Annotated in this window: 47 protein-coding genes (2 of these 47 running past the window's edge); 42 read left to right on the top strand and 5 right to left on the bottom strand. The window is 44.7% G+C overall.

Going from position 1 to position 57,671, the window contains the following annotated elements; all coding sequences use genetic code 11:
• From bshA to ACDZ28_RS29135, 21 genes are all read left to right on the top strand, one after another.
• A protein-coding gene (gene bshA / locus ACDZ28_RS29235; protein ID WP_042129514.1) for an N-acetyl-alpha-D-glucosaminyl L-malate synthase BshA crosses the window boundary here: on the top strand, window positions 1-581 show its 3' portion. Its footprint begins 577 nt before the window's first position; 581 of the gene's 1,158 nt are visible here — the last part of the coding sequence; its start codon lies off the left edge, out of view; its stop codon occupies window positions 579-581.
• Window positions 517-1,950, top strand: coding sequence for a CCA tRNA nucleotidyltransferase (locus ACDZ28_RS29230; protein WP_375103442.1), 1,434 nt, complete (start codon window positions 517-519; stop codon window positions 1,948-1,950). The genes bshA and ACDZ28_RS29230 overlap by 65 nt, the downstream gene beginning before the upstream one ends.
• Complete coding sequence (locus tag ACDZ28_RS29225; RefSeq protein WP_339287405.1) at window positions 1,940-2,740, top strand: biotin--[acetyl-CoA-carboxylase] ligase; 801 nt, start codon at window positions 1,940-1,942, stop codon at window positions 2,738-2,740. Before ACDZ28_RS29230 ends, ACDZ28_RS29225 begins: the two co-directional genes overlap by 11 nt.
• A gap of 336 nt (window positions 2,741-3,076) precedes the next feature.
• Entirely contained in the window at window positions 3,077-3,943 is an 867-nt protein-coding gene (gene panB / locus ACDZ28_RS29220) for a 3-methyl-2-oxobutanoate hydroxymethyltransferase (RefSeq protein ID WP_375103441.1), read from the top strand.
• Window position 3,944: 1 nt separating this feature from the next.
• Window positions 3,945-4,835 carry a pantoate--beta-alanine ligase gene (gene panC / locus ACDZ28_RS29215; protein ID WP_076119761.1) on the top strand — a complete coding sequence of 297 codons (891 nt, stop codon included), beginning with the start codon at window positions 3,945-3,947 and terminating at the stop codon, window positions 4,833-4,835.
• On the top strand, window positions 4,828-5,211 hold the full coding sequence (gene panD / locus ACDZ28_RS29210; RefSeq protein WP_042129504.1) for an aspartate 1-decarboxylase: 384 nt from the start codon (window positions 4,828-4,830) through the stop codon (window positions 5,209-5,211). Before panC ends, panD begins: the two co-directional genes overlap by 8 nt.
• Window positions 5,212-5,322: 111 nt before the next feature.
• Window positions 5,323-5,964 (top strand): hypothetical protein, encoded by a 642-nt coding sequence (locus tag ACDZ28_RS29205; RefSeq protein ID WP_076119760.1) that lies wholly within the window; start codon window positions 5,323-5,325, stop codon window positions 5,962-5,964.
• A gap of 136 nt (window positions 5,965-6,100) precedes the next feature.
• Window positions 6,101-8,962: an ATP-dependent DNA helicase DinG gene (gene dinG / locus ACDZ28_RS29200; RefSeq protein ID WP_339287402.1), complete on the top strand. Its 2,862-nt coding sequence runs from the start codon at window positions 6,101-6,103 to the stop codon at window positions 8,960-8,962.
• Between the two features lie 133 nt (window positions 8,963-9,095).
• Window positions 9,096-9,746, top strand: a complete 651-nt coding sequence (locus ACDZ28_RS29195; RefSeq protein ID WP_042129497.1) for a redox-sensing transcriptional repressor Rex — start codon at window positions 9,096-9,098, stop codon at window positions 9,744-9,746.
• Window positions 9,736-11,037 carry an amidohydrolase gene (locus ACDZ28_RS29190; RefSeq protein WP_375103440.1) on the top strand — a complete coding sequence of 434 codons (1,302 nt, stop codon included), beginning with the start codon at window positions 9,736-9,738 and terminating at the stop codon, window positions 11,035-11,037. Before ACDZ28_RS29195 ends, ACDZ28_RS29190 begins: the two co-directional genes overlap by 11 nt.
• A 166-nt stretch (window positions 11,038-11,203) precedes the next feature.
• Entirely contained in the window at window positions 11,204-11,722 is a 519-nt protein-coding gene (locus ACDZ28_RS29185; protein WP_042129493.1) for a DUF5590 domain-containing protein, read from the top strand.
• A gap of 413 nt (window positions 11,723-12,135) precedes the next feature.
• A complete protein-coding gene (locus ACDZ28_RS29180; RefSeq protein WP_375103439.1) occupies window positions 12,136-12,678 on the top strand; it encodes a hypothetical protein in 543 nt (180 codons plus the stop codon).
• A complete protein-coding gene (locus ACDZ28_RS29175) occupies window positions 12,671-14,173 on the top strand; it encodes an AAA family ATPase (protein ID WP_375103438.1) in 1,503 nt (500 codons plus the stop codon). Before ACDZ28_RS29180 ends, ACDZ28_RS29175 begins: the two co-directional genes overlap by 8 nt.
• A gap of 133 nt (window positions 14,174-14,306) precedes the next feature.
• Window positions 14,307-15,179: a 3-hydroxyacyl-CoA dehydrogenase family protein gene (locus tag ACDZ28_RS29170; RefSeq protein ID WP_042129488.1), complete on the top strand. Its 873-nt coding sequence runs from the start codon at window positions 14,307-14,309 to the stop codon at window positions 15,177-15,179.
• Entirely contained in the window at window positions 15,176-16,384 is a 1,209-nt protein-coding gene (locus tag ACDZ28_RS29165) for an acetate/propionate family kinase (RefSeq protein WP_042129486.1), read from the top strand. The genes ACDZ28_RS29170 and ACDZ28_RS29165 overlap by 4 nt, the downstream gene beginning before the upstream one ends.
• Before the next feature lie 21 nt (window positions 16,385-16,405).
• A complete protein-coding gene (asnS, locus tag ACDZ28_RS29160) occupies window positions 16,406-17,704 on the top strand; it encodes an asparagine--tRNA ligase (RefSeq protein ID WP_036676308.1) in 1,299 nt (432 codons plus the stop codon).
• Window positions 17,705-17,730: 26 nt separating this feature from the next.
• On the top strand, window positions 17,731-18,483 hold the full coding sequence (locus ACDZ28_RS29155; protein WP_042129483.1) for a DnaD domain-containing protein: 753 nt from the start codon (window positions 17,731-17,733) through the stop codon (window positions 18,481-18,483).
• A 93-nt stretch (window positions 18,484-18,576) separates the two neighbouring features.
• Window positions 18,577-19,170: an RNA polymerase sigma factor gene (locus ACDZ28_RS29150; protein ID WP_375105434.1), complete on the top strand. Its 594-nt coding sequence runs from the start codon at window positions 18,577-18,579 to the stop codon at window positions 19,168-19,170.
• Window positions 19,161-19,652 (top strand): hypothetical protein, encoded by a 492-nt coding sequence (locus ACDZ28_RS29145; protein WP_375103437.1) that lies wholly within the window; start codon window positions 19,161-19,163, stop codon window positions 19,650-19,652. Before ACDZ28_RS29150 ends, ACDZ28_RS29145 begins: the two co-directional genes overlap by 10 nt.
• 18 nt (window positions 19,653-19,670) lie before the next feature.
• Window positions 19,671-20,774 carry a hypothetical protein gene (locus ACDZ28_RS29140; RefSeq protein ID WP_375103436.1) on the top strand — a complete coding sequence of 368 codons (1,104 nt, stop codon included), beginning with the start codon at window positions 19,671-19,673 and terminating at the stop codon, window positions 20,772-20,774.
• Window positions 20,771-21,496, top strand: coding sequence for a hypothetical protein (locus tag ACDZ28_RS29135; RefSeq protein WP_052414664.1), 726 nt, complete (start codon window positions 20,771-20,773; stop codon window positions 21,494-21,496). The genes ACDZ28_RS29140 and ACDZ28_RS29135 overlap by 4 nt, the downstream gene beginning before the upstream one ends.
• A 63-nt stretch (window positions 21,497-21,559) precedes the next feature.
• Here the strand turns inward: ACDZ28_RS29135 and proC are convergent, their stop codons facing one another.
• From proC to proB, 3 genes are read right to left on the bottom strand one after another with little or no spacing between them, the layout of a single operon-like run.
• The gene (proC, locus tag ACDZ28_RS29130; RefSeq protein ID WP_042129476.1) at window positions 21,560-22,429 is read right to left on the bottom strand and encodes a pyrroline-5-carboxylate reductase; all 870 of its coding nucleotides are present in this window, start codon (window positions 22,427-22,429) and stop codon (window positions 21,560-21,562) included.
• A 48-nt stretch (window positions 22,430-22,477) separates the two neighbouring features.
• Window positions 22,478-23,725 carry a glutamate-5-semialdehyde dehydrogenase gene (locus ACDZ28_RS29125; RefSeq protein ID WP_042129474.1) on the bottom strand — a complete coding sequence of 416 codons (1,248 nt, stop codon included), beginning with the start codon at window positions 23,723-23,725 and terminating at the stop codon, window positions 22,478-22,480.
• A 37-nt stretch (window positions 23,726-23,762) separates the two neighbouring features.
• Entirely contained in the window at window positions 23,763-24,866 is a 1,104-nt protein-coding gene (gene proB, locus ACDZ28_RS29120; RefSeq protein WP_042129472.1) for a glutamate 5-kinase, read from the bottom strand.
• A gap of 431 nt (window positions 24,867-25,297) precedes the next feature.
• Here proB and ACDZ28_RS29115 point away from each other — a divergent pair, with 431 nt between their 5' ends.
• Window positions 25,298-25,495 carry a hypothetical protein gene (locus ACDZ28_RS29115; protein ID WP_375103435.1) on the top strand — a complete coding sequence of 66 codons (198 nt, stop codon included), beginning with the start codon at window positions 25,298-25,300 and terminating at the stop codon, window positions 25,493-25,495.
• 107 nt (window positions 25,496-25,602) lie between these two features.
• Here the strand turns inward: ACDZ28_RS29115 and ACDZ28_RS29110 are convergent, their stop codons facing one another.
• Together ACDZ28_RS29110 and ACDZ28_RS29105 are read right to left on the bottom strand one after the other, a co-directional pair.
• Entirely contained in the window at window positions 25,603-26,514 is a 912-nt protein-coding gene (locus ACDZ28_RS29110; protein ID WP_339287393.1) for a LysR family transcriptional regulator, read from the bottom strand.
• A gap of 194 nt (window positions 26,515-26,708) precedes the next feature.
• Window positions 26,709-28,091 carry an FAD-binding oxidoreductase gene (locus ACDZ28_RS29105; protein ID WP_042129467.1) on the bottom strand — a complete coding sequence of 461 codons (1,383 nt, stop codon included), beginning with the start codon at window positions 28,089-28,091 and terminating at the stop codon, window positions 26,709-26,711.
• Between the two features lie 223 nt (window positions 28,092-28,314).
• On the opposite strand from ACDZ28_RS29105, the gene leuC reads away from it, so the two are divergent.
• From leuC to ACDZ28_RS29005, 20 genes are all read left to right on the top strand, one after another.
• Window positions 28,315-29,739, top strand: coding sequence for a 3-isopropylmalate dehydratase large subunit (leuC, locus tag ACDZ28_RS29100; protein WP_042129465.1), 1,425 nt, complete (start codon window positions 28,315-28,317; stop codon window positions 29,737-29,739).
• Between the two features lie 29 nt (window positions 29,740-29,768).
• Entirely contained in the window at window positions 29,769-30,371 is a 603-nt protein-coding gene (gene leuD, locus ACDZ28_RS29095; protein ID WP_076119749.1) for a 3-isopropylmalate dehydratase small subunit, read from the top strand.
• A 186-nt stretch (window positions 30,372-30,557) separates the two neighbouring features.
• Window positions 30,558-32,126 (top strand): N-acetylmuramoyl-L-alanine amidase, encoded by a 1,569-nt coding sequence (locus tag ACDZ28_RS29090; protein WP_375103434.1) that lies wholly within the window; start codon window positions 30,558-30,560, stop codon window positions 32,124-32,126.
• A 147-nt stretch (window positions 32,127-32,273) separates the two neighbouring features.
• The gene (locus tag ACDZ28_RS29085) at window positions 32,274-33,713 is read left to right on the top strand and encodes an N-acetylmuramoyl-L-alanine amidase (RefSeq protein WP_042129459.1); all 1,440 of its coding nucleotides are present in this window, start codon (window positions 32,274-32,276) and stop codon (window positions 33,711-33,713) included.
• 115 nt (window positions 33,714-33,828) lie between these two features.
• Window positions 33,829-34,488 carry a GerMN domain-containing protein gene (locus ACDZ28_RS29080; protein ID WP_042129458.1) on the top strand — a complete coding sequence of 220 codons (660 nt, stop codon included), beginning with the start codon at window positions 33,829-33,831 and terminating at the stop codon, window positions 34,486-34,488.
• An 87-nt stretch (window positions 34,489-34,575) separates the two neighbouring features.
• The gene (locus tag ACDZ28_RS29075) at window positions 34,576-37,305 is read left to right on the top strand and encodes an S-layer homology domain-containing protein (RefSeq protein WP_375103433.1); all 2,730 of its coding nucleotides are present in this window, start codon (window positions 34,576-34,578) and stop codon (window positions 37,303-37,305) included.
• A gap of 217 nt (window positions 37,306-37,522) precedes the next feature.
• The gene (gene nth / locus ACDZ28_RS29070) at window positions 37,523-38,203 is read left to right on the top strand and encodes an endonuclease III (RefSeq protein ID WP_076119747.1); all 681 of its coding nucleotides are present in this window, start codon (window positions 37,523-37,525) and stop codon (window positions 38,201-38,203) included.
• A 25-nt stretch (window positions 38,204-38,228) separates the two neighbouring features.
• Complete coding sequence (locus ACDZ28_RS29065) at window positions 38,229-38,495, top strand: hypothetical protein (RefSeq protein WP_042129455.1); 267 nt, start codon at window positions 38,229-38,231, stop codon at window positions 38,493-38,495.
• Between the two features lie 411 nt (window positions 38,496-38,906).
• Window positions 38,907-42,593, top strand: coding sequence for a dynamin family protein (locus ACDZ28_RS29060; RefSeq protein ID WP_375103432.1), 3,687 nt, complete (start codon window positions 38,907-38,909; stop codon window positions 42,591-42,593).
• Window positions 42,594-42,742: 149 nt separating this feature from the next.
• Window positions 42,743-43,933, top strand: coding sequence for a formate-dependent phosphoribosylglycinamide formyltransferase (gene purT / locus ACDZ28_RS29055; protein WP_375105433.1), 1,191 nt, complete (start codon window positions 42,743-42,745; stop codon window positions 43,931-43,933).
• A complete protein-coding gene (locus ACDZ28_RS29050) occupies window positions 43,923-44,387 on the top strand; it encodes a GNAT family N-acetyltransferase (RefSeq protein ID WP_339287386.1) in 465 nt (154 codons plus the stop codon). The genes purT and ACDZ28_RS29050 overlap by 11 nt, the downstream gene beginning before the upstream one ends.
• Before the next feature lie 401 nt (window positions 44,388-44,788).
• Window positions 44,789-46,441, top strand: a complete 1,653-nt coding sequence (locus ACDZ28_RS29045) for a response regulator (RefSeq protein ID WP_375103431.1) — start codon at window positions 44,789-44,791, stop codon at window positions 46,439-46,441.
• Between the two features lie 2 nt (window positions 46,442-46,443).
• Window positions 46,444-48,273 (top strand): sensor histidine kinase, encoded by a 1,830-nt coding sequence (locus tag ACDZ28_RS29040; RefSeq protein ID WP_042129447.1) that lies wholly within the window; start codon window positions 46,444-46,446, stop codon window positions 48,271-48,273.
• Complete coding sequence (locus ACDZ28_RS29035) at window positions 48,270-49,292, top strand: substrate-binding domain-containing protein (RefSeq protein WP_375103430.1); 1,023 nt, start codon at window positions 48,270-48,272, stop codon at window positions 49,290-49,292. Before ACDZ28_RS29040 ends, ACDZ28_RS29035 begins: the two co-directional genes overlap by 4 nt.
• 256 nt (window positions 49,293-49,548) lie before the next feature.
• Window positions 49,549-50,631 carry a galactose ABC transporter substrate-binding protein gene (locus ACDZ28_RS29030; protein ID WP_139328545.1) on the top strand — a complete coding sequence of 361 codons (1,083 nt, stop codon included), beginning with the start codon at window positions 49,549-49,551 and terminating at the stop codon, window positions 50,629-50,631.
• A 144-nt stretch (window positions 50,632-50,775) separates the two neighbouring features.
• Window positions 50,776-52,287: a sugar ABC transporter ATP-binding protein gene (locus tag ACDZ28_RS29025; protein WP_042129442.1), complete on the top strand. Its 1,512-nt coding sequence runs from the start codon at window positions 50,776-50,778 to the stop codon at window positions 52,285-52,287.
• A 93-nt stretch (window positions 52,288-52,380) separates the two neighbouring features.
• On the top strand, window positions 52,381-53,388 hold the full coding sequence (gene mglC / locus ACDZ28_RS29020) for a galactose/methyl galactoside ABC transporter permease MglC (protein ID WP_042129441.1): 1,008 nt from the start codon (window positions 52,381-52,383) through the stop codon (window positions 53,386-53,388).
• 370 nt (window positions 53,389-53,758) lie between these two features.
• A complete protein-coding gene (locus tag ACDZ28_RS29015) occupies window positions 53,759-55,723 on the top strand; it encodes a WG repeat-containing protein (RefSeq protein ID WP_375103429.1) in 1,965 nt (654 codons plus the stop codon).
• A gap of 257 nt (window positions 55,724-55,980) precedes the next feature.
• Window positions 55,981-56,736, top strand: a complete 756-nt coding sequence (locus ACDZ28_RS29010; protein WP_375103428.1) for a CAP domain-containing protein — start codon at window positions 55,981-55,983, stop codon at window positions 56,734-56,736.
• Window positions 56,737-56,986: 250 nt separating this feature from the next.
• A protein-coding gene (locus ACDZ28_RS29005; RefSeq protein WP_339287382.1) for a GDSL-type esterase/lipase family protein crosses the window boundary here: on the top strand, window positions 56,987-57,671 show its 5' portion. Its footprint extends 152 nt past the window's final position; only the first 685 of its 837 coding nucleotides appear in the window; the start codon lies at window positions 56,987-56,989; the stop codon falls past the right edge of the window.

Raw genomic sequence — 57,671 nt, 5'->3', positions numbered from 1 at the left:
TTGCTTCACCTGAAGAGAAGATCCTGATGCACATCAGTAACTTCCGTCCAGTTAAAAGGGTAAGCGATGTTGTAGATATCTTTGCTAAAGTGAATCGTGAAATCCCTTCACGACTGCTGCTTGTTGGTGAAGGGCCTGATCTTCCCAAGATTCAAGCTAAGATCAGTGAAATGGGTCTGGAAGATAAAGTCCGCTTCTTAGGAAGACAGGATGAGATCGCTCAAGTCATTTCGTTAGCTGATTTGCTGCTGTTACCATCAGAGAAGGAAAGCTTTGGTCTGGTTGCGCTAGAAGCGATGGCCTGTGGAGTACCGACTATAGGTTCTCAAACCGGAGGGATTCCAGAGCTAATTGAGCATGGCAAGACGGGATTTATTGCTCCGATTGGTGATACGGACACTATGGCGAAATATGCAATTAAACTCCTTTCGGATGATCGCATGGTGCAGCAATTCAGACAAGCCTGCCTGGAAACAGCCTGCAAAGATTTCTGTAAGGATTCGATTACAAGTCAGTATGAAGATATATATTACCGTGTGCTCGGGCGCAAGGTACCTAGACTGGATACAGTCAGGGGGTAAGGGGTTCGTAATGAAATGGAAAATGGCGCCATCCGCTATGGCTCTTGCGGCGGAAAATGTAATTTCTGAGCTAACTCAGAACGGCCATGAGGCTTTTTGGGTCGGAGGCTGCATTCGCGATGAGCTGTTGGGTAGGCCAGTACATGATATGGATATTACAACTTCAGCAGTGCCGGAGGAAGTGATAGCCATCTTCGCACGCAGTATTCCGACAGGGCTAGCACATGGGACGGTCACCGTGCTTCAGGATGGGCATGGGTTTGAAGTGACGACATACCGAACTGAAAGTGGGTATGTCGATCATCGTCGTCCGGAACATGTTGAATTTGTTAGTGATGTGAAGGAAGATTTGCGTCGTCGCGATTTTACGATTAACGCAATATGCTGCGGGCTGGACGGAGATTTGATTGATCCCTTCGGAGGCGAGAAGGATCTAGCTCTCCGTGTGATCCGCTGTGTGGGGGATGCGGAGGAACGGTTCGATGAGGATGCGCTACGCATGCTTCGCTGCGTTCGTTTCGCATCGGTGTTAGATTTCTCCATCGCCAAGAATACGTGGAGGGGACTGTTGCGCCAGCGAGATAAGCTGGCGCATATTGCTGTGGAGCGCGTCCGCGCGGAGCTGGACCGCATCGTAGAGGGGCCGCATCCTCGGCGCGGACTTGCAATGCTAGCGCGCTGTGAACTGCTCGCGCGCGGCAAAGCCCCGTTCCCCTGGACCGGAACCGATCTGGCAGCTGCTGCCGCCTTGACGGCCGGGATAGGGGAACTGGAGAGCGCCCACCTGCGGTGGGCGCTTCTCCTCCATGCCCTGAAGCAGTCGGCCCAGGAGGCCGATGAGCTGCTGCGGGCATGGACGTTCTCTGGGACGACGCGTACCAGCGTCGTCCAGGTGCTGCGGGTCCGCGAAGCTTGGACCGCTGCCCTGGTGGCAGTGCCGCCGGGGGAACCGGACGGCACGGATCTATTGCGGCGGCGCTTCCTCGCCGCCGTGCTGACCTTCGGCGTGGAAGCCGCCGAAGGGTGGCTCTCGCTGCTGGCGATCTTGCCAGCAGGTGGCCTTCCCGCTGCGAACCCGCCAGCGGGTTCAGAGATTTCACCCGCTGTCACCCCAGCGGCGCCAGAGCTTGTAAATGGCTTGATCTATTTGCAAGCTGCAAGAGACTGGATCTCACAGATGCCGCTTAAGAGCTTATCGGAGCTTGCTGTTACAGGTAATGAGCTGGCGGAAGCGCTTGGGAAACGTCCGGGTCCTTGGCTCGGCAATATGCTGAGTGCACTTCTGCAAGCGACTGCTTCGGGAGATCTACTAAACAATAAACAAGTATTGCTGCTTGAAGCAAAAAGGATGGATGGACATGAGCTATGATAAGGCGCTGTCGCTAACCGAATTGAAGCAGGAAGCTTCCGATTCGAATTGGATAGACAGAGTTCAGCTCCTAGAGTCTGTCGTATCTACTCAGGAGGAAGCCAAACGATTGGCAGAAAGCGGCGCACCAGAAGGAACAACCGTAATCGCTGAAGAACAAACCGGCGCTAGGGGGAGAATGGGCAGAAATTGGTTTTCTCCTCGTGGCAAAGGGATTTGGATGAGTATAGTATTGCGGCCGAATTTACCTTTGTTACAGACTCCGCAGTTAACACTGCTTGCTGGGGTTGCCGTTTGTAAAGCAATACGTCGTGTGACCGGAGTCGATGCCGGTATTAAATGGCCGAATGATTTGCTTGCGGGCGGTCGTAAGATATGCGGAATTTTGCTTGAGTCTTCGCTAAGAGAAGGGGAGCTTCATTATTGCATCGCCGGAATTGGAATTTCTGCGAACTTGACTGAAGACGATTATCCTGATCATCTGAAAGAAGTGGCAACTTCACTTCGGATACAGCGGAGCGGTGTTCCTATTGACCGTTCGGAGCTGGTTAGGGCTGTGCTCGATGAGTTGGAATTGCATTACAATCTGTATATGAATCAAGGTTTTAAACCCATCAAAGAGCTATGGGAGTCGATGTCAGTTACATTGGGTCGCCAAATCGCCCTGAATAGCCCTCAGGGGCGTTCTGAAGGCGTCGTAGTAGGTCTGGATAACTTAGGCGGACTACTCCTTAAAAATAGCTCAGGGGACATTTCAAATGTATGCTCAGGTGAAATTGAGCTTTTATAAGTCTTTTCAATATGGCAGGGGTGTCATCCCTTGTCATATTTTTTTCGTGTAATTCCGAGTCCTTTTTGATATACTATGGGTCGGAGGCGGTATCGTTTTACGAACTGTACTCTTGATCTGATGGATTTATAATGTTTTTATTATTGGAATTACCTTCATAACTGCGTTAGACGGTTACGTTGGATTCTGCTCTGAGCCGTAAGGACCGAGACAGAAGGGACGATCGCGAGTGACTCTTTTTTGCCCTTCGGACCTTTTTAGCAAATGATTGCTAAAGGGTTTTTTTGTTGCGATTTTTACGGGGATGTTATTTCAAAAAGGAGGACGAAGAGAGAAATGGCAAACAAACAAGCACTTAATATTGTGAAAATGAAAAAAATGAAAGCAGATGGTGAACGGTTGAGTATGTTGACCGCTTATGATTACCCATCGGCTCTACTTGCTGAAGAAGCCGGTATCGACCTTATCCTGGTGGGTGACTCCCTGGGAAACGTGGTACTTGGATATGATACAACTTTACCCGTTACGATTGACGATATGGTCTACCATACTCGTTCCGTAACTCGAGGCGCACAAAATACGTTCATTGTGGCAGATATGCCGTTTATGACCTATCACGGAAGTGTAGATGAGACCCTGCGGGGTGTGCGCAGACTGATGCAGGAAGGGCGGGCTCATGCCGTCAAAATGGAAGGCGGCCTCGAAATTTGTGAGACAGTCGCTGCAGTTGTAGCTGCGGGAGTCCCTGTGCTTGGGCATATTGGACTTACACCACAATCGGTAAATATGATTGGGGGCTACCGTATTCAAGGTAAGGACGCCAGAGACGCAAAACGCCTGATGGATGAGGCCAAGGCGCTTGAAGCAGCCGGTGCATTTGCAGTCGTACTGGAGCTGGTGACAGAAGAAGTCGCACAAGCGATTTCTGAGGCACTGAGCATTCCGACCATTGGGATTGGTGCAGGTCGTTATTGTGACGGTCAGGTATTGGTTTTCCATGATTTGCTGCGGTATGCCTCACCCTATCGTGAGAAACGTTTTGTCAAAACCTATGCGGATGTGGGTAATGTAATTCGTGAGGGGATTAGCCAATATGTGCAAGAAGTGAAGGATCGCTCGTTCCCAGATGAAGGCCATGTTTTTAAGGCAGATGAAACCGTTCTGGAATCTTTATACGGCGGTGCCGGAAAGGATGGGGAATAAGATGAGAGTTGTCAGAAGCATTGAGCAGCTGCGCGAAGCTTTGGAGTATATGAGACAAGGTGGGCATACCCCCATTGGTTTTGTTCCAACCATGGGATATCTTCACGAAGGACATGCCAGTCTGCTTCGGCGGGCAGGAGAAATGAGCAACACGGTGGTTATGAGCATATTTGTGAACCCGCTGCAGTTTGGACCGAATGAGGATTATGATTCCTATCCGCGCGATGAAGAGCGTGATTTGGAGCTGGCGGAACGCGAAGGCGTCGATATTGTATTTATCCCCAGTGTAGAAGAAATGTATCCGCAGCCTACCCGGACTACAGTCTCAGTATCTGAGCTTACTACTCGACTTTGCGGAGCTTCGCGCCCAGGGCATTTTAATGGCGTAACTACGGTTGTGAATAAACTATTTAATATCGTGCAGCCGGATTATGCTTTCTTTGGACTAAAGGATGCCCAGCAAGTAGCAGTGCTCCGCCGAATGGTATCCGATTTGAATATGAATGTTGAAATTGTACCTTGCCCTATCATTCGTGAAGGGGATGGACTTGCGCTTAGCTCACGAAACGTATTCTTATCTTCGGAGGAACGTAGTCAGGCATTAGTGCTATCTCGATCTTTACGTGAAGTACGTCAGTCCATTGAAGAAGGAAAAGTAAGAACCGTTGCTGAAGTGCGGGAATTGTTGACATCGGTTATTTCCAGCTCTCCTTTGGCGGTCATTGATTATGCGGAAATACTGACATTCCCTAATCTGGAAAGTTTAGACCACGAAGCTTTAATAACGGATGTAGAAGGGGAAATTATTATAGCGCTTGCTGTGAAGTTTGGCAGAACACGCTTAATTGACAATAATGTATTTATTCCAAAGGAGGTTGCCGCTCTTGTTTAGACATATGATGAAATCCAAAATTCACCGCGCTACGGTGACAGAAGCGAACTTGAATTATGTGGGTAGTATTACCATTGATGAGAACTTAATGGAAGCGGCAGATATTCTTGAAAATGAAAAAGTACAGATCGTGGATAACAATAATGGTTCACGGTTAGAAACGTATGTTATTCCTGGACCTCGCGGAAGTGGTGTGATCTGTCTGAATGGTGCAGCCGCCCGTCTTGTTCAACCAGGAGACACAGTAATTATTATTTCATATGCGATGTTGTCTTCGGAAGAACTGGAGTCGCATAAGCCAACAGTGGTATTCGTGGATGAGAACAACAGACCCGTCAAGCTGGCTGATCATGAATTGCATGCTACAATCGCTTAATTAATGGACTTACGCCATGTAATGAATGGCAGGGATGAAAGACCCCGTTCTCGCAGAAAATGAAGTCAGGCAAGCTGAACTGATTTCATCTTCAGTAAAGGGGGATAGCCCATGTTTCAACATTTGTTTGCTGAAATGAACAAGGTGCTTCAGGAGATCGTTACAGATTACCCTACAGCGGAGGGTGCCCGCCGGAATGAGCTTTTATGCAATTATAATATGCTGCACCGACTAAGCGATAAAGTAATGGATGAATGGCTGGCCTTTGCAGAGAAGCTAAGTCACTTTCGTGAAAGTGTAGATTTTACGACTGTGGCTGAAGAGGACATGCCAGAGCAGGAAGCACCCGAGCTCTGCATGGATACTTTTGTTAGAGGCCAGGGGTATTATAAGCTGCTGATGTATGGAAAATGTATTGAGCAGTTTAAGGAAGTTATTGCGCAATATCCGGATAGTTTGGCTGCTCGCTTATATTTAGCCATCTCTTACCTTCAGGAAGGGGATGGGGAAGCAGCGTGGAGTCATTTGAACCATATGCTCGGTTTGATACGGGAAACCAAGCTGAAAGCAATGGTTTATAATGCTTTAGGCTGCATCCGGGCTTCACAGGAACGCTTCAATGAAGCGCAGGAGCTGTTTGGCCTCTCGTTGCAGCTTGACCCTGCACTTCCTGAACCAACGGTTAATTTGGAGGTTTGCCGCCGCCGTGGAGGAAAGCTTCATTTCGGAAATCAGCTTGTTTCATTATTGTAAATTATTACGTTTACGGTTTATTATTCCGCATTTTCATTCAAGCGATGCATCCCCTGAACCAGTGGTGTGCATCGCCTTTTTTCGCAACTTCTGTTATGCTGATTAAGAGTCTCAATTGAAAGGGAATAGAATTATAATGAAATTTGCCGTGCTTGATTTTGAAACAACGGGAACCCAATCCGTGGGTGAAATTATCCAGGTTGGCCTTGCAATTATAGAAGAAGACCGGTCCATCTCCCGGGTATATGGTTCCTACGTCAAGCCCGGAACGCCGATACCTCCTTTTATAACTGGTCTGACGGGGATTACCGACGATGATGTAAAGGATGCGCCTGAGCTGGATGAGATGATGATGGAGCTTGTTCCACTCTTGGATGATGTTGTGCTTGTAGGGCATAATGTCGCATTTGACTTCCATTTTTTGCAAAATGCTTTAGACAGATGTGGGTATTTACCATTTCAAGGGCGGATTTTAGATACGATTGATTTTCTAAAAATCTGCTTTCCTTCCCTAACATCCTATCAACTAGGGTCAGTTAGTGCACATTTTGGAGTGACACATGATCGTCCGCATCAGGCAGATAGTGATGCACTAGCGACAGCTCTTGTGCTGTTGAAATGTCTGGAGGAGCTTTATAGTTTGCCGTTACTCACCATCCAGCGACTATGTGAGCTGTTTACCGAAGAGGATAGTGATTTAGGTTGGTATTTTGATGGTCTGCTGCGTGAGCGGGAAGCGGAGACGCTTCAACCCGAAGGTGATCTGACTTTCTATCGTCAATTAGCGCTTGCAGTAGGGGATTGGAATGAACTAGCTCCACCTCGTGACGAGCATGCTGAGAATCCGCTACAGAATTTATCATTTACAGATTATATGGATGAAGTAACGAAACGGCTTAAAGACACTTTGCCACAGTATGAAAGCCGAGAAGCTCAGGATATTATGATCAATGAGGTGATTACGGCACTTGCCGAAGACAAACATCTATTGATCGAAGCAGGGACAGGAACTGGCAAATCGCTTGGTTATTTGTTGCCTGCCATATACCAAAGTGTTCGTACTAATGAGAAAGTTATGGTCAGCACTCATACCATTAATCTGCAGGATCAATTGCGTGAGCGTGATATTCCTTTGTTAACGCAGGTAGTTCCGTTTCCATTTAAAGCTGCGATTTTTAAAGGCAGAGGGCATTATTTGTGTCTTCGTAAGTTTGAACATAAAATTAATAAAAAAGACTTTATAAGTCCAAGGGAAGATGCACTTACTGCGGCTCAGATGATCGTTTGGCTGACACAAAGTGAATCAGGGGATGACGAAGAGCTCAATTTAAGCGGTCGTGGCGGAGATTTCTGGGAGACGGTAGCAAGCGATACCGATTCTTGTCTCGGTCGCTCCTGTCCTTGGTTCCGCAAATGTTATTACCATCGGGCAAAACATGAAGCGGGTATTGCTGACGTGGTTATTACGAACCACTCTAAGCTTTTCGCAGATGTTAAGGCTGGGCACCAGCTACTCCCGGCTTATGAACATCTTGTTATTGATGAGGCCCATCATCTGGAGGACGTGGCTGGCAAGCATTTAGGTATGCATATGAAGCATTTCACGGTGGCTCACACGCTGTCCCGATTATACAAGGATAGTCGTAACGGCCAACTCCCAACGCTTCGTCAAATGCTTCAGTCATCAGGCAGTGAGGAAGCTTCTGAATGGAGCGGAGTTATCGATAGAATCTATCCAGATCTACTTACTGTAAAAGAAACCTGGGATCTACTTAGTGACAAGCTATTTAGTCTCTTGCCGGAACGTAGCGATGCAGCGGCGGGAGAAGCTGGACAGCTAGTCATGCGGTTACTTCCTACCCGTAAACCGAAAGATTGGGATGAATTGGTTGCTTTGGAGAATACTATGAATCTGACATTAAGCGAAATTATCCGTAAGGGTGATAAGATGCTTAATGAGATGCGTGATCAAGAAGGTCAATCTTCTTCAGATAGTTTAGTAACCGATATTAGCGGCTTATTTAAGGATTTAGCTTCTATACGTGAGCAAGTACGGTTTTTTATGGGATTAAACGACGAGAATGTAGTATATTGGCTGGAGGCGAATGGAAATTATCGCAGCAAATCGCTACAGCTATATGCCGTCCCTGTTGATGTTAGTACCCAGCTTAAAGAGCTGTTCTTCGACAAAAAGAAAAGTATTGTGTTAACCTCGGCGACGCTTTCTGTCGATAAATCGTTCCAGTTTATGATTGATAATCTCGGACTTAATGAAGCTGCGGAAGAGGGGCGTCTAATGACATCTCTCCTTCCTTCTCCCTTTAAGTATCGGGAGCAGGCACTATTAGTAATTCCACGGGATTTCCCTAGTGTGAAGGGCAGTGTGGGCGATGCCCGATTTGTCGATACGCTCGTACAGTCACTAGCAGAAGCGGCTATTACGACACGCGGACGGATGCTTGTTCTGTTTACTTCTTACAAGATGCTGCGCCAAGTTTACGATCCTCTGAAAGAGGCTCTAGCCTCACAAGAAATCACGGTGCTAGGTCAAGGCGTGGAAGGTGGAAGCCGCAGTAAGCTGATTCGACGCTTTCAGGACAGTGCTGCTTCAGTTCTGCTTGGAACTAGCAGCTTCTGGGAGGGAGTAGATATTCCGGGCGAGGCATTGACATGCTTAGCCATCGTGAGGCTTCCATTTCAACCGCCTAATCACCCTCTAGCGGAAGCGAAGTCTGAGTTATTACAAGCCCAGAAGAAGAATCCGTTTATGAAATTGTCGGTGCCTCAGGCAGTTATCCGCTTCAAGCAAGGATTTGGAAGACTGGTACGGACAGCGCAGGATCGGGGTATTGTTATAGTGTATGACACTAGGGTTATCGAATCTCATTATGGAAAGTATTTCCTTTATTCGTTGCCTGGCCCGAAAATGGAACATATGCTTACGGATCAAATGGTTCCTCGTATAGCAGAGTGGTTGGAAGACGGAGGCGTTTCTTAAGAAGGACATCTTCTGTTTAATTAATCACTCCACAATGAAGGGCGGTATAAGAGAATACCGCTCTTCATTGAGACGAGGTACAGAAATTTTAATAGGATTCAAACAGAATAGTACTTAAATTAGGAGGTAAATTATGAAATCGGATAAAATATCAGAAGCCGTTGTTCGCAGACTTCCTGTGTACTTACGTTTCTTGAATGATCTTCAGAAACGTGAAATATTAACCGTTTCCTCGCAAGAATTAGGACAAAAACTTGATCTGAATCCCGCTCAAATCCGTAAAGATTTAGCGTATTTTGGAGACTTCGGCAGAAAAGGTATTGGGTATGACGTAACTTATCTTATTGAGAAAATCCGTCATATTTTGAAGCTGGACCAACAGCTGAATGTGGCATTAGTAGGTGCCGGTAACCTTGGACATGCATTATCTAATTATAATGCTTATCTGAAAGATACTATGAAGATTACCGCTATATTTGATTCTTATGCACCTAAGGTAGGGCGGAAAATCAACTCTCTTACGGTTCAACCCATGGAGGAGCTAGGTCAGACAGTTCGTGAGCAAGGCATTCGAATTGGGATTATTACAGTACCTGACTCAGAAGCGCAGAATGTAGCAGATATTCTTATTGAATCTGGCATTGAGGCGATTTTGAATTTTGCACCAGTGATTCTAAAAACACCACCGAATATCCGGGTTCATGCAGCCGATTTTACAACGGATTTGCAAAGCCTTGCTTATTATTTGAAAGACGGAAAGGAAGAAAGCGGAAATGAAGAGTAGTAAAACGATTATCAAAGGCGGGCGTTTTCTTATTCCGGGAACGGATGAGCCTGTTCTTAGTGGATATATGACTATTGAAGATGATTTGATCACTTACATAGGAAAAGAAGAGCCTTTGATGGAAGAAGGTGTGCAAGTTGTTGATGGCAGTCGTCTGTTGTTTATGCCTGGTCTGGTAAACACACACGGCCATGCTGCAATGTCATTGCTTCGTGGTTATGGAGATGATTTAGCGCTTCAAGTGTGGCTTCAGGAAAAAATGTGGCCGATGGAAGAGAAGTTCACCGGAGAAGATGTATACTGGGGAACCTCCTTGTCTGTTCTGGAAATGCTGAAAGGTGGCACTACAACCTTCCTGGATATGTATGATCATATGGATCGAGTAGCTGAGGTGGTCGAATTATCAGGCATCCGTTCCGTATTGATGAGAGGCGTAATCGGTCTTTGTCCAGAGGAAGTACAGAATCACAAGCTTGCGGAAGCGATTTCTTTTGCACGGAACTGGCATGGAAAGGCTGACGGTAGAATTACAACGATGATCTCGCCACACGCTCCATATACTTGCCCACCGGATTTCTTTGTTAAGTTTGTACAGGCGGCGCATGATTTGGATTTACCGATGCATACACATATGTCCGAAACGAAACGCGAAGTGGAGCAGAATGTAGTGGATTACGGCCTGCGGCCTGTAGCGCATTTAGAGAAGCTTGGAATGTTCACACGTCCGTCTATTGTTGCTCATGGCGTTCAATTGAATGATGAAGAGATCGAGATTCTGGCTCGTCATAATGTAGGGGTATCTCATAACCCGGGAAGTAATCTAAAACTGGCTAGTGGAGTTGCTCGTGTTACGGATCTTCTAAAGGCCGGTGTGAAGGTGTCGCTGGGTACAGATGGCGCGGCAAGTAATAATAACTTGGATATGTTTGAAGAGATGCGTCTTGCAGCACTTATCCATAAAGGTGTAAGTGGTGATCCTACGGCTGTACCGGCTCCGGAAGCTCTGAGTATGGCTACAGAGTATGGCGCGAAGTCTATCTTTTTAAATGATGTGGGCAGGCTCGCTGTAGGCATGAAAGCTGACTTTATCGCGATTGATATAGACCAGCCGCATTTACTACCGCACACAGATTTGCTGTCTCATGCTGTATACTCTGCCAGTGCCAAGGATGTTGAGCATGTATGGGTGAATGGTAAACAGGTTGTAAAACATGGACAATGTGTAACGTTAGATGAGGAAGCTATCCGTCGTAAGGCGCAAGAATCCTTTGAGGGGCTACTCAAGCGCTAGTCTAAGATCATAAATTAACTGAAAGGCTGTGACTTTCTGCGTTTGCAAAAGTTACGGCCTTTTCTGTAAATATAAGAATTTATATGAATGAATATGAAACTTTGGATAAACACACGGGTGTGTTATATAATCAAAAAAGATATATTACTAGAAAGGGAGCTGTACCTTGAAGAAAAGGAAAAAATGGATCCTCCTGGGGTCAGTTCTGATTCTGCTCCTTCTGTTTGGACTTATCCAGTTCTATGCCTATATTATGAAAGATCAATGGAACGAGCGAGATATTGCTAAGGATATCGCCAAAACCAGCGCTGGTCTGACAGAGGTAACTAAAGCACAGAAATCCGTTTGGGATGAAAATGCAGTGTACTGGGTCTTAACAGGGAAGAATCAATCCGGGACCGAGTTGATGGTATGGGTACGCTTTACTGTAGACGGGAAGTTTGCAGAAGGCAACGACGCAGTATATGCTGAGGAACTGAGTAAAGGGACCTCTGAAGCGAAAATACGCAGCATAATTAAAGCTGATCTTCCGGACGTTAGTATCGAGCGGTTGTTGCCGGGGGTATATAACGGAGAGTATGCATGGCAGCTTTTTTATAAACAAAGCGGTCGGTATTATTATCAATTTTATCGGTTCTCAGATGGAGCTCGAATGGGTGAAGGATATAGTTTACCCAGCCGCTAAAATAAACAAAAGTACTATACTATAAACAAGCGGACCATTTATGGTTCGCTTGTTTTCGTTAATGTGATGGATTATTTTGATATACTCGTAATGTGCTATTTGTGATATACTAAGTAGGTAGTTTTTATATATTCTATTTAAAAAACACATGTGAAAATAAACCTGTTAATGACAAGTAACGGCTCTTTTTCTCGTTGAAATAAATCAATATATTTAATGAATTGGAAAAAAATAAAAAATAAAATTTTAAATATCTTCACACTTTTTTTTATTTTCGTATATACACATGTGATATACTACTGTTTGTAATTAGAACAGTATTAAGAGAACGTTAGGCTCTGATGAGCGCTTAACAGCTTTGATTTATTGATCATTCTGTTTACATTTTGTCATCTTTGAGAGGAGGACGTTTCTTGAAATTACGTCTTGTACCTGTACTGATAACGTCTCTACTGTCGGCTACTCTATTGTTCGGAGGATTCTTTTTATATCGTCAGTTTGCTTTACAGGAACCGCTCCAAAAGATTGTATCCGGTTATGAGGGAGTAAATAATTCACATATTAGTATTAACCGCGATGAGGTCACTTTGAAACTTGATTTGCAGCCGGGCACGAATTTACGTGATCTAGTATCGTATGTATCCAAAGAAGGAAAGTCAGTGATTGAAGGACGTAAACTTAAACTCGATGTGGATCAAAATTCAAATGAATTATTAGATGATTACTGGGATAAAGCGTTGTTCTCTGTAGCTGAAGCGATGGAGAGCCGTAAATATACTCTTATACCTACTGAACTTGATAGATTAAAAGAGCAACATTCGGAATATAAAGATGTGATAGCATCTACTGAAATCGACGACAACAATGTGTATGTTAGTTTAAGCAATGGAAAAGAAAGTAAATTTATTATTTTGCCGCGAAAACCTGCGACCTTGGGGGTATGGAATAATGCCTAAGTATCTAAAAGAAATTTTACTCGGATTTATTCCTGTACTGTTTATTTTCATGGCTTTTTTAGGTATAAATATATTCCCAATTGTTATAGCAGCTGGAATGCTTACTGCACTGCTTATAATTGCTCATTTGCGCGGCGGGCTTACGGTGAATGCTGGTGCTGGGAAAAAACGCAAGAAGGAAGGACCTTCAAAGCTAACTTTTGAAGAAATTGGCGGGCAAGACAATGCGAAGCAAGAGCTTCGTGAAGCACTCGATTTTTTGATCCGTCATGAGGAAATCAGCAAATTTGGGATTCGTCCCTTAAAAGGGATTCTGCTCACTGGTCCTCCAGGAACAGGTAAGACCCTTATGGCCAGAGCGGCTGCACATTATACAAACTCCGTATTCGTAGCTGCATCAGGTAGTGAATTTGTTGAAATGTATGTGGGTGTCGGGGCCGGCCGGATTCGTGATTTGTTCAAGGATGCCCGTAGCCGCGCTGTTAAGGAGAACAAGCAGAGTGCCATTATTTTCATTGATGAAATTGACGTAATTGGCGGTAAACGTGAAGGCGGGCAGCAGCGTGAATATGATCAGACCTTGAATCAGCTGTTGACTGAGATGGACGGTATTTATAATAACGAAACACCACGTATTCTGCTGGTAGCTGCAACAAACCGGAAAGAAATGCTTGATTCCGCTTTGCTACGTCCTGGACGGTTCGACCGTCATATTCAAGTGGACATGCCTGACAAGAAGGGCCGGAAATCGATTCTCGAATTACATGCGAAGAATAAACCTCTTCATCCAGAAGTGAGTCTCGACAAAATTGCTGAAGAAGCCTATGGCTTCTCCGGTGCTCAGCTGGAAAGTGTCATGAATGAGGCTGCGATTTATATGATGCGTGAGGACTTGACGGAAGTTGAGCAGCGGCATTTGTCGATGGCGATTGACAAGGTAATGATGGGTGAAAAAACGGATCGAGAAACCAATCACGAAGAGAAAAAGAGGGTCGCTATTCATGAACTGGGACATGCCATTATGGCAGAGCTCCTTCGTCCTGGAAGCGTCAGTCAGGTTACACTGACTCCGCGTGGGCAAGCCCTTGGATATGTACGGCACAATCCTCAGCAAGAGCAGTATTTGTACACCAAAGATTATTTGGAAGATCAGATTATGATCGCACTTGGTGGAGCGGCGGCTGAAGAAATGTATTATGGCGGACGAAGCACAGGTTCACGCGCTGATTTCGATCAGGCGCTGAATATTGTGGAAACGATGATGAAGTCAGGATTAACTTCGCTGGGCATTGCTAATCTGGAAATGGTTACCACTGAAGAGCTTATGAAGGAAAATAGTAAGATATTGGATGAACTGATGACGCGCACTCGTGAGCACCTTGAAAAGCAACGAAATGTATTTGATTACTCTCTTGACATTTTAATGAAGGAAGAAGTACTCTCTGGAGAGCAATTTCGATGTCAATTTCGTGACAGCGTCCTTTTACCAGCATAAATTTTTATGCTGGTTATTTTTTTTTACTTTTCAGGCATGCTAAGATATCATTATATGTCGGGCTTTATAAATTTTTGCGACAGACAAGGTACAATACAAAAGTATAGATACCTGAAAGGATGGAGACTTTTTTATGAATTTCAAAAAAATAGGTGTCATCGGCGGTGGCACAATGGGACAAGGTATTGCTGAAATGTTAGCAGCCAAAGGCCTGGATGTATTGCTGGTGGAGAAAACCGCAGAAAAACTGGACTACTCTTACGAAATGATCGAGACAAGTCTAGATAAGCAATTGGAGAAATGGGCGATCACTCAAGCAGAAAAGAAGCTGATTCTTAGCCGCATTCAAAAAGTGACACATTTCGCAGAGCTCAGCTCTTGTGATATGGTCATCGAAACCATTGTTGAGGATTTGGAAGAAAAGAAAAAGATTCTAAATCAATTGGATCAAGTATGTCCAAATCACATTATTCTTGCCAGCAATACGTCAACACTTAGCTTGACTGAACTTGCAAGTTCTACAATGTATCCGGAACGCGTGATCGGAATGCATTTCATATATCCTGTTGCTAAAGTGGATCTTGTTGAAATCGTACGCGGTCTGAAAACTTCAGATGCTACTTTTGAAGACACAAAATCCTTTGTTGATGAGATTGTTGAGAAAAAAGGTGTAATGATTTATGAATCCCCAGGATTTGTAACATCACGCCTCATTTGCTTGTTTATCAATGAAGCTATGCATGTGTTGCAAGAGGGCGTTGCCTCCGCACAGGATATTGACGATGCTATGCGTATCGGTTATCAATTCCAATATGGACCGCTTGAAATGGCTGACAGATTCGGCTTGGATTCGGTTCTTGCTGCGCTTGAAAATATGTTCCGTGAATACGGTGAGTTGAAATACCGCCCTTCTACAATTCTCAAGAAGATGGTACGTGCAGGACAACTGGGTATGAAATCAGGAGAAGGCTTCTTCAAGTACGACAAGGATGGTGACCGTGTATGAATATTCTAGTTATTAACTCAGGTAGTTCTTCTTTGAAATATCAGCTCTATAACATGAACGATGAATCGGTTTTGGCTAAAGGTTTGGTTGAACGTATTGGAATGGACTCCTCTATTCTGAACCATAAACCGACTGGCAAAGCGGAAGTGACAGAAGTAAGCGAAATCCTGGAACATAATACTGCGATTCGTAAAGTCCTTGCTTGTCTTACAGACAAGGAGCATGGTGTAATTGAATCCATTAAAGAAATTGATGCTGTAGGTCATCGCGTAGTGCATGGTGGTGAATTCTTCAAAGCCTCCGCACTTGTGGATGCTGACGCAAAAACGAAAATTCGTCAATTGTTTGACCTTGCACCACTGCATAACCCAGCAGCAATGATGGGGATTACGGCTTCTGAAGTAAATATGCCGGGTGTACCGCAGGTCGTTGTATTCGATACAGCCTTCCACCAAACGATGCCTGAGAAAGCTTATATGTACGCTATTCCTAGAGTACTGTACAATAAATATAAAGTTCGTCGTTACGGCGCACACGGTACATCACATGACTTCGTAAGCAAGGCTGCTGCGGAGTACTTGGAGCGTCCGCTGGAAGATCTGAAGATCATTACTTGTCATATCGGTAACGGTGGTAGTGTAACTGCAGTTCAGGGCGGAGTGTCCGTGGATACTTCGATGGGTATGACACCTCTGGAAGGTTTGATGATGGGTACACGCAGTGGTGACCTTGACCCAGCAATTGTTCCTTACGTAATGAACAAGGAAGAATTGTCTGTAGGTGAAGTGAACTCCATGTTGAATAAACATAGTGGTCTCTTAGCAATTTCGGGCGTAAGCAGTGACATGCGTGATATTATTGAGGGTATGGAAAAAGGTGAGCCTAATTCCACGCTAGCTTTTGAAATGTATGAGTACCGCTTGCGCAAGTATATCGGTTCATATACGGCTGCCATGAACGGTGTAGATGCGATCGTATTTACTGCCGGTGTTGGTGAAAATGCTTCATTGCTTCGTGAGAAACTGCTAAATAACCTTACTTTCCTGGGTATTGAGTTGGATGCTGAAGCTAACAAAGTTCGTTCCGGCGATCCACGTCGTATCTCTACGGTAGATTCCAAGGTACAAGTGCTAGTAGTTCCGACAAACGAAGAACTTGTCATTGCACGCGATACACACCGTATTGTGCAAGGAATTAACGGCTAAATTAGAGGAGAGATTGAAGGCATGGCTAACAAGAGTGTAATCAAGAACGTGAATGAACATGTTGGAGAGAGCGTTGTTATCGGTTGTTGGGTAAACAACAAGCGCTCCAGTGGTAAAATTCAGTTCCTGCAGCTTCGCGATGGTACAGGTTATATTCAGGGAGTTGTAGTGAAATCAGAAGTACCTGAAGAGGTATGGGATGCTGCTAAGAGCCTCACGCAGGAGAGCTCTTTGTATGTGACCGGAATTATTCGCGAGGAGCCTCGCAGTCAGTCCGGGTTTGAAATGACTGTAACTGGAATTGAAGTCCTGCATCTTACAGAGAATTATCCTATTACTCCGAAAGAGCATGGCGTAGATTTCTTGATGGATCACCGTCATCTCTGGCTTCGTGCCTCGAAGCAGCGTGCTGTTCTGGTAATTCGTGCGGAAATTATTCGCGCAATCCAACAGTTCTTTAACGAGAGTGGATTTACAAAGGTAGATCCTCCGATTCTGACACCAACGTCGGCAGAGGGAACTACTAACTTGTTCCACACGAAGTACTTCGATGAGGATGCCTATCTGACCCAAAGTGGACAGTTGTACATGGAAGCTGCTGCAATGGCACTGGGCCGTGTATATTCCTTTGGACCAACTTTCCGTGCGGAGAAATCCAAGACTCGTCGCCACTTAATCGAGTTCTGGATGATCGAGCCAGAAATGGCCTTTACAGATCACGAAGAAAGCTTGAAGGTACAAGAAGAGTTTATTAGCTTCGTTGTGCAATCCGTATTGAAGAATTGCCGTGCGGAGTTGGAAGCAGTAGGTCGCGATATTTCCAAACTGGAGAATATCAAAGCGCCATTCCCACGGATTACTTATGACGATGCAATCAAGTTCTTAAACGATAAAGGCTTTGAAGATATTGCTTGGGGTGATGATTTCGGTGCACCTCATGAAACAGCAATCGCAGAAGCATACGATAAACCTGTATTTATTACTCATTACCCTGCTTCTTTCAAAGCGTTCTACATGAAGCCGGATCCAAATCGTCCAGAAGTCGTGCTGTGTGCGGATATGATCGCTCCAGAAGGCTACGGAGAGATTATTGGTGGCTCACAGCGGATCGACGATCCTGCACTGCTTGAAGAGCGTTACAAAGAGCATAATCTTTCGATGGACTCTTACAAGTGGTACATGGATCTGCGTACTTACGGATCTGTACCTCACTCTGGTTTTGGACTTGGACTTGAGCGTACTGTAGCTTGGATCTGTGGCCTTGACCATGTACGTGAGACTATTCCATTCCCACGTACGCTGTACCGTCTCTACCCATAAGTTCTTATATTTGAAGGGGGACGTTCATGGACGGCAAAGGATGGAGTACCTGGGGCGAAGGCGTCTCCTTCGGTCTGGAGAACGGAATGGCCGTCATACCTTATGCATTACTGAAGTATTACCGGAAGCTGAATTTAAGCGGAAGTGAGGCCATGCTGCTGATCCATCTGCTTTCTTTCAGGCAGGTGGAAGGGATTGACTTCCCTTCGCTTGAGGAGCTTCAGGTCGTAACAGGCCGTAGCATATCTGTTCTAGCAGGAGAATTGCAGAAGCTTATGAAGGAAGGTTTCATTAGTATCGATGGAGACAACGATGAACTAAGAGACATCCATTATGAACGCTACAACTTCTCAGGTTTATACGGAAAGCTTGGTGCTTATCTAGCGACAGTTGTGCAAGAGCATGAGCAAGATAAGCACGCAGGGGGCTATGCAACCTCGGCACCGCGGGCTGCTTCAGGGGGTGGATTCGGCGGAAAGCCCCCCTCATCTCCTTCTCAACTTGGAGCTGAAGAGGAAAGCCGAAATCTGTTCAGTATTTTCGAAAAGGAATTCGGACGTCCGCTATCTCCAATGGAATGTGAGACGATATCTAGTTGGGTGGATCAAGACCGGTATCCCGAGGAGCTGATTCTGTTAGCACTGAAGGAATCTGTATTTGCAGGAAAGGTTCATTTCCGTTATATTGATCGAATATTGCTGGAATGGGCCCGCAACCGGGTCAAGAACGCTCAGGATGTTAAGAACTATACGCAAAAATTCCGCAATGGCGGAAGATAGCTTGCTCAGGAGAGAACCGCATTGCTTTAGCCCATCGCTAAAGTCAGTGCGGTTTTTTTAATATTTTTATAAAAAAATGCAGGGGTAGTTGTAATCGATGGCGTCTATTGCTGTGGGAAGGAGGGGAGAGTCATTGAAGAAGAGGTATTAATTCGGCAGATTTGCCAAGGTGACGAAGATGCGTTCCGCCAATTTGTAAATACATACAGTCAGCAAATTTACAAAATTACTTATTCTGTATTACGCGATGCCAAGATGGCGGAAGATGCTGCTCAGGAAGCTTTTTTACAAATGTACAAATCTCTCCCTGACTACCGTTTTCAAGGCTTGAAATCATGGATTACACGGATCGCCTTAAATAAGGCAATCGATGCTAAGCGTAAGCGTGAGCGTGAGCGACTTAGGGAACTGCCTGTTGACTATGAGCTTGTACTAAGCCAGACTGCTTCCAACGAGGAGGATGTGTTGTCAGGTGTTGTACGCCGTGATCGGATGGATCGGCTGCTCAGTGAAATTAATAGCCTGCCAGAAACTCATCGTGGAATTATGGTGGCTTATTATCTGGAACATAAAAAATATGATCAGATTGCTGCAGAGCAGGGAATTTCACTGAAGACGGTAGAATCCAGATTATATAGGGCGAGACAATGGATTCGAAACCATTGGAAGGAGGACGAATGGCTATGATGAAGCGTGGAGAAGATCCAAACCAACGTGAACAAGCAAAAGCGTATGTTGAAGGTCACATGGAAGAAACGATCAGAGAAGATTGGGAACGATTGCTGTTGGAAGATGAAGAAACGTTTACTTCCTATATGGAAATGCTGGATGAGCTACAGGAGGATCTGCCTTCATTGGAGAATTCGTCTGTTTTTACAGAGAGAATTATGGCTGATTGGGCAAAAATGACCGAATCTTCAGCAGCATTGGATCAAGTGACAGTTGAACAGGGGGGGCGGCGATATCGCTGGTACGAAAAGACAATTTTTCATTATGCGGTTGCCGCGTCACTTACACTGTTGATTATGTCATCAGGTATGTTTGATAAGCTGCACACAGGTCAAATGGAGCTAATGATCCCTAAAAAAGATAATTCCCTATCATTTAGCGAGCAAGTCATACAGGCAACTAGCGGATGGTTGGATCAGCTAATGGGCAGCAGAAAGTGATGAGAGGAGAAATGAAACATGCAACAGCAGCGTAGTAAATTAAAAGCTTTTTTTCTTAATTTGATTCCTGGAGCAGGTCATTATTATATGGGAAAACGTCCACAGGGAATTGCTTATCTTCTGTTAAGCTTTGGCATCTTATTTATGTCGTTCTTAATAGCTGTGGCTGAAGGTGCCGAGGATATTCTAATAATGGGTGTGATGGGGTTCCTGCTCATCGGGACGGTTTCGATGGTGCATCTGGTGGTTAAAATGCTGCAGATGCCTACTCCGGTAATGACTCCAGATGGATCGAATTTTGATTATTCTTCAATGCCCGTTAAGACAGACGATAATGAGCGTGTACATGTAATTTTATTATCGTTCATTCCAGGATTGGGTCATTTTCATATGGGGTTGATGCAGCGAGGATTGTCTTTCCTTATTTCTTTCTTCGGTTTCATGACCGTGATGTTATTCCTGGCAGGGATTACGTCAAGTGATGTTTTCCTTCTCCTGTTTGGCGTATTACCAGTGATTTGGTTATATTGTATGTTTGATGCGGTTCAGTTAATCCATCGCAAGCAAGCTGGAGAAGAAATGGTAGATCGTACCTTATTCGAAGAGATGGAGGCTGGTCGTGAGGAGGGGCGCCGTAGCAAAGTTTTGGCTACACTGCTTTCTGCTTTTCCGGGTGCCGGACAAATGTATCTAGGGCTGCAAAAAAGAGGATTACAGCTCATGTTACTATTCCTCGGGAGTATTTATGTCATGGACCTACTGCGTTTAACGCTGCTATTCTTCCTCATTCCAGTCATTTGGTTTTACAGTTTATTCGATGGTTTACAGCTTGTCAGCCGACATGGACGTGAGCCTTTACAGGATAAGCCAGTCATAGAAGGATTTTTAAATCATCAAGGATGGCTTGGAGCTGCTCTGATGTGTCTAGGGCTGTATTACATTGTAGTGAATGTCGCAGTTCCCGCACTTGATATCAGATTTCCTGAATGGCGTTTGGAGTATAGAGTCAATGAATATTTCAGGACCATTATTGTATCCGTGCTATTGATTGGCGGTGGTTTGAAGCTGATGGCGGGAAGTAAAAATAATAAAGGAAGAAAAGGGACGGGTGGTCACTCTTGAATAATCCGATAGAAATACAGCAGGGAGTCATTGTTCCAAATGAGCGTCCAGTCACGGAAGATAAAACAAGGCGCTGGCGTGTAGGAACGTTGTCGATGGGACTGAGTCTTTTATTTCTGGGAGCACTAATTATGGTCTCGCAGTGGAGAGGCGCGGAGGTGTTCGAGACGACGTTAGCTTGGTGGCCGATTATTTTTATATTATTAGGCTTAGAAATTGTAATATACACTTTATGGTTTCGTGGAAAAGGAAAAATGTATTATGACGTGCTAAGTGTTCTGTTCGTTGGTTTTATAGCAGTATGTTGTCTAGTTTTTGCAGCATTTAGTTCTTTAGGATTAACACAGGAATTTCGCCGTACCGTTTCAGCTGTGCAAGAAAGTTACGCATTGCCAGATTGGAAAGGAGCCGTTCCAGATGGCGTTAGTACCATCATTATTCAAGCTGCCGAGCCTTATGGAATTAAAGTGGATCAAACGGGTGGAAACGAGCTAAATGTATTTGGAAGTTATTTTTCAAATAAAGGAAAGCTACAAGAAGCACAAGAGCAGCAGCTGCTTCAAACTAAGCATGTTGGGAATACGCTATACATCATTTTAGGGGAAACTCCTAGAGACCTGCTATTCGATAATTCTCGGAACACACTGGACGTGACTGTTGGGGCTCCGGCTAATGTTAAAGTGATTGTTCGAGATACTTATGGAAATGTTGTGACCAGTTAATCTAAGTTTAATTTGAAAAAAGATCGCTTCCTGACCAATGTGGTCTGGGAGCGATCTTTTTAGTTAGGAATGCAGCTCTTTCTCAAGCGCAGCGCCCATTTCACGGGAACGTTCGGCACATCGATTTACTGCTGCAATGACAGTTTCAAAGAATTCTCCTTGCTCTAGTACTTCTATTGCTGCTTGTGTAGAACCATTCGGGGAAGTGACCTTCTTGCGAAGTGCAGCTGGATCTTCACCCGTTTGCTGTACCATTCTGGCAGCACCTAGAACCGTTTGGACGGTTAACTGCGTGCTTTGATCAAGCGGCAGTCCGCCTCGTATACCAGCAGCGATCATTGCCTCCATCATATAATAAATATAGGCAGGTCCACTGCCGGAAATACCCGTCAAGGTTTCCATGCGTTCTTCGTCTATGACTGTTGTAAGTCCGACAGCTTCAAAGATGTTGAGTGCAAGGCGTCGACCTTTCTCATCTACTTCCTTGGAAAAGGCAATGCCGGTGGCACCAAGACCAATAGAACTAGAAGTATTCGGCATTGTGCGGACGATGGGTTGCTCTTTACCAAGCAGACCTTGCATCGTTCGAATGGACAGCCCAGCGATTACAGAAACTATGATCTGATCTGGAGAAAGAAGAGGACTTAATCCGCGTAGCGCTTCGGCAGCATCTTTTGGCTTCATTGCTAACACAATTACTGGTGAGTTCCGTAGATAATCTGTTTTTTGTTCAGGATCATTTGTACCGATTACGCCGTAACGACTTCTTAGCTCTGCCAGACGTTCACTACTGCTGCGGTTAAGCATAATAACATTATCGGATTTCACGATACTGCGGCTAATCATCCCGCGAACGATGGCTTCTGCCATGGAGCCAGCGCCATAAAATACAATATTATGATTCATTAGTGGAATGGAAGGTTGCTGACACATGGCTAAAATCCTCCTAAAGTGGTGTAATTGAAAACAGATACGTGGACACTAGCCTCGTATTTGACCTGTTCCATAAATCTTATATTTGGTTGAAGTAAGGGCAGGTAGACCCATTGGTCCACGAGCATGGAGTTTCTGTGTACTAATGCCGATCTCTGCACCAAATCCAAATTCAAAGCCGTCTGTGAAGCGGGTGGAAGCATTGTGGTAAACAGCTGCAGCATCTACTTCCTGTAAGAAGCGTGAAGCGTTATCCGGATCTTCTGTTACGATACATTCCGAGTGCTTCGTTCCATACTGGGCGATATGCTGCATAGCTTCATCTAAATCGCTGACGATTTTGATATTCAAGATATAATCGTTATATTCTGTAGCATAGTCCTCTAATGTTGCAGGTAATGCCCATGGGACATAAGATATTGTTTCCTGACAGCCTCTCAATTCAACCTTAACCTCACGGAAAGCTTCGGCTAATGAAAGCAAATACTCTTTTGCGAAATCCCGATGAACGAGCAGCGTCTCCATGGCATTGCAGACCGAAGGGCGTTGTGCTTTGGCATTCAAGCTAATGTTCTGTGCCATTTCTGGCAAGGCGCTTGCGTCGAGATAAGTATGGCAGATGCCTGCACCTGTTTCAATAACAGGCACGGTTGCGTTAAGCACAACATTTTGAATCAGAGAACTACCTCCACGGGGGATAATTACATCAAGTAGTCCGTTGAGCTTAAGCATTTCATCAACGGAGGAACGGTTGGGATCCTCGATCAGCTGAAGTGCATTTTTCGGCATTGAAGTCCCTGCTAGCGCTTGGTGAAGCACCTCGACAATTTTTCGGTTAGAGGACAGAGCGGAGGAGCCACCGCGCAGCACAACAGCGTTACCCGTCTTAAGACACAGACCAGCAGCATCAACAGTTACGTTTGGGCGTGCTTCATAGATGATCCCGATGACACCGAGTGGAACACGGAGTTTCTGGATGCCCAGACCATTTGGACGCTCAATGGTTTCTAGCGTGTCACCAATCGGATCAGGTAATACAGCGATTTGTTGAAGTCCTTCAGCGATACTGTTTATTCTGCCTACATCTAAGGCTAGTCGATCAAGCATAGACTCAGGAGTGCCGCTTAGGCGCCCGCGTTCCAAATCTTCCTTGTTGGCAGCAATAATGGCTGGAGCTTCACGGCGTAGCGCTTCTGCCATCACTAAGAGAGCTTCATTTTTTTGACCGGTTGTTAGACTAGCTAATACTCCAGTGGTTTCCTTGGCTAATTTTGTTTTATTGACAACTTCACTCATGACGATTCCTCCTTAAATTTTGTATGGACAAGTTTCCTTACCTTAAAGTAATCCATTCGTCACGGTGAATGACCTCTAGCCGGTGTACTTCTCCCAGCTTCGGAACAATCTGACGGCTTGGTAAGCCTTGAATACTGCGCAGCTGGGCGTCATCGTAATTCACAATCCCGCGTCCCAGCAATTTGGAGTCAGGTCCAAGGACCTCTACAACATCACCTGCATGAAAATTCCCTTCTACATGTTTGACGCCGACAGGCAGCAGACTATGACCGCCATGGAGCAACGCTTCAACGGCTCCTTCGTCAATGTAAAGGGAGCCGAGCGGGGTGGACATGAAGCCAAGCCATTGCTTTTTAACAGGCAAGGAAGATAACTTGGTTGCAAAATAAGTACCTCGACCCGTTCCTGACGCTGCGAGTTGTAAATCTCCAGGCTCGGTAGCTCTTCCAACAAAGACAGGTACACCACCTCGTGTGGCAATCTTGGCAGCATCGATTTTTGAACGCATACCACCCGTTCCCACACTAGAGCCGGCTCCACCGGCAATAGCATAAATCTCTGGCGTAATATCATCAACGAACTGATAGCGAACAGCGTCGGGATGTTTCCGCGGATCTCCGCTATATAAGCCATCCATGTCGGTTAAGACGAGCAATCTGCTGGCTTTCAGCAGGTTGGCTACGAGCGCAGATAAAGTATCATTATCGCCGAATTTCAACTCATCTACGGAGACGGTGTCATTCTCGTTAAATACAGGCACCGCTCCTTGGCGAAGCAGCTCATCTACCGTCATCATAGCGTTATTCATGGCTCTGCGACTACAAAAGTCGGTACGGGTTAGTAAAATTTGTGCTGTGGTAATTCCATGCTCAGCAAAAGCTTCTTGATATGCCTGCATGAGCAGCACTTGGCCTACAGCTGCCGCTGCTTGCTTCTCATGCAGTAGCTTTGGACGTGTTGGGTAACCGATACTGCGAAAGCCTGCAGCTACAGCACCGGAGGTTACCAATAACACCTCGCAGCCGTTTCTCTTCAATTCGGCAATCTCTGAAGCGAAGAAGGAGACGGCTTCGCGATTCAAACCGCCCTCTGTTCCAGTCAGCGAGCTGCTGCCTATTTTGACTACGATTCGTGTCGTCATTTCTGTTCACTTCCTTAGTATTATATAGATCCTGAAAACGACAAAAAGCCCCCATCCTTAGACTTAGCAAAGGACGAAAGCTATTAACTTCCGCGGTACCACCTTCATTGATGAGGGATCATCCGACTTCATTCTCGTAACGGGAGGATCCGTCCTGTTTAGCACAGGCCGCTCGGGGGTAGGATTCGGAACGAAAACCGCGGTAAATTCTTTCAGCCTGTCGGAATTTACTCTCTAGGCGCGGTTAGACTCATTCTTACTGGTCCCGTCTGCACGTTTCACTTATTTTCAATAGAATACCATGGAGATGGTTGCATTGCAAAGGAAAAACGAAGGAACTATTTCTCGCATGAGAGAGCTTTAAATATTATGTTTAGCCTCTAAGCGAGGGGGTAAAGTACTTATAATCTGTTACTAGGAGGTGGATTGAAGTGACTAAAGGCAAGAATGCTGAGCAGGCACAGAACCAAGATCCAAACGAAATAGCAGAGTTTCAAAATAGTGTGACTCGTGAATTTGTGGAGGAACATACCGGAGCATTTATTGTTAAAGGATCTGTTAATGAAAGTACGGCTCGGGTGTCAGATGATCAGAACCGCCTGATTACAAAGCGTAATATGCGTAAATAAAACAGAAAATTTTATAAGGCAAACTTAAAAAAACGCCCTGACAACCATACGATTGGTTATCAGGGCATTTCATATGTTTTGGAAGTAGGTTATGAAAGGCTAAGTATCTATTCCTCGGTTAGTTCAGCTACCGTAGATTTAAATGTTTCTACAAAAGCCTTTGCGGCCTTGGATAAATAACGTCCACGTCGATAGGCTACGACTAATGTTCGGCTAGGGGCTGGATCAGCTAGAGGCAAGTAGACAGGCACGAATTCACTCCGTGGTGCACGGGCGATAAAATGAGGTACAAGAGTTACCCCCATGCCAGTAGCCACCAGTGACTGAACTGTCTCCATGTTATTGCTCTCAAAAACAATTTTTGGCTCGAAGCCAGCGTTTCGGCACAGATCCATAGTCATTTTGCGGAAGCCTTGACCTTCTTTAAGTACAATAAATAGCTCGTCCTTTAGTTCTTCCAAAGAGGTCTTAGTTCCATCTAAGCTACGTTTAGCTAGTGGGTGTTCGGGTGGGACTGCAAGATCGATCCTTTCCTCACCCAGTTCTTCGTAAGCAAGAGCCGGAATTTCGAGCGGCAATGAGAGCAGGCTTAAATCAGTCTGACCACTCGCAGTAAGCTTCTCTAGGTTCATGGAGGAGTCTTCAAGCAGAGTGATTTCTACATCCGGATAATTTTGTTTAAAAACCGGAAGCACATGCGGTAGTAAATGTGCACCAGTGATCGGCATACTGCCTACAACGACTCGACCGGTACGCAGTTCAGAAATATCAGACATTTCTTGCCGCAGCAGTTCTACGCCATCAATGATGATTTGGGCTTGCTCTACGAATTTAGATCCAGCATAGGTCAGTTCAACAGAACTGGTATTTCGCTGGAACAGCATTACACCGAGCTCTTTTTCCAGCTTGGAAAGCTGCTGACTGAGTGATGGTTGGGCAATGTGCAGCTTGTCCGCTGCTCGGGAGAAGTTTTTTTCGGCTGCGATTTGCAGTACATATTGTAGTTGTCTCAGTTCCATGTATAAACTCCTTTGGGAGATTGTTTTTACTTATAAGTATAACCTATGAAGTTGAAGTTTTATATAGGTTCGCATGTGAGTTCGTGCACGAACGCTCTGACCGGCAAATAGGAAGGTGTGGTTTACCAGTAATCGCTGGAGTCCTTTATGTTTGCCGGTCTAATTTCTATGCTATCTTATTACGTCTTACTATACTATACTTTGCGGGCTGGAGAGATGCTTTGAGGGTTGTTAAATATATTTCCCGGGTCATATTTAGCTTTGACTCTCCGTAATCTAGGATAGTTCGCTCCATAATATACTGTTCCGGAATTTTTAATTCCCTGGTCTGGAACGTTGATGTAGCTCCCCACGATAAATGGCTGCAGCTTCCGACGTGTATTTCGTACTACGAATATATTTCTGGCAGCTTCCGATTTCTTGATCCATGAGCTATTCCACTCTACATAGAATTTCGCTTTACGCCAGTAGAAGGCTGTAGATTTGGGTGACTTACGGCTCACAGCTCCACCCCAGTTGAGGAAAAAGAAACCTGCGAACTCTCCCTCCACTTTCTCTAAGAATTCACGCATGGACTTAATTGCCTTGTCCGGGAAGGGTTTTCTTACGAAACCGCTGGAGAACTGGTTGCTGACTCTTTGAGTTAGCACTGGATCGGGCGCTAACATAAAACTCACTACTTTTGTATAGGGCAAAGAACGGATAATTTGATTCGTAGGCGTTCCTACGCTCGTAACGGGCTTTAAGAGGCGAGAAGCCTCAGCTTTTGATCCGAGGAACAGCCCCGTCATAGTGACATTACCGCCTTTTTTCGGACCAATGGATAATTCACTGCCCAACTTGGTATTAACGGAAGGAGCCCAGAGTTGCCAAGCTTTGAATACCTTCTCGAACTGATCCCAAGGCCAGGTGATACGAAAAACGGTAGCCGAAGCTGGAGCTGGACGTACTTTGAATTTGTAACTGGTGTAAACTCCGAAATTCCCCCCGCCACCTCCGCGTGAAGCCCAGAGGAGATCAGAGTTACTATTCTTATTGGCACGAATAATTTTCCCTTTGGCATCAACCATTTCGAGTTCGATTAGATTATCACTAACAAGGCCCACGGTTCGCTGGAGCGGCCCGATACCCCCGCCTAGGGTGATGCCTCCGATTCCAACCGTAGGGCTATCGCCGAATGGAGCCATATATCCTTGCCCAGCAAGCGTGTGTGCAATTCTCCCCACTGTATTTCCGGTACCCACAACAACAGTTCCTGATTTTTTATTTAGTTTGATTTTCTTCATTTCACTTACATCGATGACAATTCCTCCGGTGACCTGTGAAAGATTAACTTCCAGAGAATGTCTACCGCTTCTTGCACGGATGGGGACTTTATTCTCGTTAGCCCATTTTATGGCGTTCGCAACATCTTGTGTTTTTTGTGCGAAAACAAACACTTTCGGGAATTTGTCAGTATGCGGATCCCAATTCTTACGTGCCGTTTCATACCCTTGATCACCTTTGAAAATAACTCGCCCGGTAAGTCTCGTTCCTGACTTCAATTGTTCCAACTCCTTCTGAGCTAACAAATGCATTGCATTTCAACAACTAGGACCCGATATAGTATGAAGGGCATTCGTCTAAGGAGTGGGCTTACTAGGGTCTCAGAAAAAAACGTCTTCAATCTTATAGGTTGAACCTATCACTTCTATAGATATCATATCTTGGAATTATAAAGATGGTGATGTTATATTTAGATCATTCAAGAGAGACTCCACGCTCTCTTCCAATGAACGATTCTATTAATGAGGTGAAATTATGAGCAACAAGACAATGTTTGAGAAGATTTGGGATAATCATGTTATTCATCAAGAGGAAGGTAAGCCTAGCATTATTTATATCGATCTTCATTTGGTTCATGAAGTAACTTCTCCACAAGCGTTTGAAGGACTTCGCCTCAGTAACCGCAAGGTTCGCCGTCCTGAACTGACTTTCGCTACAATGGATCACAACGTTCCTACCAAGGACCGTTTTAACATTAAAGATCCAATTTCCAAGCAACAAATCGATACACTTTCTAAAAACTGTGCTGATTTTGGTGTGAGATTGTTCGACCTAAATGATATTGATCAAGGTGTTGTTCACGTAATGGGTCCTGAGATCGGCTTGACTCACCCTGGTAAAACTATCGTTTGTGGTGATAGCCATACCTCTACACATGGTGCATTCGGTGCGCTGGCCTTTGGTATCGGAACAAGCGAAGTTGAACATGTAATGGCTACCCAATGTTTGCAGCAATCCAAAGCTAAAACAATGGAAGTACGCTTTACTGGTAAAAGAAATCCTGGTGTAACAGCAAAGGATATGATCCTTGGTGTTATTGCTAAATATGGTACTGATTTTGCAACAGGTTATGTAATTGAATACACAGGTGAAGCTATTCGTGAGTTGTCGATGGAAGAACGTATGACCGTCTGCAACATGTCGATCGAAGGCGGAGCAAGAGCCGGCTTGATCGCTCCTGACGAAACTACTTTTAACTATCTGCGTGGACGTCAATATGTGCCGCAAGGCGAAGCTTATGACGCTGCTGTTGAAGGATGGAAGAGTCTTGTTAGTGACGAAGGTGCTCAGTATGATACGGTTGTTGAATTCGATGTGGAGACATTGATTCCACAAGTGACTTGGGGTACTAGCCCGGGCATGGGTACAGATATCAACTCTAGCGTGCCAAATCCGGCTGACTTTACCACTGAAAATGAACGCAAAGCTGCTGAAAAAGCGCTTGAATATATGGATTTGACTCCTGGAACTCCTATTTCTGAAATTCCAATTGATTATGTATTTATCGGTTCTTGTACTAACGGACGGATCGAAGATTTGAGAGCAGCTGCCGTGGTAGCAAAAGGCCATAAGGTATCTGACAAGGTTACTGCCATTGTTGTTCCTGGTTCTGGTCGTGTTAAAATGCAGGCTGAGAAGGAAGGGCTTGATAAAATCTTTACTGACGCGGGCTTTGAATGGCGCGAAGCGGGATGCAGCATGTGCCTTGCGATGAACCCTGATGTACTGCAACCTGGGCAACGCTGTGCATCTACCTCGAACCGTAACTTTGAAGGACGTCAAGGTCGCGGTGGACGCACGCATCTGGTATCCCCAGCTATGGCTGCTGCAGCTGCGATAAAGGGTCGTTTCACTGATGTACGTGATTGGAACTATAAGACGGAAGCTGTCAGCTCATAGAACTAGAGAGAACACGGGAGGATAAAACTATGGATGCTTTTAAAAAATTAACAGGAATTGTTGCACCAGTAGATCGGGTGAATGTAGATACGGATGCTATTATCCCAAAGCAGTTCTTGAAACGGATTGAACGGACTGGATTTGGACAATTTTTGTTCTACGAATGGCGTTTTGATGAGGCTGGTAACGATAATCCTGCCTTTGAAATGAATAAACCACGCTATAAAGATGCTTCTGTCTTGATCTCACGTGCTAACTTTGGCTGTGGTTCGTCACGGGAACATGCACCTTGGGCGATTATGGATTATGGTTTCAGAGTTGTTATTGCACCTTCTTATGCAGATATCTTCTACAACAACTGCTTTAAGAATGGCATTCTGCCGATCAAGCTTTCGGAAGAGCAAGTGGATGAGCTGTTTAAGCGGACAGCCGAGCATGATGGCTACCAGTTGACCGTGGACCTTGAAAGCAATACACTTCATGATGAATTTGGACTAAGCATCAGCTTTGATCTGGATGAGCACCGCCGTCAGTTCTTGCTGCAAGGTCTGGATGATATCGGCTTGACCCTTCAACATGCGGATGAAATTGCTGCGTATGAAGAGCGTCATGCGGCTAAGTTATTCTCTTAATAGTAGGGTATGACTGGTTTCATTCTTAATTTTTACAAAAATTACGCAAAACTTCTATTTCCGGGTCACGGAAATAGAAGTTTTTTTGCTATAATCAAAATATTCATTGGTTATTAAGGAAACATTTGGTGATTTCTGTCGTCTAAGTATTTATCTAGAACTATCACTTGCAGAAGGAGCGGGAAAATGAGAAGAGTTGGGTATCGAACGTTGCTGCTATTGTTGCTGCCATTATTATTACTATCATTCACTGGACGTGAAGCTGCCGCAGCTAGTAGTAGCTCAGGCAGAATTATTATGGATAATCAAGAGCTTACTTTACCAAAAGGAATTAAACTTGAGAACGTCAATGGCAGTGTTATGATCCCTGTCAGAGTGGTAGTGGAGAATCTTGGATTTGAGGTTTTATGGGAGCAGCAGGCCCGCAAAGTAACGGTTCACCAAGATGGAAAAAGCATTGAGCTGGCTGTAGGACGAAAAACAGCTGATGCGGATGGAGTAACGTTTGATTTAAACGCAGCACCCAAGCAAAGCGGTGGTACAGTTCTCGTTCCGATTCGCTTCGTAAGTGAGCAGTTCGGGCTCAAGGTTGGCTGGGATAATAGCGATAAAACGGTCTATTTGACAGGTGGACAAGCTTCGGTGGCTACACCTGAGGGAACCGTTACTAGTCCTACAGCAACAAGTACGCCTTCTCCAACTCAGATTACTACACTCGGCATGGATAATGGCACAAGCGCTGGAAGTGTTGTGCCCTCACCGACACCACAATCATCTTCCGTACCAGGAAGCACTGGTGTGAATGCAGCAGGTCCGCTTGTAAATGGGGCAGCCTTCACTGAGAATCGATTAATCATCGCTGTTTCTGGGGCTGCTAAACCTAGCATCACAAAAATGAGCAGTCCAGATCGAATCGTCGTAGATTTTCCCGGTGCGGCTTTTGCTCCTGATTTCGTAGGAGGCCTACCGAGTATTACGACAAACGGAAGTCCGCAAGGGAAGCTGGATGTTACTGGTTACCCTCTAGTTTCTGAGATCCGGTATGCGTTGTTCAGTGTAAGTCCTTCTACTGTTAGGTTCGTGATTCAAACGGTCGGGAGCCAGCCTTATCAATTAAGTACGGATGAAAGTACTGGACTGGTGACACTAGATTTGAATGTTACAGGCAGTGAAGGGAATACCTCAGGTGGTAGTGGAATGACAGGAAAGCCAGTTGTAGTTCTCGACGCGGGTCATGGAGGGTCACAATCAGGAGCAGTCAGCCTCACAGGTAAACTGGAAAAAGACTTCAATTTAGCTGTTATCCGTAAAGTACAAGCACTGTTGATGCAAGAAGCTTTGGTTGACGTCGTATTTACTAGGACTGAAGATATTACGTTAGGTCTTCAGGACCGTGTGAATATCGCAGAAGCTGCAAAGGCTAATCTATTTATTTCAGTTCATGGGAATTCACTGGAGCAGGGTTATCCGAATAGAGATAAAATAAATGGCAGCGAAACGTACTATTCGCGTAGTGGGAGTCTGCCGCTTGCACAGATTATGCACAAACATCTGATAGCTGGTACTGGATTCAAGGACAACGGAGTAAGAACGAAAAGTCTGCATGTTACAAGAGAAACAAGTATGCCGGCAGTACTTCTAGAAGTGGGGTATCTTACTAATTCAGGAAATGAATCAGGGATGTATAGTGAGCAGCTTCAAGACAAATTAGCGAGGGAAATTGTAGCTGGTATTAAGGAATATTTAGGACTTTAATGCTTAATGTTGGTGAGATTTCTCAATTTTTATGGAATATATTCGCAACCTTTATAGATTATTAGCGTCTAATAGAGGTCTGAGGTTGACGTAGACAGGCCATCACGATCGCCATTCACAGGCGAATACTAGATTTAGAGGTGAAGAATGAAGAAATTCAGTTTGATGTTGTTTTTGTTGCTCTTAGTTTTTGTTTTGCCTGAGAACGGACATGCTGCTGCCGGGAATAGCAAGATTTATCTGGACGGCAAGGAGCTGACCGCAGGGCAAAATGTCCCGGTTGAGAATGTGAATGATACAATCATGGTGCCGTTAAGGTTGATCTCTGAAAGCCTTGGATATAACGTGGGATGGGATCAGAAGAGCAAGACGGTAACGATTGAACAGCAAGGAAAGGTCATCAAACTGGTTGTGAATCAAAAGACAGCCTCAGTTGATGACAAGACATTAACGCTTACCACGGCACCAATCCTTCGTAGTAATACGACACTTGTACCGATTCGATTCATAAGTGAACAGTTTGGATTGAATGTCTCGTGGGACAACGTGAAGAAGAGTGTATATCTTATTACCCCAGGATCCTCAAATGATAACGGTAGTTCTGGTGGAAATACTGAAAATGGTGGATCTGAGGTTGTACCCCCAGTAGATCCTTCTAAGAATTTAACGATGGTAAATGGTGTGAGTTTTAGTGAAAATCGTTTGAGTATTGCGATAGAGGGTAATTCAGCACCGAAAGTGACGGCGATGACTGGACCGGATCGGTTAGTGGTTGATTTTCCTAATGCTACTTTCTCCGATCTGTTCGGAACTGGACAAGTTCTTGACCCTGACCTGAATGGTAAACTGGAAGTAACGGATTATCCTGATGTTTCTGGAGTTCGTTATTCTCTTTACAACACTAACCCTTATACAGTACGTTTTGTTATTGATTTGAATCATCCTAAAAATTATAACGTAAGCGTTTCTGGCACCGATTCTAAGCTGGTCATCATTGATCTGAATGCAGAAGATACGGGAGATACTTCAACACAGCCAGGTAAGGACGGTAAGAAGCTTGTAGTACTGGATGCAGGGCACGGAGCTAAGGATTCTGGAGCAGTTGGAGTCACTGGCAAATACGAGAAGAATTTTAATTTAGCTATAGTGCTTAAGGCAGCTGCTTTGCTTAAAAAAGAGAGTAATATCGACGTTGTGTTGACGCGTAGTGACGATACTTTCTTGGAACTTAAGGATCGTGCGGCAATGGCTAATAATTTAAAGGCAGACCTATTTATTTCTGTACATGCCAATAGTTCAGGATCCTCGGCGGCAAGTGGAACAGAAACTTATTATCAACGGGAAGCCAGTAAGGCATTGGCGAACGTGATGCATAAATATCTTGTTCAAGCTACAGGACTTAGCGATCGCGGTGTACGTTACGGTAATTTCCATGTAATTCGTGAAACGAAAATGCCTGCAGTTTTACTTGAAGTAGGGTACCTGAGTAACAAAAAAGATGAGGCGTTGCTCTTTACAGATGCACTTCAAAATAAAGTTGCTGCTTCAATGGTGAGTGGAATTAAGGAATATTTGGGTATAAAATAACAGACCAGTGGCAGACGAGCGCCGCAAAGTCAGCTTTCTGCTTTTGTTTTTAAAAGGCAAGAAGTGGTTTTGCGGTACCTGTCTGCCCGTATTCATCTAGAGGAGGCGTTTATTAATGATGAAACAAAAATGGACTATGGTTGGGGTTGCCGCGCTGCTCCTGCTTGTGATCGCTGGCTGTGGAGACAAGCCTACAGCAGCTCCAGCAAACGGTGTAGAGACAGATAGTACTAATGTTGTAAGCGGTGCTGGAGAAAGTACTCCGGCTCCAAGTGAAGATCCAGGAAACGAAGTGGCTAGCACTCCGCAACCGACAGCAGACAATACTAGTGCAGAAACCCAGCCTACTGCGAAGCCAGTAGCAGATGAGAAGCAAAAACAGAGTCTGAGTATAGAAGCTTATTATACGAATTCACAAGTTATGGATCTGATTCCTGCTAAGACTAGCATTAGCTTCTCTGACGATGTTGAGAAATATACAGAGACATTCAAAGCACTGCAAAGTAACGAGAATACTGAGCTTGTATCGTTATGGGGTAAGATTGAGCTGAAATCGTTAAAGTTTGTGGATGGTCAAATTGTGATGGATATTCATAAACCGGATGAAGCACAGCTGGGTGCTGGTGGGGAGTCCTTAGCGATTTCTTCACTTGCCAAAACCTATTTTCAATTTGATGAAGTGAAAAGTATCGAAGTTTTGGTAGACGGTGAAAAGGTTGAAAGCTTGATGGGTCATGTGGACCTAATGCATCCTATGACTAGAGATAATAGCTAATTGTTATTACAACAAAGGAATACAGCATCTAACTGACGAACTTTAAGGTATACTATTTATTTGTGTCACAGAGAGGGGAATAATCTATTGTCCGCGCAAAAAAGGTCAAAACGTCCATTGAAGACTTATTCTACTAAAGCAGTATCGGCTGTTATGGCTGGTGCCATGATTTTTGGCGGCACAAGCGCAGTGTTTGCAGATACAGCAACGACAGCAGCAACAACCACAACACAATCGGTAGGCATTTTTAGCGATGTGAAAACAGGCTTCTGGGCTGAAAAGCATATTTATAAACTTGCATCACAGGGAATTGTGGTTGGTAATAATGGTTTGTTCCGCCCTGGCGATTCTGTAACTCAACAAGAAGCTGTGCTTATGGCATTACGTTTTATGAAGTTGCAGGATAAAGTGGATACTTCTTCAACAGTTGCCTTACCTAATGATTTTAAGGTTACGAATTATTACAAGGATTATGTAGTGTTGGCCTTTCAACAAGGCCTGCTTGATAAGGCAACCGAAATGGCTCCAGATAATCTGAAGACTTCTTGGGGAGAGCGTAAAGCGTCCCGCGAATGGATTGCTGAACTCCTAATTCGTGCACTAGGAAAAACTGCAGATGCAGCCGTAGCAGCTAGTGAGCCGACAGGTTTTGCGGATGATGCTAAAGTGTCTGCAAACAAAAGAGGCTACATCAACGTTGCTGTTGATCTGAAACTAGCCAATGGTCTTGATGGTAATCGCTTTGATCCACAAGGGGCTGTGACCCGTGCTCAATTGGCAACCTTTTTCAGCCGTGCGGAAGCTCACAATACGGTTGAATATGACAACACGGTATCAGGAACAATCAGTCAATTAGCAGATGGAAAACTATCCGTTTATAACAATGGAAAGACTTCTACATATAACCTGGGAGCGAGCACCGCTTATTACACAAGCGCTTCTGAAAGTAGAATAAATCTAAGTGATATCCAACCTTACACAAAGGTTACTGTAATTGGAGCGACATATAACGCAGCTTATGTTGAAGTGACAGACCCTACACAACAAGTGGAGAGCCTTTCCGGAAACTTCGCAATGGTAGCACCTGGTAATAAGCTATGGCTGAAATCAGCTACTGGGTTCACTGAATATTACTACGATGAAACGACTACCTTTGTAGATGCGAATGGGACTTCAATTGAACCTGCTTCGCTGGTAGCAGACAGCATAGTTACGTTACAGCGTGAAACTTATAGCGGTTCACATAAAGTGGTCAACGTTCAAGTGACTTCAGGCGTTGTTAACAAAACGACGACAGGTACCGTTCAAAGCATAGATCTTACTGGGAAAAGCATTACGTTTAAAAATGCTGCTGGTACGGTGGAAACCTTTAAATGGGAAGATGGCACTTCATTATTCAGCTCGCAATCATCAGTACTGCAGCCAGCAGATTTAAAGACAGGTGCTGCTGTTAAATATACGATTAAGGAAAACGTGATACGTACTGTAGAAGTGACAGAGGGTGTTGAACGGACAGTTCAAGGTGTACTTACGGAACTGAGCAATTCAACAGTTGTTTATAAAAAAACGGACGGAACACTTGAAGTTAAACTGTTAGGCACGAAGCCGGTGATTGTTATTCCGAATATGAATAGCGCCGTGGCTGATGATCTTATAGCTGATAAAGTAGGTGGGGACAAAATTCAGCTTACGCTAAACAGCAGTGACCAGGTCACAAAAATTGAAGTGTTAAGTCGTCAAATTGAGCAGTATAGTGGAGCGACGGTTATTGACTATAATACAAAAACACAGCTGTTGACAGTTCTGGATGTTGATAAAAAGGCACATGTTGTTCAGTTGGATGAAAAAACAAAATTGTTGATTGAAGGCGTACTTCCTAATTTAACGAATGCCGGTACGAAACTTGTTGAGAACCGTAAAGTAAATTTAACGGCAATAGGTCAACGGGCTTTGTCTTTGGAAATTGTCACAAAGTACGAAGGAACTTTGTCTGCTGTTAATACTACTTCTAGAACAATTGTATTGAAGCTTAAAGATGGCGGGCAAACTATAACACTGCCATATCCACAGTTAGTTGATCTTTTTGGGAAGACTAATCCATCCTTAAGTGATGTCCCTGTTGGTAGTAATGTGACAGCCTCACTGACAACTAGTCAGGATCTCATTGCAGTATTGAAAGTAAAGACCATTCTTCAGGTTGAAGCAGCAACTGTTAATTCTGGAACCAACCGTGTAAGCATTAAATGGAACGGGGGGACCAGTGAAATTAATACTGCGGCGCTTCCAATAACTAATGAAGCCGGTGAGAGCATTAAGATAACCGCTTTGAAATCAGGAGATTATCTGAATGTCACTTTTGATGGAAGCGCACCGCTCTCTATTCAGGCCGTCAAGCTTACAACAGGTCAGATTAGTTCAGTAGGAGCAGCAACCAACAGCTTAATTGTGAAGGAGTATGCTGGAGCAGCACAAAACTTTACTGTAGGTGGAGTTAGAATCATACGTGATGGTGCGACAACAACGGCTCTTAGTAACTTAACAACAGCGGACAGAGTGGAGATTCGGAAAGATACGGATGGAGTGACAGTCATTCGAGTGTTACCACAGTTAACTCGTTCATTCTCTCGCTTTGACAGTACGACGAACTCATTGGTGACGAAGAGAGCAAATCTGAACGATAAGTATCAGTTCACTCTTGCTTCAAATGTATATATTCATCAAGGAGATACGACATTGTCCGTGCAATCTCTGAAAGAAAATGATAATATTATAATGTATTTCAATAATGATATCGTGGTTGAAATTGTGAAACAATAGTAGCAATGGTGGATTTCCGAGTGAATCACCGTCTTGACACAGGAGCTTTGCCTGCGTCAAGACGTTTTTTTTGAAATATAAGAAAGTTTAAGAGTTGTATTTTCTTGAAATGTATGAAACCATACGTTATAATACAGACTTTGCTTATATTTCTTTACATTAGAGGACACGCTCGTGTAAGTTTTACTGAGCGTAATCGCTCCGTGGAGGGGACACTATGAAAGTTGCAGAGGTCCGCCACATCTTGGATACGATTGGAGACTTGTTCCCTGATGCACATTGCGAGCTCAATCACAGTAATGCTTTTGAATTAACGATAGCGGTACTGTTGTCAGCCCAATGTACGGATGCAACGGTGAACAAAGTGACCGAGGACCTGTTCCAAAAGTACAAAGCCCCCATCGATTATATTTCTGTACCGCTGGAGGAATTGGAGGGGGATATCCGGCGCATCGGCTTATATCGTAACAAAGCTAAGCATATCCAAAGCCTATGCTCTATACTCATAGAACGGTATGGTGGCGAGGTGCCTGAGGCTCATGACTTGCTTGTAACGTTGCCCGGTGTAGGTCGTAAAACCGCAAACGTAGTAGTATCCAACGCTTTTGGAGTTCCTGCCATTGCAGTGGACACGCATGTGGAGAGGGTTGCAAAACGACTTGCGCTAGCAGGCTGGAAAGATTCTGTGCTGGAAGTGGAAAAGAAGCTGATGAAGGCTGTGCCACGTGACGAATGGACGATCACTCATCACCGGCTTATCTTTTTCGGACGATATCACTGCAAGGCACAGAACCCAAAATGTCAAGTTTGTCCGCTCCTTGATGTATGTCGAGAGGGCAAAAAACGTATGAAAACAGCAGTTGTCAGGAAAGCTAAAGATCATACGTCAAAAAGTTAGAGTTGAAGAAGAGGATGGGATAGAGATGAAATGCATTTCTGTATACACAGATAATTTTGAAGTGTTCTCTGATATTTTTGATCGCGTAGTGGAAAGCCCACTCGAAGAGAACGAAGAGCAAGAAGTAGAAGGTATCACGATCAGTCATTCCGGTGACGTTCCTGAACACTATTTTGAGCGTATGTCAGTGAAACCTGAGGTTGTCGTAATGAGAGATAAATCTCGTGGGTTGACTATTCTGCAGCACGGAAAAGTATTCGAAATTCTGTTACCTGTTTCGGAAACTGCATAAGTTAAAAAATGTTAAAAGGAGTCAGCCCTCAGGTTGGCTCCTTTTTTGTTGCTTACTTTTTAGCGATAATAGCAGAAAGATGTTTTAATAACCTCATTTCGTAAGAGATGATAGGTTATTTTGTAAGTAGTGTGTATTTAATTTGTGTCAAACTGGTGATAAACTGTAATTATTATTTATAAAAAAGGTTTCGCATGACATCTCAGAAATTACACCGTTATAAACATTGTATAAATTTAAATGCCTTCAGCGTCCTTATAAGGACGGCAAGCGTTTAAGCGAGAAATATAAGGATAATGAATAGTGTGAAACATATACTTTCTTATATTTTAAAAATGAGTCTGATTTCGTATTCTTGAATGGGTAATATTCAAAGCATGATTAGATGGTAACAGTGGAGGTGGAGAGTCAGTGAGAGCGGAACAGGTTAGCATTCAGAAAGAGACATTAAATGAAACAGCATCGCTGCTTTTCCAGTTGCGTAGATTAATGCATCGCTGGGGCGATGAAGGATCTGAACGTATATATGAAGATTTACAGCATAAAGAGGGTGGGAATGAACTGACCCTTGCTTTTTGCGGGCATTTTTCGGCAGGGAAATCCAGTATGATCAATCTCCTATGCGGCAGTTCAGTGCTGCCTTCGGGACCTGTGCCGACTAGTGCCAATATTGTCTCTATTCGCAGTGGAGTTCCGCGAGTGCTTATTTATCCTAGGGTTGAAGGAAGTGAAAATGAACCTTCACCTATAGAGACAACTCCAGAAAGATTACAGGAATACTGTCGAAACGGTGGCGAATATTCCGCGATTGAGGTATGGAATGAGATACCGCTGCTAGGTAAGGATGGCGTTTTATTGGATACACCTGGTGTAGATTCGACGGATGATGGTCATCAGGCGGCGACTCGTTCCGCGCTGCATTTAGCGGATGTTGTATTTTATGTAATGGATTATAACCATGTACAGTCAGAGAATAATTTGGCCTTTGCCAAAAATCTTAGCGACTGGGGTAAACCGTTGTATCTGATCGTTAATCAGATCGACAAGCACAGGGAACAAGAAATTTCTATTGAGGAATATAAACGTCAACTTGAAAATGCTTTTGAACAATGGGGGATTCATTGTGCTGGAATTCTGTTCACCTCTCTCAAAAAGAAAGAGCATCCACTTAATCATTGGGATCATCTACTCATCCTAATAACAGAACTATTGGAACAAAAGGAGCAACTACTTCAATATAGCCTATCTCGTTCCATCCATCATACAGCGGACGCTTCTTTAACTGCATTCCGTGAAGATCAGCAGGAGGAGAAAGCAGCTCTCCTTGAAGAATTGGAAGGTACGAATGCAGAGACGGTGAAGAAGGAACTGAAGTCGCTAGAAGAAGAGCAGAAACAACTCGAGGAGTTGCCTCAGCAGTCGCGATCGAGCTTGCGAACGGGTCTCGACACCTTACTGAATAATGCTAATCTAATGCCTGCGGATGTAAGAGAGGCATCAGGAAACTATATCGAGAGTGCCAGCCCTACGTTTCGGTTAGGGTTTTTCTCTACGGCTGCGCGGCGGGAGAAGGAACAAAGTAAACGACTGGCAGTCTGGCAAGGGCTGTTGACCCGAGAGATTTCCGCTCAGCTGGAATGGCATTTGATTCAGCTGGTTCGTGATTGGGCGGAGATTCTCGGGCTGTGGGAGGAGGAGGCGGAGACGACTCTGAAGCAAGGGTTCCCGGCGGTGAGCCAGGAGTGGTTGGCGGCTGCAGTTAAGCCGGGAACGGGGTATAGCGGCGAGGCGCTGCTCAATTTCTGCCGCACACTAGCGGCTGATATTAAGAGCCAGTTCCGCCGAGCCGCGTTAGCGGTGAGCGATGAGCTGTTAGCGAAGCTGCCACCGCTCATGGATGAGCGGCGCGCGGAACTCCAGCGCCGAGAACAAGCTCTTGCGCGGCAGTCGCGCGCCGTAGCCGCGCTAGCCGCCCTGGACCGCGCGGCTGACGCCCGCGCGAACGAGCTCGCGGCGCTGCTGCCGCCGCGCCGGCCCCTCACCCCCGGCATCCTGCCGGAGGTGAGGGTCACCCCGCGTGCGGCCGCGCAAAGCGCCGCACCGCGGGAGGTCCAGCCGCCGCAAAGCGTAGCGGCTGGAAGTGCCGCCGCCGCAAGCTGGGCGGCGGGAACGGCTTCGCCGGCGGGCGGGCGCCGCCGGCTATCGGCAGCCGCTGACGCGCTGGCGGCTGCGGCAGAGCTGCTGCGCCGCGAGCCTGCGATGGCATCAGCGGCGCGGAGTCTGGCCGCACGGGCGGAGGATCTCGCCGGCGGCCGCTTTACCCTCGCGCTGTTCGGTGCGTTCAGCGCGGGTAAGTCTTCCTTCGCCAACGCTTTGCTCGGCGAAGAAGTACTGCCCGTGTCTCCACATCCCGCCACGGCTGCGGTCAACCGCATATTGGCGCCGGAAGGTGACTTCCGTCATGCCAGCGCGGTTGTAACGATGAAGACCATGGCAGATTTCTGGGATGACATCTGCCATTCGTTCAATGTGCTGCAGCTGGGTGAACCACAGCAGAACTCATGGACAACAGTTCTTGCAAGCTTGCCTGCAAGAGGAATTCATCCCTCTGCATTGCCCCATGCTGGATTTCTACGGGCAGCAGCGGCTGGCTGGGCAGAAGCCGAGCCTTTGCTTGGAACAGTTCGAACTGTGGATCTGGAAGAATACCGAAGCCTTGTAGCCGAGGAAACTCGGGCCTGCTTTGTACAGGGGATTGATTTGTATTATGCCTGTCCCTTGACCGAAAGCGGGATTGTACTCGTGGATACACCAGGAGCCGATTCGTTGCATGCCCGTCATACCGGCGTAACCTTTAATTACATGAAAAATGCGGACGCAATATGTTTTGTTACCTACTACAACCACGCCTTTTCAAAAGCAGATCGAGGTTTGCTAGCACAGCTGGGCCGTATTAAAGATAGCTTTGCACTTGATAAAATGTTCTTTATTATCAATGCTTCCGATCTTGCTTCTGGAGAAGATGAATTGGAAGAGGTACGAGAGCATGTCGCTCAAAATTTACGTGCAGGTGGCTTACGTTCGCCGAGAATTTATGCGCTCTCTAGCTTGCTGGCTCTGGAAGGTAAAACTCAGCATAATTATGAACGCTATGAGGCTTCCCGTTTCCATCATTTCGAGCAAGCCTTATCCAGCTTTGCGGGAGATGAACTTCCTCAGCTTTCACTTAATGCAGCTGCAGAGAGTATTGCATCTGTTCGCCGCAGGGCGGAAGAGTGGCAGAATCTCGCTTCCATGGCGGCAAACGAGCGCGAAGCAGGATTAAAAGAAATGCAAGAACGTCGTCAATTAGCATTGAAACGGCTATCCCTATTGGAGACAGAAGAACGTCCTGGTAGAGATCTAGTACATGAAGGAGAGGAGCTGATCTATCATGTGTGTCAGCGGATTAGCTTCTCCTTCACCAGAAATTTTCAGGAGTCTTTCCACCCCTCCTTGCTGCGTGAGGACGCTGGAAATTTAAAAGCTATCTTCGCTGCATGTGGTGCAGAGCTGATGCGTACCACTCAGCGTGAATTGGAGCAAGAGCTATGGGCGACAACGCTGCGACTGGAGAATACTGGGCGCAGACTTGTTCATGAAGCTACCGAAGCGGCTGCTGCTGAGCTGCGCTTCTCTACGCAGGAGTTTCAGCTGATGGAGAATGAAGAAACGGCATGGCCATCTCCTAGTGAGCTGGAATGTCAGCTTCAGTCCGTGGAATGGTCAACCTTATGGGGACATTTTAAATCTCCCCGCTACTTCTTTGAAGGCGCTGGCCGGGAGCAAGTCAAAGGTGCGGCTGAGCCTCTTGTGAAAGAAGCTGTTAATGTTGCGGCGGCAGAGCAGAAGAAAAAATTACTTGCACATTATGTCGAATGCATTGCCAATGAATTAAAGGCCGCTTCAGAGCATCTTCAAGAAGGGATGGCGGAGCAAGAGAAAGCGATGCTGGATCTCCTTAAAGGAGGTGAGTCCGCAGATCATTGGGGCCAGTTAGGTCACCAATTATCTCTCTTAGAACAATCTTTTGTTGATAGATTGGACAAAAATCTTTGAAATTTGTAGGAAATTGTCGAAGAACACTTGCAATCTGGCGTATGATGGATGAAAATAAAGAAGCCTGAAAATATACAAAGAAACTGTTCCGTTTTCAGAAATTTATGGAAACGAGATAGTCAATTTGCCGAAAGAGGTTGAAATCGACAATGTGGGGAGCTCCTTTTTCAGCTCAAAGCCGCAAGCTGCTGCTGCTGGGCAGCGGGGAACTGGGTAAGGAAGTCATAATCGAAGCTCAACGTCTTGGCGTAGAGACCGTAGCTGTAGACCGTTATAGCGATGCACCAGCGATGGGTGTAGCTCATCGTTCGCATGTTATTGATATGCTGGATGCAGAGGCGCTTAAAACGCTTATTCGCTCAGAAAAACCGGATGTTATTGTTCCGGAAATTGAAGCAATTGCCACTCATGCTCTTCAAGAGCTTGAAGAGGAAGGTTTCTTCGTTGTTCCGACCGCACGAGCGGCTCGTCTGACCATGGACAGAGAAGGCATTCGCCGACTTGCTGCTGAAGAACTTGGATTGCCAACAGCGGATTATCGTTTTGCAGATAGTCTGGAAGAGCTGCATCAAGCCGTTGCAGAACTAGGCACTCCTTGTGTCATCAAGCCAATTATGAGTTCTTCTGGCAAAGGGCAAAGTGTTTGTAAAAGTCCAGAGGATGCGGAAGAGTGCTGGAACACTGCTTTGGATGGAGCTAGAGCCAAAGGAACACGTGTGATCGTGGAAGCCTTTGTTACCTTTGAGAGCGAGATTACACTCTTGACGGTAAGGTCCGTGTCTGGCACGATATTTTGTCCGCCTATTGGGCATATTCAGAAGGATGGAGATTATGTCGAATCATGGCAGCCTCACTTTATGAAGCCGGAACTACTAGATGAAGCTCAGTCTATTGCCAAAGCAGTTACGGATCAGCTCGGAGGATTCGGTATTTTTGGAGTGGAACTTTTCTTGAAGGATCAAGGCGTATTGTTTAGTGAAGTGTCACCCAGACCTCATGATACAGGGATGGTGACGATGGCGACGCAGGATTTATCTCAATTTGCAGTGCATGTCAGAGCTATTCTTGGATTTCCAGTCCAATCAGTTCAATTACTGACACCAGGTGCCTCAGCAACGCTGAAGGCTGAAGGAGAAGGACGAGCTTTTGTTGTGACTGGAATTGGTGAAGCTTTGGAGTTACCTAGGACTCAGGTTCGGGTATTTGGTAAACCAGAAGTCCGTCCTGGGCGGCGGATGGCAGTGGCGTTAAGTGCGGCGGAAGATGTGGAAATCGCGCGGACGGTAGCCAAGCAGGCAGCGTCTATGCTAAAAGTGGAGGTAAATGAGGATGAACAGTAGTACCATGGCACCTGTACTGGAAATTCGCAAATGCGGCTTGAATGATCTGGAGAGAGTTACAGCGCTTCTGCGGGAATTCGGCTATCCAACAACGCTTAGCGTGATGAAAGAGAGACTCGAAAGCATGGAGAATAACCATCTTGAGTGCACGCTTGTTGCAGAACTAAACAATGAAGTTGTGGGAATGGTCGGTCTTAGACAGGTAATCTCGTATTACAAACAAACAGATTGTATCACTGAGATTACTGCACTTATCGTATCAGAAGAACTCAGAGGAAACGGACTTGGTAAAAGACTTGTGGCCGCAGCAGAAGAATGGGCACGTGAGCAAGGTTGCTGTCAGCTCTTCTTGAGAAGTGGTAACCGTGTAGAGCGCGCACCGGCACATGCTTTTTATCGTCATTTAGGTTTCGAAAAGACAGCAGGTTATCGCTTTAACAAAGCGTTGCTATAATACTTATAGGTTCCGATCATCCCCATCCCAGCTACGGCGGGATGGTTTTTTTTTACGTAAATACAAGGATCGATCAAGGATATAAACCTGCAAAAAGAACACTTTTTTATAATACGGAGATCGCTAAAGCAGTAATTACTGAGAATCTGAAGTAGTTCTTGCTATGAAGTAGCTTTCAAGTCACATCATCCCCTCATATCTTTTATATCCCTCTGACTCCGTGTTTCATATCCCCGGCTATATCTTTCATATCTCTCCAACTAGCACATTGTAGTCATTAGACAGACTCTTTTAGTTTTTAATAAATCGATTTAAATAACTAACCATAGATGGAATAGTTTGAATCATATAGAATGAATTTTATGACAGTTAAATAAATCGTTTCCAAAGAGGGATGAGAAATGTACAAGTTAATTCTAGCTGAGGATGAAGAAGATGTTAGAGAAGGGGTCATCGGGCAGATTGATTGGGAGCACTATGGTTTCGAAATTGTAGAACAGGCGGAGAATGGACGGGAGGCAGCGGATGCGATTGATCGTTTGCTCCCGGATGTGGTTGTGACGGATATTCAAATGCCTTTTATGAACGGGCTGCAGCTGGCGGAATGGATTCGCGAACGGCATCCCAATACCAAGATCATTATTCTGACAGGGTATGATGAATTTGAATATGCGCAGAAGGCGATTAAACTGCAAATCGATGAGTATATTTTGAAACCGTTTTCTTCACAGGAGTTGATTGATGTTCTGCTAAAGGTCAGAGCCACTATAGAGGCTGAAATTGCAGAGAAGGAGAATGTTTTTGTACTCAGTGAGCATTATCGAAAAAGTCTGCCTGTGCTGCGTGAGCAGTTTTTATCTTCACTAGTTTCACGCAAGTTACGAATGAATGAAATAGACGAAAAAAGTTCGGAATACGGAATAGATCTACATGGGAAATGGTTCCAAGCCTCGGTAATTAGTGTGGATTATATTCGTCCAGATCGGGAAACGGTTAGCCTTACCGCAGGTAAGCTAATTTCTTTGCGAGATACGGGAGAGAGAAATTTACAGCTCTTCGCTGTGCTCAATATTGCAGAAGAATTATGTAATAAGCATAATTTTGGCAGGGTATTTATCCATCGTGATGAGGTGGTGCTTCTTTCCATTTGTGATGCAGGAGAAGAAACTGAAATTACGGGGAAAACTTTTGAAATTCTAGAAGAAATCCGCCACAATGTGCAGCGGTTTCTTAAGCTAACGGTAACCGCTGGTTCTGGAACGGTTTGTCCTTCGCCTGCTATGCTATTTAATTCCTTTGGTGATGCCATGCAAGCGTTAGATTATCGTCTCATTCTTGGCAATAACAGAGTCATTTGGATCGAGGATGTGGAATCACGTTCGAATACACTCTTGGCCTATGATGAATTGACCCAGCAGTCCTTAATCCGAACGATTAAGATGGGAACCGTCCAGGAGCTTAAAGAGGTTGTGGAGGAGTTATTTGGCGGATTGAATGCTGAGCAGGTATCTACTCAGGATTATCAGATTTTTTTGCTGGAGATTATTACATCTATCCTGCGTGTAGCTAAAGAGTCCGGTAGTGATGCTGCTAAGTTCGTTGGATCTGGCATTTCCTCATTAACTGAAATGAATAAATTTAATAGTATGAGTGAAGCCAAACAATGGATTATTACGATCTGCAGCCGGCTAATGGACTCCATTGCCTTAGAACGCCAATCTAGCTATAAGCTGCTCATTGATGAAGCTAAAGAATACATCCGTAGCCATTATGAGGAATCGGATATTTCTATCGGAAAGGTCTGTCAGCATTTACATATCAGTACGGGTTATTTTAGCAGTATTTTTAAGAAGGAAATGAAGATGACTTTCGTTAGTTATCTCTTGCAAATCCGATTAGAGGCAGCAAAGGAACTTTTACGCTCCACGGAACTGAAGGCTTTTGAAATCGCCGAGAAAATTGGCTTTGCTGATCCTAACTATTTCAGTTTTTGCTTTCGTAAAAAATATGGCCAGTCTCCCAAAGAGTATAAAAACAGCTCCAGAGGAGGGTAGCCATGCGGCAAGAAAAGTCCTATTCTTTTCGACTGCGGCCGCAGCATCCAAAAGGGGGGAAACGTCGATTGTCCTCCAAGCTGAGGAGCATTCAAGTGACGATTACGCTCACTTTTACATCTGTCGCCGTACTTGTAGCCGTCGTTGTCAGCCTTATGCTGTATAACAAGTTTGCTAAGACAGCAGAAGAGAATGCCAATATGAATATGCAGCAGATTATTGAGCAAGTGAACTACAATCTGGAGCTTTATGTTAAAGGGATGCGGAATATTTTTGAAACCGCAGAAGATCAAATAACGAATAGTCCCTCCGTGGACTCCGCTTTACTGATGGAAAGAATGGCTATGTTAATGGGAAGTAGAGAGGATCTTGTTTCTGCAGCAGTTTTTACCCCACAGGGGAAATACGTTGTGGGCACAGCAGGACAGAAGTTACGCAGCAACACACAGTTAGAAACTCAGAGTTGGTTTACTACGGCCAAAAGAACGTCTGAGATCTCTTATTCAGCGCCCCATATTCAGAACTTGTTTAAAGGTCAGTACATATGGGTCGTGTCGATCAGTAAACTCATTCAATATCAGGAAAAGGGAGTATTAAAAACGGGTATCCTGCTGATGGATTTTAACTTTCGCACCATAGATGAGCTGAGCAAGCAGGTTAAGCTTGGTAAAAGAGGATACGCTTACATCCTCGATCAATTAGGCAACATTGTGTATCATCCGCAGCAGCAGCTTATTTATGCTGGCTTAAAGTATGAGAATGTGGAGCCGGTATTGGAATATGCTTACCGTAGCTATTTGGATGAGTCTACAGGTGAAAAACGTTTTATCACAGTGCGTACGCTGGAGCAGACCGGATGGAAAATAGTCGGAGTTGCTTATTATGACGAGATAGTAACCACCAAGCGAGATCTGAACACCTTTTTATCCTGGTTCCTAGCGGTTGTTATTTTATGTGTAATTATCGTATCTGTCTTTTTATCTGCACGAATTGCCCGCCCGATCCGTAAGCTGGAACGGACACTTCAGCAGGTAGGCGAAGGGGATCTTAATACTCGAATCGATGTGAGCGGTGCATATGAGGTAGAGCAGTTGTCCAAACGGTTTAACCTCATGCTGCAGCGAATCCGTCAATTGATGGATCAAATTATTTATGAACAAGAAACGAAACGCAAGGGTGAGCTTGAAGTCCTGCAATCCCAGATTAATCCACACTTCTTGTACAATACCTTGAACTCTGTGATCCGGCTTGCTGAGCGTGGTAAGACGGAGGAGGTCGTCACAATGATTCAGTCCTTATCGAAGTTTTTCCGTATAAGCCTAAGCAAAGGCAATAATATGATTACCGTGCAGGAAGAGCTGGATCATATTCGTCATTATCTCGTCATACAAAGCTTCCGTTTCAAAAATAAATTCCGCTATGAGATCATCGCGCAGGATGAAGTGCTGCAGTGTCAGACGATTAAGCTGATTTTGCAGCCGATTGTAGAGAATGCCTTGTATCACGGAATAGAAATGATGCCTGATGAAGGTTTTATCTCTATCCAAGCGGAACTGAAGGACAATCTTGTCATCATACGGATTAGTGATAATGGACTAGGAATGTCCAAGGAGACTATGAAGGTTATTTTGACAGGTGGCAGTAAAAGTATGAGCGGTTCCGGGGTAGGCGTAAGAAATGTGAACGAGCGGATTGAGCTGTACTATGGCCGAGAATATGGTCTTTCTTTTGAAAGTGAAATTGAAGAAGGTACTACGGTTACCCTTATCTTTCCGGCACTCGCAAAAGGCGAAGGCAATGAAGGGCTTAAGGAGGATGAGACATCGTCATGAAAACCTTTCGTTTTTGGCTAACCTTGTTAATGTGTGTGGTGTTATGGACTACGGTTTCTTCTTGTTTTAATTCAGCGCCCAATTACATCAATACAAATAAGACCCGTAATATTCATCTCATTGTGAAAATGAACAGGGGTGACTACTGGAATACGGTTAAATTGGGGGCAGAAGCTGCAGCGCAGGAATTTAACGTGAAATTAACCTTCAAAGCTCCGGACTCTGAGAGTGATATCACAGAACAGGTGAAAATGGTGCAGGATTCTATTAATGAAAAAGCAGATGTGATTATTTTAGCTGCAAGTAGTTATATGGGGCTTGCACAGGTTGTAGATCAGGCGGCTTATTCCAAAATCCCTGTCATATCCGTAGATGCGGAAGTAGGTTCAGCAAGAGTAAGGACATATATTGGCTCGAACGGCTATGAAGCGGGTCAAAAATCTGCAGAAAGATTGATCAAGCTGTTGAAAGGATACGGCGAGGTGGGCATTATTAATTTCACCAATTCAACTCAGAGTGAGAAACAGGATTCTTCCAGCGGAATTGAATATGGTGCTAGAGACGCAGAGGAACGGGAGAAGGGATTCTTAAATTATACGGCCCGTTATCCAAACATACAGGTGGTTGAGATTTCATACACGACCTCCAGCATTAAGGATGCAGAAGAACTTACGCAGCTAATGCTGCTGAAGCACCCGAATTTGCGGGGAATTGCGAGTCTGAATGAAACTGCTTCACAGGGTGCGGCAATGGCGATCCAAAGCCGGGGGCTGCAAAATATTAAAATGGTTGCCTTTGATAGCTCCCCCTCCATGATGGAATTGCTGCAGGATGGTACTGTTCAAGCAACCGTCATCCAAAACCCTTTTAGTAACGGGTATTTAGCTGTAAAACATGCCGTTGAAGTGATCGAAGGAATCGATGTTCCAGAACGTGTAGATACAGGAACAAAACTAATTGATTTGGACAATATGTTGTGGCCTGAGAATCAAAAGCTGTTATTTCCGTTCGTTAGATAGGAGCTATTTTGAGCGTATACGATTCGTGAAACGGATACCATCCTTAAATGGGGCGGTATTCGTTTTTCTAGAATATAAGAAAGTATAAATTTTTAATGAAAATCATCCTTATATTTCTTTACGGGTTCATTAGAATTTTTATATTAATGAGTAGGATTTTATATTCGCAAGCGTTTTCAGGTGAGGCATAATATGGATGTACCCGAGACGATCAGGGGTAAACAAAAAAGAAGTATAAATAGGAGGTCAATGAATAATGAAAAAAATCACTTCCGTGCTATTAGCTAGTGCTTTACTGGGTGCTGCTCTGACAGGCTGTGGTGGCAACAACAATACTACTAATAGTGCTGCAGGCAATGATAAGGCTACTAATGCTCCAAAGACTGAGAACTCAGGTACTACAACAGAAACTCCTAAAGTTGGGGTCGCCATTTACAAATTTGACGATACCTTTATGACAGGTGTTCGTAACGCCATCGATAGTGCTGCTAAAGGCATTGCTACAGTAGATATCGTAGATAGCCAAAATTCACAGCCAACACAAAATGACAAGGTTGACTTATTCATCACTAAAAAATATAACGGGATGCTGATTAACCCAGTTGACCGTACAGCTGCTGGCGTCATTATCGAAAAAGCTAAAACAGCTAACATTCCGGTAGTATTCCTGAACCGTGAACCGCTTCCTGAAGATATGAAGAAATGGGATAAAGTTTATTATGTAGGTGCTAAAGCAGAAGAATCCGGCACAATGTCCGGCCAACTGATTGTTGACTACTGGAAAGCACATCCTGAAGCTGATAAGAACGGCGACGGTGTTCTCCAATATGTAATGCTAAAAGGTGAACCAGGACACCAAGATGCTGAGCTTCGTACTACTTACTCTATCCAAGCTATCGAAGATGCAGGAATCAAGGTGGAGAAACTGGCTGAAGATACAGCAATGTGGGATCGCGTAAAAGGACAAGAAAAAATGGCTGCATTCCTTGGCTCCCACGGCGATAAAATCGAAGCTGTTCTTGCTAATAACGACGATATGGCCCTCGGTGCAATCGAAGCTCTAAAAGCTTCAGGCTACTTCACGGGTGACAAATTTATGCCGGTAGTAGGTGTAGACGCAACTGCTCCTGCGATTCAAGCGCTGGAAGATGGAACAATGCTCGGTACGGTGCTGAACGATGCGAATAACCAAGGTAAAGCTGCTATCACAGTTGCTGCTTTGCTTGCTAAAGGTGAAACACCTACGAAAGACAATGTAGGTTTTGATATCACTGACAACCAATACGTATGGATTTCCTACAAAAAGATTACGAAAGACAACATAGCTGACGCTAAGTAATTACCTCGGCTACAGCGTTATTCATGATTATATGACAGCACGGGGAGCGGATAACCGCTCCTCGGTATTTCTTTTAGGCAGGGAACAGGATGGAACCGCTGTGCCTCTCATAAAAAAGAAAAAAAGCGTAGGGGGCGTAACAACATGGAAAAAGCTGAGTTTTTGCTGGAAATGAACAACATTACAAAAGAATTCCCCGGCGTCAAAGCGCTGGATGATGTTAGTTTAAAGGTCAGACCGGGTTCGGTTCATGCACTTATGGGCGAGAACGGTGCAGGTAAGTCCACACTCATGAAATGCCTTTTTGGTATTTATTCACCGGATGCCGGTGAGATTTTTTTGGATGGTGAGAAGGCTTCCATCAGCAGTTCCAATGATGCGTTAAAAAGCGGTATCTCAATGATTCACCAGGAGCTGCACCCCGTGCCGTTCCGAAGTGTTATGGAGAATATCTGGTTAGGACGTTTTCCTACGAAGGGAATCGGACCGATACAGTTTATCGACCATAAGAAAATGTACACTGACACGGAAAATTTGTTTAAAGATCTGGATATCGATCTGAATCCTGAGACTTTAGTGGGTAAGCTGTCTGTATCCAAAATCCAATCCATTGAAATTGCGAAGGCTGTCTCTTTTCACTCCCGAGTTATTGTAATGGATGAACCCACTTCTTCCTTAACCAGTGTGGAGGTGGAACATTTATTCCGGATCATACGGGACCTCAGAAGCAGAGGCGTAGCTATTATCTATATATCTCACAAAATGGAAGAGATTCTTGCAATCTCTGACGAAGTTACTATTATGCGTGACGGTAAAAAAATTGGTACTTGGCCAGCGGAGGAATTAACTACAGATCTAATCATTTCCAAAATGGTGGGTCGCGATTTAACGAATCGATTCCCAGAACGTTCTAACGTACCTGGCGAAGTATACATGAAGGTGGAAGGGTTAACCTCTCCGGAGGAAAGATCCTTTAAAGATGTATCTTTTGAATTAAGACGAGGTGAGGTCCTAGGGATTGGTGGTCTAGTAGGTGCCCAGAGAACCGAGGTTATTGAGGCATTGTTCGGTCTGCGAGCCTTGAAATCCGGAACGATCTCTATTAAAGGCAAGAAGGTTAATATCAATTCTCCGAAGGATGCGAAGAAACACGGAATGGCTCTGCTTACCGAAGAGCGTCGTGTAACAGGCATATTTCCAGTTTTGTCTGTTCATGAGAATGGTGCCATCGCTAATCTACATCGTTACCAGAAGCTTCTTCTTCTACTAGATGGAAAAAAGAAGAAAGTGGAAGTCGATAAAATGATTGAAAAATTACGTACTAAAACACCAACAACCAAAACGCTAATCATGAATCTTTCCGGTGGGAATCAGCAAAAGGTGTTACTTGCCAGATGGCTGCTGACTGAGCCCGAAATCCTGCTTCTGGACGAGCCGACTCGTGGTATCGACGTAGGGGCTAAATTCGAGATTTACTCCATTATTACCGACCTGGCCCAGCAAGGGAAGAGTATCATTATGATCTCCTCTGAAATGCCGGAGCTGCTCGGAATGTCTGACCGCGTAATGGTCATGTCGGAAGGTAGACTCACCGGTATACTAGAAGGCGAGCAAGCTACGGAAACCGAAGTTATGCGTCTCGCTGCACAGCATTAGGATAGGAATGTACTGATAGTTTTGCTAGGCGAAACTAGATTTGGTTTACGAAGAGAACTACTCTTCGCGTAACTTTAAGGAGGAACACTACTAATGAACGTTAAAAGAACTCAAACCTTTATTACGCAAAATGCCATTTATATTGTATTGGTACTTCTGATTATGGGTATTGCTTTATACGAACCGGCCTTTATCTCTGTAAATACTTTACGAGACATATTAATCCAATCGTCCACGCGAATTATTATCGCGCTTGGTGTTGCCTTTATCCTTATTACGGCAGGTACTGACTTGTCCGCTGGGCGTGTGGTTGGTTTCACGGCAGTTATCTCTGCCTCCATGCTGCAAATTCCGGACTATTCCCGGCGCTTTTTCCCTGATCTGCCGCAGGTTCAAGTATGGCTTCCAATCCTTATAGCTATTATAGCTGGTCTTCTCTGCGGACTCATAAACGGTATTGTCGTTTCCAAACTGCATGTTCCGCCGTTTATAGCAACACTGGGCACGATGGTTATTGTTTATGGTTTAAACTCACTGTACTTCGATATGGATCCTAACCAATCTCAGCCGATTGGCGGTCTGCGTCCTGATTTCACCAAAATTGGTTCTGGCTTTATAGGAAGCGGCCAATACTCAATTCCGTATATCGTGCTGATAGCCTTGGGTGTCGCCGCCATTGTGTGGGTGGTATTCAATAAAACCAAGCTGGGTAAGAACATGTATGCGATTGGCGGAAACATGCAGGCAGCTAAAGTATCCGGTATCGATGTTTCCAAGAATCTGATTTATATCTATGCAATTGCTGGTGCCCTTTATGGTCTGGCAGGTGTTCTGGAAGCTGCTAGAACAGGTGGAGCAACAAATAACTACGGTAACATGTATGAGCTTGATGCCATTGCAGCTTGCGTAGTGGGGGGTGTATCTACAACCGGGGGTATCGGTACTGTACCGGGTGTTCTAGTGGGGGTTATCATCTTTACTCTCATTAACTACGGTCTGACCTTTATCGGTATTAGCCCGTACTATCAATTGATTATCAAAGGTTTGATCATCATAGCCGCGGTCGCATTTGATATGCGGAAGTACTCTTCGAAGAAGTAGCTTGGTTTGATGATCGTGTAGAAGTCTGTGAACTAAATCGATCATTTCATTACTCTTATAAAGGGCTGAAGAAGCGTTTGCTAGTAATAGGCAAATGCTTTTTGGCATGTCTATTTCGTTGCTAACTAGTGCTAGTATTCTCCATGACTCAGAACCTCAATCGCGCTTCTATACTAACCTAATGTCTCTTACATTACTACAAAGCCCGCCCCATACTAGTCTCGCAACTTGATCATCCGGTACCCCGCATCACCCCACCTTGGCGAACCAGTCTCGCACACTCACCCCATATCACCAATATCAAAAGCACATAAACCAACATTCTCCCATATTCTATAGGCAAATGCCTTTGTTAAAGGGGAGCGACTGGATGTTAAGAATAAGGTTGAATGAGCTGGGGAAAGGGAATGAAAATGGACCGTTACAGGCGGATGTATGGAGATGGGACGGTATTGGCTGGAACGAATATATTACACAGCAAGATGAAGATTTCATACGCACGGAAGAGGAGCTATTCGTCACAATCCCAGCAGAGGCGGGATTATATCGTGTTGACTACTCCAATAAGCCATATGAGACGCCTTACGTATTACCAGAGTGGGTTGACGACGATTTAAGGAATACTGGGCTACATCCGGCGCCTTTTAATCTTAAAGAGGGTACGCTCTGGGGATATATTAATGACGAAGGTCGCGCCCAGATTGAACCTAGATACGAATATGCTGAGGAGTTTCAGAAGAATGGGTTAGCAATTGTGCAGCGAAAAAACAGTAGCGGACTAATTGATAGCTCTGGACGGGAGCGGGTAAAGCCCATTTACTCGTTTATAGCCCCTTTTTCGGAAGGACGCGCAGTGGTGTCTGATGCGAAAGGGTACACATTTATCGATGAAAAAGGTAAAGAAGTGACTTCAGCACGTTATGATTATCTGAACTCATTGCATGAGGGATTGGCATTATTTTCAAAACAAAATACAACCGGCGGTCAATCGCTATATGGGTACGTAGATGCGCAAGGCAAAGAGGTATTGCCTGCCATTTATGTGGACGCCAATGATTTTATGAATGGTATGGCTTTGGTTAAGATAAAAGAGGGGGAGTATGCACTTATCGACCCTGAAGGCAATATTTTGCATACGTACAATCATCCTTTCGTAGGGAGTCCTGGTGAGGGGCTACTCGCTTATCAAGCAACTGTGAACGGTAAGTACGGATATTTGAACACGGATGGTACGGTAGCAATTCAGCCACAATTCACTTCCGCTTTACCTTTCTCGGAGGGGCGTGCAGTGGTGAATACCGCTGAGAATTATGGTAACGCCTACGGGTTGATTGATAAACAAGGAAGAATGATCATCCCCGCGAAATATTATGAAGTCCTGCAGCTTGGTGAAGGCAGAGCAGCCATTGGAACACCAATGTTCCCTAGTCAACCTTATCGAGGCTCACGTTACATTATCGCCGATGCAGAGACAGGAGCGATTCTGAGCAATCATACCCTGCTTGGGGTGAATAATTATCAGGACGGATTGGCGTCTGTGTATGATGCTAAGGAGACTTTTTTTATAGATCGAACCGGAAAAAGAGCAGCTCAGCCTCCAGTCATCCAAGGAACCGGAACGCTTACCCTTAGCGGCCGCTTAATTAAAGCAGATATAGATCAACGTACAGCTTATTATGACCGTCAAGGCAAGCAAATTTGGAGGCAAAATGGCGTCATTCCACTGAGACCTCCTTATTCCGTTGTGGAGAAGAAATACAAACCGAACAGAGATTATCTGGTCTACTATCCGGTTGTTGAGGGAATTGCCAGTGCGGAAGTTTCAAGAGAGGTAAATGATAAGCTGCGCAAGCTGTCACTTGCTGAAGATGCTGGTAATGGTGGAGCAGCACAGGATTTCAGTTATAATGGTGATTTTTCAGTATCCTTTTTCCGCAAAAACCTACTAGTGCTGGAGTTAACGGGTTACCGTTATCCTTTTGGAGCAGCCCATGGCATGCCTACCAAAATCTATACACATACTAATCTACGTAACGGAAGGTTCTATAAGCTGGGTGATCTGTTCAAGCCAGGAAGTAGATACGTGGAGAAGCTAAGTAAAATCGTAGGGAAGCAGATTGAAAACGATCCTCAGTACTCTTATGTTTTTCCGGATACGTATAAAGGAATTACCTCAGATCAGCCTTTCTTTGTAGATAATGAGGCGTTGTATCTTTACTTCGCACCATATGAGATTGCTCCTTATTCTGCAGGTTTTCCTACTTTCCGAATTCCATATGCAGAAATTATGGGACTTATCTCTACGGAGGGAGAATTTTGGCAATCGTTTCACTAGTTACTTGATACACTTAAGCATACAGAAGTCGCTATTCTCTCGAGAATGGCGACTTTTTTTGCTTTTTAACGCCAATATCAAATGAATTCAGTCTCGGAAAACTTACAAACAAGACTATTAAATGTTAAAAATTAGAAGAGCACAGCTGATAGATTTATGCTACAATGACTGAGGAACAAATTACAACTTTGTAACATTTGTAGCTGGTCACTCTAAGCAGGAACATATATTACACACAAGAAAGAGGAGATGGCAGAATGAAGAATAAGAGATTAAGAGCAATTATTGGTGGTAGTGTAGCAGCTGTTATGGCACTTAGTATTTCTCTTCCACTCGAAGCGAATGCAGCCTCAACTGAAGTAACAGTCATTAAATCAGGAACTAGCTATGAGCAAGTTTTGCAATATTTAAAACAAGCTAACCTACAGGGACTCCCTATTTTTAATAGCACAATCGTGGTGTCCAAGCCTCAAACTGGAACGGTTCCAAATAAAGATACATCCACCGGAACTCCGGTTACTAAGCCTTCGGATACAACTACTGTGACTAAGCCTGTAACTAAGCCTTCGGATACAACTACTGTAACTAAACCTGTGACTAAACCCACAGAGACTACACCAAGTACCGGTTCTGTGAGCAATAAAGAAACTTATGTTCAGCAGATCGTAACGTTGGTAAATAAAGAACGTGCGGCAGCTGGTCTGAAGCCCGTTTCTGGATTGGACAGCCTTCATAAAGTAGCTGCTACAAAAGCTACGGATATGCGCACGAACAACTATTTCTCACACACTTCACCTACGTATGGTTCACCTTTTGACATGATGAAATCCTTTGGGATCACTTATAACGCTGCAGGCGAGAACATCGCTATGGGTCAAAAAACACCAGAAGAAGTAATGAAAGCATGGATGAATAGTCCGGGTCACCGCGCTAATATTTTGAATGCTAACTTCAATTATATCGGTGTAGGTTATGACAATAACTACTGGGTTCAAGAATTTATCGGTAAATAAGTAAATTAACCATTACTGTAATCAAACGTTCTCCGAAGAAAATCGGGGAACGTTTTTTTGTGTCGGAGCTCTAATCACCAAATTTTTTTTGAGGATTTTCATGTCTTTATTTGGATTAAAAATGCAGAGCAGCAGGATTAATTTCTATTTTAGACATTTGCAAAAGCGGTATGGAAGATTTATGTTTATGTACATAGTTAAGATCTTTGTAAAATGTGGAACAATACATAATAGAACGGCACACGGAGGGATGGCTTTGAATGATTCAAAGTGGACATGGCGCACAATCAGCCTGATTTCCATAATAACAACAATAATTCTAATTGTAGGTTTAGTTTATGCGGTCAAAGACATCATTTATCCGGTTGGAGAAGCGTCAGAGACAAACTTGCCACAGCAAACAGCCGCTCCAGTGACGGAGACGACTAAGAAGCTAAAAGTTGTTGCTCTCGGTGATTCGCTAGCCAAGGGAACTGGTGATAACACCGGAGAAGGATTTGTTAAGCGCACGGTTAGTGGTTTATCCGCTAAAGGTATCGAAGTTGATTTTTTAGGGAACATGGGGATCAATGGTTTGACTACTGCAGGACTGCAAAGCAAGCTGGAAGAAGATGGAGTGGATTACGCACTGCACATGGCAAATGTCATTCTGCTCTCGATCGGAGGGAATGATTTATTCAAGGACTCGAACATTTTGCAGAATAGCGGCGCGCTTCAGAGTGAATCCACAACGGATCAAGAGCTAACGCCAGAGTCATTGCTCGCAGCTCTTCCCGAAGCAGCAGCCAGATTGGGTAAGGTTCTTGAGAAGATCATGGAGATCAATCCGAACGCTCAAATTTATTATATGGGGTTATATAACCCCTTTGGAGATATCCCAGATCTACTTGTACCAGGTAATCAGGCGGTTACGAAGTGGAATAATGCAGCTATGG

Source organism: Paenibacillus sp. RS8, assembly GCF_041956825.1.
Taxonomy (GTDB): domain Bacteria; phylum Bacillota; class Bacilli; order Paenibacillales; family Paenibacillaceae; genus Paenibacillus_AQ.
The sequence above is the reverse complement of the archived record's forward strand: the minus strand, read 5'-3'. Positions and strand labels throughout refer to the sequence as shown.

Excerpts from the sequence above, each read along its gene's own strand:
- ACDZ28_RS29230 (WP_375103442.1), top strand. The coding sequence starts at position 517 with ATGAAGATATATATTACCGTGTGCTCGGGCGCAAGGTACCTAGACTGG.
- ACDZ28_RS29225 (WP_339287405.1), top strand. The coding sequence starts at position 1,940 with ATGAGCTATGATAAGGCGCTGTCGCTAACCGAATTGAAGCAGGAAGCT.
- panB (WP_375103441.1), top strand. The coding sequence starts at position 3,077 with ATGGCAAACAAACAAGCACTTAATATTGTGAAAATGAAAAAAATGAAA.
- panC (WP_076119761.1), top strand. The coding sequence starts at position 3,945 with ATGAGAGTTGTCAGAAGCATTGAGCAGCTGCGCGAAGCTTTGGAGTAT.
- ACDZ28_RS29205 (WP_076119760.1), top strand. The coding sequence starts at position 5,323 with ATGTTTCAACATTTGTTTGCTGAAATGAACAAGGTGCTTCAGGAGATC.
- dinG (WP_339287402.1), top strand. The coding sequence starts at position 6,101 with ATGAAATTTGCCGTGCTTGATTTTGAAACAACGGGAACCCAATCCGTG.
- ACDZ28_RS29195 (WP_042129497.1), top strand. The coding sequence starts at position 9,096 with ATGAAATCGGATAAAATATCAGAAGCCGTTGTTCGCAGACTTCCTGTG.
- ACDZ28_RS29190 (WP_375103440.1), top strand. The coding sequence starts at position 9,736 with ATGAAGAGTAGTAAAACGATTATCAAAGGCGGGCGTTTTCTTATTCCG.
- ACDZ28_RS29175 (WP_375103438.1), top strand. The coding sequence starts at position 12,671 with ATGCCTAAGTATCTAAAAGAAATTTTACTCGGATTTATTCCTGTACTG.
- ACDZ28_RS29170 (WP_042129488.1), top strand. The coding sequence starts at position 14,307 with ATGAATTTCAAAAAAATAGGTGTCATCGGCGGTGGCACAATGGGACAA.
- ACDZ28_RS29165 (WP_042129486.1), top strand. The coding sequence starts at position 15,176 with ATGAATATTCTAGTTATTAACTCAGGTAGTTCTTCTTTGAAATATCAG.
- asnS (WP_036676308.1), top strand. The coding sequence starts at position 16,406 with ATGGCTAACAAGAGTGTAATCAAGAACGTGAATGAACATGTTGGAGAG.
- ACDZ28_RS29155 (WP_042129483.1), top strand. The coding sequence starts at position 17,731 with ATGGACGGCAAAGGATGGAGTACCTGGGGCGAAGGCGTCTCCTTCGGT.
- ACDZ28_RS29145 (WP_375103437.1), top strand. The coding sequence starts at position 19,161 with ATGGCTATGATGAAGCGTGGAGAAGATCCAAACCAACGTGAACAAGCA.
- ACDZ28_RS29140 (WP_375103436.1), top strand. The coding sequence starts at position 19,671 with ATGCAACAGCAGCGTAGTAAATTAAAAGCTTTTTTTCTTAATTTGATT.
- proC (WP_042129476.1), bottom strand. The coding sequence starts at position 22,429 with ATGTGTCAGCAACCTTCCATTCCACTAATGAATCATAATATTGTATTT.
- ACDZ28_RS29125 (WP_042129474.1), bottom strand. The coding sequence starts at position 23,725 with ATGAGTGAAGTTGTCAATAAAACAAAATTAGCCAAGGAAACCACTGGA.
- proB (WP_042129472.1), bottom strand. The coding sequence starts at position 24,866 with ATGACGACACGAATCGTAGTCAAAATAGGCAGCAGCTCGCTGACTGGA.
- ACDZ28_RS29110 (WP_339287393.1), bottom strand. The coding sequence starts at position 26,514 with ATGGAACTGAGACAACTACAATATGTACTGCAAATCGCAGCCGAAAAA.
- ACDZ28_RS29105 (WP_042129467.1), bottom strand. The coding sequence starts at position 28,091 with ATGCATTTGTTAGCTCAGAAGGAGTTGGAACAATTGAAGTCAGGAACG.
- leuC (WP_042129465.1), top strand. The coding sequence starts at position 28,315 with ATGAGCAACAAGACAATGTTTGAGAAGATTTGGGATAATCATGTTATT.
- leuD (WP_076119749.1), top strand. The coding sequence starts at position 29,769 with ATGGATGCTTTTAAAAAATTAACAGGAATTGTTGCACCAGTAGATCGG.
- ACDZ28_RS29090 (WP_375103434.1), top strand. The coding sequence starts at position 30,558 with ATGAGAAGAGTTGGGTATCGAACGTTGCTGCTATTGTTGCTGCCATTA.
- ACDZ28_RS29085 (WP_042129459.1), top strand. The coding sequence starts at position 32,274 with ATGAAGAAATTCAGTTTGATGTTGTTTTTGTTGCTCTTAGTTTTTGTT.
- ACDZ28_RS29080 (WP_042129458.1), top strand. The coding sequence starts at position 33,829 with ATGATGAAACAAAAATGGACTATGGTTGGGGTTGCCGCGCTGCTCCTG.
- nth (WP_076119747.1), top strand. The coding sequence starts at position 37,523 with ATGAAAGTTGCAGAGGTCCGCCACATCTTGGATACGATTGGAGACTTG.
- ACDZ28_RS29065 (WP_042129455.1), top strand. The coding sequence starts at position 38,229 with ATGAAATGCATTTCTGTATACACAGATAATTTTGAAGTGTTCTCTGAT.
- purT (WP_375105433.1), top strand. The coding sequence starts at position 42,743 with ATGTGGGGAGCTCCTTTTTCAGCTCAAAGCCGCAAGCTGCTGCTGCTG.
- ACDZ28_RS29050 (WP_339287386.1), top strand. The coding sequence starts at position 43,923 with ATGAACAGTAGTACCATGGCACCTGTACTGGAAATTCGCAAATGCGGC.
- ACDZ28_RS29045 (WP_375103431.1), top strand. The coding sequence starts at position 44,789 with ATGTACAAGTTAATTCTAGCTGAGGATGAAGAAGATGTTAGAGAAGGG.
- ACDZ28_RS29040 (WP_042129447.1), top strand. The coding sequence starts at position 46,444 with ATGCGGCAAGAAAAGTCCTATTCTTTTCGACTGCGGCCGCAGCATCCA.
- ACDZ28_RS29035 (WP_375103430.1), top strand. The coding sequence starts at position 48,270 with ATGAAAACCTTTCGTTTTTGGCTAACCTTGTTAATGTGTGTGGTGTTA.
- ACDZ28_RS29030 (WP_139328545.1), top strand. The coding sequence starts at position 49,549 with ATGAAAAAAATCACTTCCGTGCTATTAGCTAGTGCTTTACTGGGTGCT.
- ACDZ28_RS29025 (WP_042129442.1), top strand. The coding sequence starts at position 50,776 with ATGGAAAAAGCTGAGTTTTTGCTGGAAATGAACAACATTACAAAAGAA.
- mglC (WP_042129441.1), top strand. The coding sequence starts at position 52,381 with ATGAACGTTAAAAGAACTCAAACCTTTATTACGCAAAATGCCATTTAT.
- ACDZ28_RS29015 (WP_375103429.1), top strand. The coding sequence starts at position 53,759 with ATGTTAAGAATAAGGTTGAATGAGCTGGGGAAAGGGAATGAAAATGGA.
- ACDZ28_RS29010 (WP_375103428.1), top strand. The coding sequence starts at position 55,981 with ATGAAGAATAAGAGATTAAGAGCAATTATTGGTGGTAGTGTAGCAGCT.